At 37.7% G+C, this 57,671-nt stretch carries 44 protein-coding genes (2 of these 44 only partly in view); 16 read left to right on the forward strand and 28 right to left on the reverse strand.

Features of this window, described 5'->3' with window-relative positions:
- A protein-coding gene (locus HND50_05925) for a CoA transferase (protein NOG44749.1) crosses the window boundary here: on the forward strand, positions 1 to 728 show its 3' portion. It extends 469 nt beyond the left edge of the window; the window shows 728 of its 1,197 coding nt (coding positions 470-1,197); the start codon falls outside the window, past its left edge; it ends in the stop codon at positions 726 to 728.
- A 42-nt stretch (positions 729 to 770) separates the two neighbouring features.
- Here the strand turns inward: HND50_05925 and HND50_05930 are convergent, their stop codons facing one another.
- The 6 genes from HND50_05930 to HND50_05955 all read right to left on the reverse strand — a co-directional run bounded on the left by HND50_05930 (position 771) and on the right by HND50_05955 (position 7,479).
- The gene (locus HND50_05930) at positions 771 to 2,762 is read right to left on the reverse strand and encodes a hypothetical protein (protein ID NOG44750.1); all 1,992 of its coding nucleotides are present in this window, start codon (positions 2,760 to 2,762) and stop codon (positions 771 to 773) included.
- A gap of 82 nt (positions 2,763 to 2,844) precedes the next feature.
- A complete protein-coding gene (locus HND50_05935) occupies positions 2,845 to 3,369 on the reverse strand; it encodes an AAA family ATPase (GenBank protein ID NOG44751.1) in 525 nt (174 codons plus the stop codon).
- A complete protein-coding gene (locus HND50_05940) occupies positions 3,365 to 4,066 on the reverse strand; it encodes a DUF4412 domain-containing protein (protein NOG44752.1) in 702 nt (233 codons plus the stop codon). Before HND50_05940 ends, HND50_05935 begins: the two co-directional genes overlap by 5 nt.
- Positions 4,067 to 4,089: 23 nt before the next feature.
- Positions 4,090 to 4,752, reverse strand: a complete 663-nt coding sequence (locus HND50_05945) for a rhomboid family intramembrane serine protease (GenBank protein ID NOG44753.1) — start codon at positions 4,750 to 4,752, stop codon at positions 4,090 to 4,092.
- A 26-nt stretch (positions 4,753 to 4,778) separates the two neighbouring features.
- Positions 4,779 to 6,983, reverse strand: a complete 2,205-nt coding sequence (locus HND50_05950) for a M23 family metallopeptidase (protein NOG44754.1) — start codon at positions 6,981 to 6,983, stop codon at positions 4,779 to 4,781.
- A 139-nt stretch (positions 6,984 to 7,122) separates the two neighbouring features.
- Complete coding sequence (locus HND50_05955; protein ID NOG44755.1) at positions 7,123 to 7,479, reverse strand: response regulator; 357 nt, start codon at positions 7,477 to 7,479, stop codon at positions 7,123 to 7,125.
- 163 nt (positions 7,480 to 7,642) lie between these two features.
- On the opposite strand from HND50_05955, the gene HND50_05960 reads away from it, so the two are divergent.
- Positions 7,643 to 8,572: a P1 family peptidase gene (locus HND50_05960; protein NOG44756.1), complete on the forward strand. Its 930-nt coding sequence runs from the start codon at positions 7,643 to 7,645 to the stop codon at positions 8,570 to 8,572.
- On the opposite strand, the gene HND50_05965 is transcribed toward HND50_05960, so the two are convergent.
- The 10 genes from HND50_05965 to HND50_06010 all read right to left on the reverse strand — a co-directional run bounded on the left by HND50_05965 (position 8,567) and on the right by HND50_06010 (position 19,003).
- Positions 8,567 to 9,025, reverse strand: coding sequence for a dUTPase (locus tag HND50_05965; GenBank protein NOG44757.1), 459 nt, complete (start codon positions 9,023 to 9,025; stop codon positions 8,567 to 8,569). The genes HND50_05960 and HND50_05965 overlap by 6 nt on opposite strands.
- Positions 9,026 to 9,061: 36 nt before the next feature.
- On the reverse strand, positions 9,062 to 10,462 hold the full coding sequence (locus tag HND50_05970) for a PDZ domain-containing protein (protein ID NOG44758.1): 1,401 nt from the start codon (positions 10,460 to 10,462) through the stop codon (positions 9,062 to 9,064).
- Between the two features lie 5 nt (positions 10,463 to 10,467).
- Positions 10,468 to 11,796: a PDZ domain-containing protein gene (locus HND50_05975; GenBank protein NOG44759.1), complete on the reverse strand. Its 1,329-nt coding sequence runs from the start codon at positions 11,794 to 11,796 to the stop codon at positions 10,468 to 10,470.
- Between the two features lie 96 nt (positions 11,797 to 11,892).
- Positions 11,893 to 12,291 (reverse strand): hypothetical protein, encoded by a 399-nt coding sequence (locus tag HND50_05980; GenBank protein NOG44760.1) that lies wholly within the window; start codon positions 12,289 to 12,291, stop codon positions 11,893 to 11,895.
- A 111-nt stretch (positions 12,292 to 12,402) separates the two neighbouring features.
- Positions 12,403 to 13,440, reverse strand: a complete 1,038-nt coding sequence (locus HND50_05985; protein ID NOG44761.1) for an AI-2E family transporter — start codon at positions 13,438 to 13,440, stop codon at positions 12,403 to 12,405.
- A gap of 1 nt (position 13,441) precedes the next feature.
- Entirely contained in the window at positions 13,442 to 13,981 is a 540-nt protein-coding gene (locus HND50_05990) for a cyclic nucleotide-binding domain-containing protein (protein ID NOG44762.1), read from the reverse strand.
- 161 nt (positions 13,982 to 14,142) lie between these two features.
- Positions 14,143 to 14,880 (reverse strand): AAA family ATPase, encoded by a 738-nt coding sequence (locus HND50_05995; GenBank protein NOG44763.1) that lies wholly within the window; start codon positions 14,878 to 14,880, stop codon positions 14,143 to 14,145.
- The gene (locus HND50_06000) at positions 14,877 to 16,430 is read right to left on the reverse strand and encodes a CHAD domain-containing protein (protein NOG44764.1); all 1,554 of its coding nucleotides are present in this window, start codon (positions 16,428 to 16,430) and stop codon (positions 14,877 to 14,879) included. Before HND50_06000 ends, HND50_05995 begins: the two co-directional genes overlap by 4 nt.
- A gap of 42 nt (positions 16,431 to 16,472) precedes the next feature.
- Positions 16,473 to 18,524: a polyphosphate kinase 1 gene (ppk1, locus tag HND50_06005; protein NOG44765.1), complete on the reverse strand. Its 2,052-nt coding sequence runs from the start codon at positions 18,522 to 18,524 to the stop codon at positions 16,473 to 16,475.
- 35 nt (positions 18,525 to 18,559) lie between these two features.
- Positions 18,560 to 19,003 (reverse strand): NUDIX hydrolase, encoded by a 444-nt coding sequence (locus tag HND50_06010; protein ID NOG44766.1) that lies wholly within the window; start codon positions 19,001 to 19,003, stop codon positions 18,560 to 18,562.
- 627 nt (positions 19,004 to 19,630) lie between these two features.
- On the opposite strand from HND50_06010, the gene HND50_06015 reads away from it, so the two are divergent.
- On the forward strand, positions 19,631 to 21,826 hold the full coding sequence (locus HND50_06015) for a response regulator (protein ID NOG44767.1): 2,196 nt from the start codon (positions 19,631 to 19,633) through the stop codon (positions 21,824 to 21,826).
- A 53-nt stretch (positions 21,827 to 21,879) separates the two neighbouring features.
- On the opposite strand, the gene HND50_06020 is transcribed toward HND50_06015, so the two are convergent.
- The 6 genes from HND50_06020 to HND50_06045 all read right to left on the reverse strand — a co-directional run bounded on the left by HND50_06020 (position 21,880) and on the right by HND50_06045 (position 35,614).
- On the reverse strand, positions 21,880 to 22,668 hold the full coding sequence (locus HND50_06020; protein ID NOG44768.1) for a response regulator transcription factor: 789 nt from the start codon (positions 22,666 to 22,668) through the stop codon (positions 21,880 to 21,882).
- A gap of 24 nt (positions 22,669 to 22,692) precedes the next feature.
- Positions 22,693 to 25,881 carry a histidine kinase gene (locus HND50_06025; GenBank protein NOG44769.1) on the reverse strand — a complete coding sequence of 1,063 codons (3,189 nt, stop codon included), beginning with the start codon at positions 25,879 to 25,881 and terminating at the stop codon, positions 22,693 to 22,695.
- A 105-nt stretch (positions 25,882 to 25,986) separates the two neighbouring features.
- Entirely contained in the window at positions 25,987 to 30,027 is a 4,041-nt protein-coding gene (locus tag HND50_06030) for a T9SS type A sorting domain-containing protein (GenBank protein ID NOG44770.1), read from the reverse strand.
- A gap of 66 nt (positions 30,028 to 30,093) precedes the next feature.
- Positions 30,094 to 30,750, reverse strand: a complete 657-nt coding sequence (locus HND50_06035; GenBank protein NOG44771.1) for a DUF2380 domain-containing protein — start codon at positions 30,748 to 30,750, stop codon at positions 30,094 to 30,096.
- Between the two features lie 182 nt (positions 30,751 to 30,932).
- A complete protein-coding gene (locus tag HND50_06040) occupies positions 30,933 to 34,856 on the reverse strand; it encodes a T9SS type A sorting domain-containing protein (GenBank protein NOG44772.1) in 3,924 nt (1,307 codons plus the stop codon).
- Between the two features lie 101 nt (positions 34,857 to 34,957).
- Entirely contained in the window at positions 34,958 to 35,614 is a 657-nt protein-coding gene (locus HND50_06045; GenBank protein NOG44773.1) for a DUF2380 domain-containing protein, read from the reverse strand.
- A 268-nt stretch (positions 35,615 to 35,882) separates the two neighbouring features.
- On the opposite strand from HND50_06045, the gene HND50_06050 reads away from it, so the two are divergent.
- The 3 genes from HND50_06050 to yfcC all read left to right on the forward strand — a co-directional run bounded on the left by HND50_06050 (position 35,883) and on the right by yfcC (position 38,845).
- Complete coding sequence (locus tag HND50_06050; GenBank protein NOG44774.1) at positions 35,883 to 36,662, forward strand: PhzF family phenazine biosynthesis protein; 780 nt, start codon at positions 35,883 to 35,885, stop codon at positions 36,660 to 36,662.
- Positions 36,663 to 36,803: 141 nt separating this feature from the next.
- Positions 36,804 to 37,184 carry a hypothetical protein gene (locus HND50_06055; protein NOG44775.1) on the forward strand — a complete coding sequence of 127 codons (381 nt, stop codon included), beginning with the start codon at positions 36,804 to 36,806 and terminating at the stop codon, positions 37,182 to 37,184.
- A 218-nt stretch (positions 37,185 to 37,402) separates the two neighbouring features.
- Positions 37,403 to 38,845 carry a putative basic amino acid antiporter YfcC gene (gene yfcC, locus HND50_06060; protein ID NOG44776.1) on the forward strand — a complete coding sequence of 481 codons (1,443 nt, stop codon included), beginning with the start codon at positions 37,403 to 37,405 and terminating at the stop codon, positions 38,843 to 38,845.
- A 63-nt stretch (positions 38,846 to 38,908) separates the two neighbouring features.
- Here yfcC and HND50_06065 read toward each other — a convergent pair whose 3' ends face one another.
- Complete coding sequence (locus tag HND50_06065) at positions 38,909 to 40,102, reverse strand: T9SS type A sorting domain-containing protein (GenBank protein ID NOG44777.1); 1,194 nt, start codon at positions 40,100 to 40,102, stop codon at positions 38,909 to 38,911.
- A 131-nt stretch (positions 40,103 to 40,233) separates the two neighbouring features.
- On the opposite strand from HND50_06065, the gene HND50_06070 reads away from it, so the two are divergent.
- The 6 genes from HND50_06070 (at position 40,234) to HND50_06095 (ending at position 43,683) form a co-directional block, all read left to right on the forward strand.
- Positions 40,234 to 41,925 (forward strand): amidohydrolase, encoded by a 1,692-nt coding sequence (locus HND50_06070; GenBank protein ID NOG44778.1) that lies wholly within the window; start codon positions 40,234 to 40,236, stop codon positions 41,923 to 41,925.
- 68 nt (positions 41,926 to 41,993) lie between these two features.
- A complete protein-coding gene (locus tag HND50_06075) occupies positions 41,994 to 42,224 on the forward strand; it encodes a CopG family transcriptional regulator (protein NOG44779.1) in 231 nt (76 codons plus the stop codon).
- Complete coding sequence (locus HND50_06080) at positions 42,221 to 42,616, forward strand: type II toxin-antitoxin system VapC family toxin (GenBank protein NOG44780.1); 396 nt, start codon at positions 42,221 to 42,223, stop codon at positions 42,614 to 42,616. The genes HND50_06075 and HND50_06080 overlap by 4 nt, the downstream gene beginning before the upstream one ends.
- Before the next feature lie 170 nt (positions 42,617 to 42,786).
- Complete coding sequence (locus tag HND50_06085) at positions 42,787 to 43,263, forward strand: DUF1905 domain-containing protein (protein ID NOG44781.1); 477 nt, start codon at positions 42,787 to 42,789, stop codon at positions 43,261 to 43,263.
- Positions 43,260 to 43,415, forward strand: a complete 156-nt coding sequence (locus HND50_06090) for a hypothetical protein (protein ID NOG44782.1) — start codon at positions 43,260 to 43,262, stop codon at positions 43,413 to 43,415. Before HND50_06085 ends, HND50_06090 begins: the two co-directional genes overlap by 4 nt.
- 103 nt (positions 43,416 to 43,518) lie before the next feature.
- Positions 43,519 to 43,683, forward strand: coding sequence for a hypothetical protein (locus HND50_06095; GenBank protein ID NOG44783.1), 165 nt, complete (start codon positions 43,519 to 43,521; stop codon positions 43,681 to 43,683).
- Between the two features lie 21 nt (positions 43,684 to 43,704).
- On the opposite strand, the gene HND50_06100 is transcribed toward HND50_06095, so the two are convergent.
- From HND50_06100 to HND50_06110, 3 genes are read right to left on the reverse strand one after another with little or no spacing between them, the layout of a single operon-like run.
- Entirely contained in the window at positions 43,705 to 43,995 is a 291-nt protein-coding gene (locus HND50_06100) for a type II toxin-antitoxin system RelE/ParE family toxin (GenBank protein NOG44784.1), read from the reverse strand.
- Between the two features lie 7 nt (positions 43,996 to 44,002).
- Complete coding sequence (locus tag HND50_06105) at positions 44,003 to 44,278, reverse strand: type II toxin-antitoxin system Phd/YefM family antitoxin (GenBank protein NOG44785.1); 276 nt, start codon at positions 44,276 to 44,278, stop codon at positions 44,003 to 44,005.
- A 55-nt stretch (positions 44,279 to 44,333) separates the two neighbouring features.
- Positions 44,334 to 44,633, reverse strand: a complete 300-nt coding sequence (locus HND50_06110) for a cysteine methyltransferase (protein ID NOG44786.1) — start codon at positions 44,631 to 44,633, stop codon at positions 44,334 to 44,336.
- Between the two features lie 227 nt (positions 44,634 to 44,860).
- On the opposite strand from HND50_06110, the gene HND50_06115 reads away from it, so the two are divergent.
- Both HND50_06115 and HND50_06120 read left to right on the forward strand, forming a co-directional pair.
- Positions 44,861 to 46,519: an acyl-CoA dehydrogenase gene (locus tag HND50_06115; protein NOG44787.1), complete on the forward strand. Its 1,659-nt coding sequence runs from the start codon at positions 44,861 to 44,863 to the stop codon at positions 46,517 to 46,519.
- Positions 46,520 to 46,642: 123 nt separating this feature from the next.
- Entirely contained in the window at positions 46,643 to 55,321 is an 8,679-nt protein-coding gene (locus HND50_06120) for an SDR family NAD(P)-dependent oxidoreductase (protein ID NOG44788.1), read from the forward strand.
- A gap of 228 nt (positions 55,322 to 55,549) precedes the next feature.
- On the opposite strand, the gene HND50_06125 is transcribed toward HND50_06120, so the two are convergent.
- The gene (locus HND50_06125) at positions 55,550 to 55,999 is read right to left on the reverse strand and encodes a hypothetical protein (GenBank protein ID NOG44789.1); all 450 of its coding nucleotides are present in this window, start codon (positions 55,997 to 55,999) and stop codon (positions 55,550 to 55,552) included.
- 154 nt (positions 56,000 to 56,153) lie between these two features.
- On the opposite strand from HND50_06125, the gene HND50_06130 reads away from it, so the two are divergent.
- Together HND50_06130 and HND50_06135 are read left to right on the forward strand one after the other, a co-directional pair.
- Positions 56,154 to 56,645, forward strand: coding sequence for a GNAT family N-acetyltransferase (locus tag HND50_06130; GenBank protein ID NOG44790.1), 492 nt, complete (start codon positions 56,154 to 56,156; stop codon positions 56,643 to 56,645).
- Complete coding sequence (locus HND50_06135) at positions 56,635 to 57,396, forward strand: site-2 protease family protein (protein ID NOG44791.1); 762 nt, start codon at positions 56,635 to 56,637, stop codon at positions 57,394 to 57,396. The genes HND50_06130 and HND50_06135 overlap by 11 nt, the downstream gene beginning before the upstream one ends.
- A 31-nt stretch (positions 57,397 to 57,427) precedes the next feature.
- Here the strand turns inward: HND50_06135 and HND50_06140 are convergent, their stop codons facing one another.
- A protein-coding gene (locus HND50_06140) for a M24 family metallopeptidase (GenBank protein ID NOG44792.1) crosses the window boundary here: on the reverse strand, positions 57,428 to 57,671 show its final stretch. It continues 1,187 nt past the right edge of the window; 244 of the gene's 1,431 nt are visible here — the last part of the coding sequence; the start codon falls outside the window, past its right edge; it ends in the stop codon at positions 57,428 to 57,430.

Consider the following 57,671-nt stretch of genomic DNA (forward strand, 5'->3'; position numbering starts at 1 on the left):
GAGATGAAACTTTAAACCCATTGCGTGCCGGCTTTCCATTGTGCGATACCGTTGCCGGATTAAATGCAGCCTATGCAGTTATGGCCGCCCTATTTCATCGCGAACGAACCGGCGAAGGCCAATTAATTGATGTGGCTTTGCTGGATTCGGTTATGCCACTAATGGGTTGGGTTGCTGCCAACTGGCTAATCGGCGGGAAACCACCAACTTTGTTAGGTAATGATAATTTCACTGCAGCGCCATCGGGTACTTTTAATACTAAAGACGGCTATATCAACATTGCGGCAAATAAACAGGAACAATGGCATAGTGTCTGTGATGTACTGGAAGTTGCTGAACTTAAAACCGACCCCAGGTTTGAGGAACGCGATACCCGTAAAAAAAACCGTAAACAATTAACACCGCTTCTTGAAGTGAAATTAACACAGCAAAATACAGATCACTGGGTGGATGTGCTTAATAAAGCAGGGGTTCCATCCGGAGCAATTCTCTCCATGCAAGATGCTTTGGTCGCAGATCAGATCAAATATCGTGAAACTTTATCAACTGTTAATGATGATGATATCGGTGATTTGCAGCTTTTTAACCTGACGGCAAAATTTAGCAAAACACCCGGCAAGATTGAATCGGCACCTCCAAAACTTTCCGCGCATACAAATGAGATTTTAGCAGAGTTGGGATATTCTTCAGATGAAGTTGCCAGCTTTAAAACAGAAGGCGTAATTTAAAAAATCTGTAGAGACACGATTAATCGCGTCTCTACATTTAGTTTATTTGCTTACTGTTTTTAATGCCTTTTCTGTCGCATGTAACAGAGCATCCGGGCCAACCGGTGATCCTGTCGCCTGCTTCATCCAAAGATCAGGTGCAATGTTCCCAAGTTTGGACATCCGTTCAAACTCCTGCCCGATATTGCCTGCTTTTTCCATTTGCTCCTCAATCTGGTGTGCAATCAAATGGCCAATCGGGTAGTTTGGCAAATACAAAAAGGAGTGAATCATATGTGAATAAACGCCAAGTAAAACCACATCTTTCTGGCCAAAAACAGGCGCATAATATTTATTCCAGATATCTTTTGAGATTTGAACTGTGGCATCTTTTAGCTGGGCAGGTGTCGCATCTGGATTATCATACATCCAATGCCAAACCGCCATATCAACCAGGCCAACTCCGGCTATTTCAAATGTACCCCAGAAATCATCAAGTGTTTTTAGTGCGGCACTTTTTGCATCCGGTTTGGCCAATCCAAGCAATTCTAAATCCTTCGCCTGGAAAACGAAAGCCAATGCTTCTGTAAATGCTGTGTTTGGTACGCCTTCCAAAAGGGTATAATCAATATTATTCAATGAAAAAACCTGCTCAACATTGTGGCCCATCTCGTGAACAGCAATATTATAGCCTTTATAATCCATGCCATCTTTGCCTACACGAGTCCGCAGATGTGCATTGGAAGAGCGCATTTGAGCGCCCCAGGCATGGCCCGAGCCGCGGGCCGGATCAACATCAATCTTGCTTGCCAGATAGTTTGCCCGTTCTTCAGTAAATCCCAGGCCAACCAATTGACGAGGCATATCTTTTTTATAAGCTTGCGGATTTGGATATCTTTTTTTTGTCATTTCGTCCAGCTGCTGTGGGCTGTATTTTCCCGTTGAGCGAAAACCATTATACCAGATATCAAAAGGCTCCAACTTCCGTCCAAGGCGCTGCTCGATTAAACCAGCCACTTTTTTAACCATGTCTGATGACATCACTTGTTCGAACATTTCTTTTACACGTTGTTCAGGAATCTCGCGGCCAACATCAAAACTGCGTGCAATTAATGTAGGTGCCGTTGGTGAATAAGGATCTTCTTTTTTAGCAGCCAGAAATGAATTTAGTAAAACTTCATAACGCCGGTTTGGCTCAGGATCATTGGATATTTTTAAATCTGCCGGCACAAGCTGATCAGAGTCTTTTACGGCCGCTTTTGTAACTTCACCTGTTTGTGGATTCCAATCCACATGCGGGTTATCCACAACAACATCCGGGATTGTCTGGTTTACAATATGCTCCATCACTCTCTGGATCATTCTTTGCTGTGGCAGACCTTTCTCACCATTACTGTATTGGGCTTTTATTTCATCTCTCAAGTTCCAATGGGAAAGCAGGCGCATTCCTTCAGGAAAAAGACGATTGCCATCATTGTCCAAAAGATGATGCATCCAAATATTATAACCGGCAATATATTGGTCCGATACAGCACCTGCTTCAGAGATTGCCTGACTTATTTCTGCAGGAACCCTTTTATCAAATTGATGGGCCAATCTTGTTTCCGCCCATTGCCTCCGTGTCCAGTTTTCACCTTCACCAAGGCGTTGTTCCAAGGTGGTTAATGGAAAATTGAGCAAAGCAATAAAAGCCAGTTTGTTCTTAAAAAAATCATCTGTCATGTGCGCATATGGATTATATCCTGCAAAGATTTCATCAAAAGGCAAAATGGGCCCGATATCCAAATCAGTTTGCCAACGAACTGCAAGCGCCATTTCGTTCATGTGCCCACCAAGTTGTTCCAAAAGCCACTGATAGCGTTCAAACATGGTATCAAGCGTTTTTGTGTCGCCTGCAAAATGCCGCATTACAAATGCTTCAAATTCCGCAGCATTGCCATCTTCAGCACGCCAGAAATCTGCCACTTGTTTGAGGCCTTTTTCAATTCTCAAGGCCTGACCTTCGCCGTATTTTTCAACCAACTTTTCTTTGATTTCTGTTTTTGATTGTTTCATCCAGGATACATCTGTTTTGCTTTTTTCCATTTTTTGAAATCCCAAAAGAGGTAAAATTAAAGCTAAAATTATTATTAGTATCTTATTCATGATAATTCTCCAATCCGTCATTTGTTTGATGGTTTGATATATATTCTGTTTTTTTACCACTAAAATCATCAAAAAGCTGTTTATGAGCTTTTAAAGAAAACTCGTCCGTTCTATTGGGGTATTCTTTTACCCAATCTATCAACATTTCCAGGTTATTATTTTGCTCTTCTTGTGATTTATATTTGTGTTGCTCCCATGGGCGTTTTTTACAATTACTAATGCATGTTTCAATATCTTTATTTAAGAAAACTATTTCATTTGCATTCTTAATTACGTGTTCAAGTAAATCTGCATAACACCCTTCTATTACCCATTCCTGATTTTTCTGGACAAAAAAATTTATTTCTTCAAGACTATCTGCTAATGGTTTTCTTTGGGGCGGCTTTGCATCCAACCAAGCCAATATATCCAAGTCTAAATGAGTGATTTTAAATTCTGCAGAAAGCATATTTGCCAATGAGGATTTCCCTGAGCCGGAGTTTCCAAAAATAACAATTCTTTTAAAACTTCTGTTAATTCTCTTCCTCCATCATTTTCAAGGGATTCTCAATTTGCAGAAAATCGTCCGGTACTTTAAACAAATCTTCTTCAAGCTTTCTTTTTTCGGCCTTGATTAACTCAATGCTGGTTTTAATTTCCATTCCCATCACATCCAACTCAACTTTTGTTAAAACAGGAAATCCCGGGTAATGCATACTTTTTTCCATTGAAGAAACCAGGGCAGACATTCCCGGCATTTTTCTATACATTTTAATCATTGCTGATCTATCGATTTTTACCTCTTCACTAAGCCACATTTCCATTGAGCTTGTTTCAGTTTTAGCTGTTAACTGGTAAGCCGTTCGATTATTGATTTTTTTTATTTGATCGGTTTTATTGAAAACAATTTCCTGACTACCGGAAGCCTGCATAAGCATATTGCTTAAATTTAATATCTGGTCCATTTCCTCGAAAGACATCTCAACATATTGTTTTTCTTTTTGTAATAATGTTAAGATTTTTTTTTCATCAAATAAAAGCAGCATTGTTTGACCAGGTTGTTCAATACGCACCTTCTCTTCAGAAATCCAGGATTTTGTAATGGCGTCTAAAGGCTGCCCCATTTCCATACCGCTTGTAGTAATATTCTGCTCCAGGTAAATCACTTCCTGCGCAAATAGGAAAAATGGCAAAATTAGGATCATTAATAAACTTTTAATAATTACTCTTTTCATTCTCAATTCTACATTATTAATTTTCAATTATATTTAGGATACCATTCAAAAAGTTTAATTAAAATAAATCCGCTTAGAAAGCCGCCAATATGGGCAAACCAGGCAACACCTCCACCACCCAAAGGTTGGATAGCGCTAAAATAACCATTGTATAGTTGAAATAAAAACCACAATCCCAAAGCTATAATTGCCGGTACTTTTATCACACGAATTATTATCACTAAAAACAAAAGAATTGATACTTTGTTACGCGGGAACTTAACAAGATATGCCCCTAAGATTCCTGAGATCGCTCCGCTTGCGCCAACCATCGGAATAGTCGAATCCGGTAAAAAGAACACCTGCATCATTGCCGCACCTATTCCCACAATAAGATAAAAAACCAGATAACGAAAATGCCCGAGAATATATTCGATATTATCACCAAAAATCCAAAGATATAAAATATTACCGGCAAGGTGAAAAAATCCACCATGGACAAACATCGATGAAAAAACTGTTAAATATACAGATGGATCCTGAGCATTTAAAAGTAATGACGGAATGGTTCCAAAGGAATAGAAAAAACGTTTTAATTCTGGTAATTCTGATGGCTGTAAAACGAAAACAACAATATTTAAACCAATAAGGAAATAGTTTACAATGGGGAGATATCGTCTTGGGCTTTCGTCAGCGATTGGGATCATTTTAAAAAATTCTTTTATGTATCACATTAATTGATAGAAAAAGCTGAAACCTTCTGTGTAATATTCCCGGCCCTGTCTTTTACTTTTATGGTGACTTTGTGCTTTCCTTTTTGAGGCTCATAATGCAAACGGCCCTTAACAATATTGGTTTCAAAGTCCCATTCAGGAACAACATATTCATCATTAAAATAAATCTCGATATTTTTATCGGAGCCAATTTCTGATATTTCATCAACCGCTTTAAAAATTATCTGAGGCATCTTTTTATATGTTTTCCCCCACCGTGGTTTTTGTATTTCGATTTGCGGGGCAATTGTATCCGCAGCAATTATGTATTTTGCAAATGTTTTTATCCGGGTTGAGATATATCCTGTTTGTGGATTGTATTTTCCACCAACAAAATTTAACCCCTTTTTACCAACAGAATAAATGGAAGCCTGGCCATCAGGGAAAAAACTTGAATCACTTTTTAAACTTAGCTCTATTGTACGGTTTAATATTTGGTCGCCAATACTCATTTTATAAATGCTCCCGAAGGCTGGTAACTCAAATTGTTCAGGGTTTGCACTATCCTTATCAATTGAAAAGAAAAGTGTGTCATAAACTGTTTTAACCGTTGAAGAAAGCTTAAGCGAATCATGATAAAATGAATATTTCTGCGTCTTATTTGGTAATAATAAATGCGCGCTAATCAGTGTATCAAAATAGACTTTATTTAAATCCTGCATTGTAATTTTTATTGAATCCGATTTAAACTTTTTAGCAGGAAAAACATACTCTGAGACGTTGTCATCAATGTTCAGCCGGTTATCATTATTGGTTGAATCATGGAAAACCTTTAAAGTCAGTTTTTCTGAATCGGCAATATTATTAAAAGAAAGAAATAGCTGTTTCCCATATAACTCCACCTGAGATGTTGGCAAATTTTTGTTTTCATTATTGAGCAAGGCAATGGTTTTTGTTGTCTGTCCAAAACTATTTTCCAGTATAGTCTGAAGTAAAAAGTCTCCTTGTTCAGCCAATCTTATTTTTAATAATAACACGGTTTCCAAACTATCAATGGTTCTTTCCATTATTTCATAATAACTGATCTCCTTCAAACTATCCGCTGATTTTCCTGAGAAGAATTGTAAATTGTTAATTTTTGTTGGAATTGTCATTTTTAAATAGGCATTTTCGCTGGATAGCTGCACCCGGTTTATTTTTGCGGAATTTAGTTCTCCCGGCAAAATATTACCTTTTATAATACTTCTATTTTGAAAATAATCTTCAATACTAATTTCAAAATTCACCGTATCATCTAAAACATTGATCAGACCATTTCCCAATTTACGGTTATAGAATCCAAGATTATTAAATGAATCCAAAAACAGTTTATTAAACCTCTTTTTAGAGCGCGCTTTCTCCGGATAATAAATATCAATATCAACCATTCGTGTATTTTTAAAATTTAAGCGATCATACGCCTGTTCAAAAATGGGATTGTTTTCCTGGCTAAGCGTAGATTTATAAAAACCTAATTTGTTATAAAATCCATCTGCCTGATCAAAACCATTTATGGCAAGCCCCAAAAGGCCCTGCGCAAAAATTGGCTCTTTAATAATATAAACGCCTTCGTGGATATGTGACAGAGGAAATATTTGCGGTTTAAATGAGCCATTCACACTACTTGATTCATTTTGCGGTATTATAAGCAGCTGCTTTAGATTTGGCCGGATTTTATCTTTTACAACAGAATAAAATTGTAATGGATTTAAAGGCCTGTTTTGTTCATCGCGGATTTCAAAATGCAAATGAGGAACCCCGATACCCGTTTGCCCTGTGTAAGCAATTATCTCACCTTTTTTAACCTTCAGGTTTTTTGGCCACCATTCAATCGAATAGCTTTTTTCTGCTCTTTGTCGCTCACCAATTTTTTGCTCTAGTTCCTTCGTGAACTTTTGAAGATGAAAATATACTGCTTTGCGTCCATCTTTCAATTTTAGATACAGCGCCTTTCCTGCTCCAAAAGGCGAAATTTTTATTCGCTCGATTATTCCGTCTTCAATGGCAAAACATTTGTACCCTTCCTTATTCCAGGTTTTAATATCAATTGCTGCATGGTAATGACCCGGACGATATTCGCAAAAACTTGAAGACAGAGCACGGCTTGCATTAGTTGGCCAAAGATAGTTTTGAGCTGGTAAAAAAGTACTAAAAAAAAGCAGCGGGAGAAGTAATATTTTAAACAAAAAATTTCCTTTTAAAAATGAATAGGAAATCTATAATCGGAGGTAAACAAATTGCAAATTATTGTAAAATAAAACTTTGACTAACGAGAAGATTTCTTAGAATTGAATTTAAGGATATTATGCAGAAAGAATTAATTTATTAATGAATATATTTTTGAATTGTATCATACAGCGTACTGAAATTTAATGGTTTGGATAGAATTTTTTTTACTCCAATTTCCAAAATCTCATCGATATTGTATTGAGCTGCATAGCCGGTAATTACAATGATCGAAAAGGAAGAATTCTTTTTTAAAATTGTCTTAGAAAAATCTACACCATCCATGTTAGGCATTTTGATATCAACAATAGCTAAATCTGGTTTAAAATCATCGATAACATTTAAAGCGTCTAATCCATCCTGTGCCGTTTTTACTTTAAAATTTTTCAATGTTAAAAATTCATCCAGCATTACACGGATATCATGTTCATCATCTACAACTAATATTTTTTTCATAATCTTTTTATTCATTCGTTTCGCAATAGCATATATTCGTCTATAAGGTACTAAAAATAAGATATTTATATAACTTTGATCATAAACTCTAAATTCATTTCGTTTTATTTTATTGCGGCTTACAACCACAAAATTGTACATTCAAATTAAAACTCAGGTTATTATGCTAAAAACTTTTAAAGTTGGACATTACACAGACAGTAAAAATGGAACCGGATGCTCCGTAATTCTACCACCTGCCAAGGTTGTTTGCTCTGCATATGCAATGGGGGCCTCTCCGGGAACACGCGAATACGCATTACTACAACCAGATAAAAAGATTGAATCCATAAGTGCTCTTGTTTTAACAGGTGGAAGTGCTTTTGGATTAAATGCTGCCAGTGGTGTGGTAGAAGAACTTGAATCTCAAAACATTGGTTACCAGACAAATTTTGGCATTGTTCCCATTGTTCCGTCCGCAGTTATTTTTGATTTGAATATCGGCAATGGTGCAATTCGCCCGGGTGTCCAAGAAGGTAAATTAGCTTTAAATAATGCAAGATTTGATAATTATCAATCCGGAAATATTGGTGCCGGAACCGGTGCAACTGTAGGTAAATGGTCCGGATTAGATAATGCTATGAAAGGCGGCTTGGGAGTTGCCCAGATTGAGCACGGCACACTTAAAGCGTGCGCTGTTTTAGTTGTTAACTCCGTCGGGGATGTTATTGACAATAATGGGAGAATTCTTGCCGGTGCACAAATCAATGGAAAATTTGTTGCAGAAAATGATCATAAAAAACGCTGGGGTGAACCAGTTCTCGGGTTGGTAGAAAATACAGTTTTGTGTGCAGTTTTAACGAATGCGGTTTTATCAAAACAACAAGCAAACTATTTGGCTGGTCGTGCACATTTTGGAATTTCCCGCAGAATTATTCCCTCCCATACAAGTTATGATGGCGATGTGTCTTTTGTTTTGGCCAGCGGAGAAGTGGAGACAACAATTGATATTCTATCGGCAATAACAATTGAGGCTGTTGAGCAAGCCGTTATTAATGCCGTAAAAAATGCAGAGAGTGTTTTCGGCATTCCTTCTTATAAAACTATATCATGAATTTTTCTTAATGATGTCATCAATGCGCTTATTATCTTCAACACCATGCTCATCTACTTTATCATATTTGCTGCCATAACCTTTATCCTGGCGGATTTGGTTTAGCTGGTTTTTCTTCATATATAATTCTGTCAAGCCATCCGGATCAAGACCAACAAGCTGACATTTACTAACCCAAAAATGAAGCTCATCAATAAGCTCCATGCGGATGTTTTCCCAATCAATCTTATCTTTATCTTTCCACCATTTCCATGGCAAATCATCTTCCATTTCAATCGATTCGTGTATCTGGGCACGGTTATAATTCAGCAACCATTCAACACGACTTTTTATCGTTTCAATATCATCTTTGTTTTGATCACAGATTTCGTCATAATCCTGGTTATGACGTTCTTTTAAAATCCGCTTATTTAGTTCATGTTGCTTATCAAAGATAACCCGTAAAAGGTCCATATTGTCTCCATTTTATAGATTTTATTAATCAGAAAATCAATCAAAGTTAGTCTTGATAAACAAGAAGCGTGTTTCCGAATGGCGCTTTACAAAAAAGCTGATATAGGCTGGCTTTTCTTTCTCAAGACGACCCAGAAATGTATCCAACTGACTAATGCTTTGCAAATCCTGATCATCAACTTTTAATAAAAGATCACCAACATGCAACCCGGAAAGATCGGCCCAACCGGCACGCTCGACACGGCTTACCCAAACACCATCTGTGTCATACTCTAATTGCTTGGCCATAATAATATCTTTAGTCAGCTCTTTGGCGCTAAATCCAAGACGTTCGTTTGAAATCTCGTCGGCAAGATATTGGCTTATAGGTACTGTGGATAAGTTAATCTTTAAACTCTTAATGGATCCTTTTCGCCAAATCTTTACATTAACAGTTTCGTCATCAGATTCACGAATTAAGTTCCTCAACGTAGCAAGATCCGTGTTTTTTTCGGCCTGTAATTTAGTACCATTAAACTCAGTTAATACATCACCAATTTTAAGCCCGGCTTTCTCCGCAGGTGAACCCTCTAAAATGGTGCTTATCAAAATACCGGTTAAATCATCTTCATTGAAATAACTTGCAAGACTGCGTGTAAATGGCTGCATATTTACACCCAACCATTTCTTACGATCCGTATTTTTTTTCTTAAATTTTGGTGGATCTGCAATAAGTGCATTAAACGATTCCGGTGTTAATATTTCACCAAATCCCGCTTGCCGGGAGGAATAATTATAAGGCATTGAACTAGCTGAACTAACCTGGTAAATGATTCCAAGATTAGATCCTGTTTTATCAAAAACAAGTCCAAATTTTATACTTTGCGTACCAATATCGGTCAGCATTTTTTTAGGAGGCCCGGGTATGATGCTGTTTATTGATTTCTCAAGAACCATCAATTGGAAATTGTATTTTTCCTTCAATTGATAAACAACAAATATTTTCTGTCCGATAAAATTATCGCTTTGTGTAAAAAATTTAAGCCCATTGCTGTCTAAAGGTTTGTTTGCTTTTATAAAAGCGATGTTTTTGTCATCATCTTTGCCAACAAAAACCGCATTAACAGATTTCCCACCTGCCAGTTTTATTTTTATATCTTTTGGCGGATGTGCGGGACCATAATGTGAAGATCGTGAAAAGTCCAGCTTTGCTTTATAGATAGCCGCAGATGTCATAATCAACCCGGATGAGTCAACAATTACTCCGCTTAAGCTGCGTTTAATTTTATTTATTTGAGAGATCGATTCCGTGGAATTTATTTCCTCATAATATTCAATTGTTACCAGGTTTTTTTCGGCAATGTTTTTCACTTTTTGCCAGGCATCTTCATTTTGCGACCAGAGTGAAGTAGATAAAGAAAAAACTAATCCTAGTATTAGCGCAGATTTTCGTCCCATGTACATTATTTTTTCTCTCTTTCTATTAGTGCAAAATGGTTACTTTGACCGGTCTTTAAAAATAGTAAGTATGATTTTTCCACATCTGTTTTATACTTTTCATATTTAGTTTTAAAATCGTCAAGGTTTTCAATTTCCTCGTCATCAATTGTTAGCAAAATTTCTCCCGGATAAATATTTGCTTTTGCACCTTTACTTCCAGGTTTAGCGCCGGAAATCAGGACACCTTTATCCGATTCTAGTTGGAAATTTTTAACAATCCTGGGAGTAATTTCCTGTACAGAAATCCCCCATTCTTCACAATTAAACTCATTACCCCGGAACTTACCTTGCCGGGTACTTACAACCTCAATCCTTTTATCCTCATCTTCTCTTAATAAATCAAAAATGATAGGTGAATCCACTGGCAGATTTGAAATCAATAAACGTATTTTTGGCAATTCTTCCAAATGAACAGCAGAGACCGCATTATCATTAATTTTTGTTACAACATCACCTGCTTTTAATCCTGCATGCTCAGCTGCAGATCCTTTTTCAACACCGCCAACAAGCACGCCTTCAAGGTTAGGGTTTTTTATAAAAGCGCGATATTCTTTTATCTCCTGCCAGTCAATTCCAATTTGTGATCGTTCAACTTCTCCTTTTTCAATAATCTGATCCACCACATGTTTTACGATATTTGCCGGAATTGCAAAGCCCAGGTTTTCACCAAAAACAACCGCACGGGCATTAATCCCTATTATATCACCATCCAGATTTACCAGTGGTCCGCCACTGTTTCCTGGGTTTATGGCAGCGTCTGTCTGAATCCACAGATTAAAGGGAGAAATCATCTCTCCAACATCATTAAAATAACGATCTACTGAACTTACAACGCCCAGTGAAAGAGACCGCGCTAATCCCAAGGGGGAACCAAGGGCAATAACCATTTGTCCAACCTCAATTTCATCGCTATCGCCAAATTTTGCAAACGGTACAGATTCGATCCCGGCTTCTTCAAGATCGAGTTTTAACACCGCCAGATCTGTCCAGGGATCGAGCCCAATAACTTTGGCCTGGACTTCTTGTTTGGATGATAAAGTACATTTTACAAAATTTGCTTTTTCGGCAACATGGTTATTTGTTACAACATAACCGTCATTGCTAATTATTACCCCGCTGCCGGTCACCTGTACTTTTTGCTTTTCACCTGATGATAAAAATTCTTTTACCGGTTGGATATGGACCAAGGCCGGAAAAACCGTTCGCTTTGCATTTAGAACTTTTTGCTGGCTGTTTTGGTTGGCGATTACAGAATTAAATAAAACTAAAATCGCTAAAAAAAGCTTATACATAGATTATCTTTCTATAAATATTAAATTATGGATTTGAGGATTTGCGAACCTTATTTAGTTGTTTGTCAATTCAACAATCCATCAGTTCTTTTGTTCTTATTTTTTTGGTGATTGCATTTTGATATAGAAAAGTGTGTTCATAGCTCGAAAAAGAATGGCCAGATAGACTACAACTACACCCATTAACAGCCCCATCCGCCAGGCAAGGGAAACAACTTTATACCAATCTAAAAAAGCTACGCCAAAAACAACAAGAAACATTATGGTTAGCAAGCCGGAATGAAAGCCGGTTTTTTTCTTACTGTGCCTGTTTAATTCACGTTCTTCCTTTAAAAGATGGACTTCATAATTATAAGTAAGCAAGCTTACCAAAACTGAAAAGACAAAATAAGTAGCGTCCTGCCAATCAAAAAAGTGGAAAATAAAAAAGCTAAGTAAAAATGTTAGAACCGGGGAGTAATCCGCAGCAGACATTTTGGATTTATTATCTTGCATATATGCGTCATTCCGAACTCGTTTCGGAATCCTTATATTTTTACCAAATTAACAAGCTCAACATGACTGTTATCAGGAATACTGATTATTATTTATTAATCCTTTTACTTTTTAAATCAGGTTAAACCGTTTAATACTTTGATATATTTCTATTGATAATACTTTTAAGATTCCGGTTACAGGAATTGCAATCAGCATGCCGATTATACCAAAAAATTCCCCGCCAATTATTATGGCAAAAATTATTATCAACGGATGCAAATTAACGCTGCGTGCAAGTACAAGCGGCTGAACCAATACATTATCAATTAACTGAATTATTGCAAATGCAACAAGCACCCAGGCAATTTCCTGGCCGCTTCCATTGTTTAAAAATACTACAGAAACAGCCATAACCATCCCGGAAAGTGGGCCAACGTAAGGAATCATATTTGCCAAACCTGCAAAGATTCCAATTAATACAAAGTATTTAATACCCAAAATCCAAAGGGCAATAATTGCCAGCAACCCAATAATCAGCGAATCTAAAAACTGTCCACGCAAATATCCGCCTAGTTGTAAATCTACTTTATGCACCAGGTTCAAAAACATTTCAAAATATTTATTAGGAATAACACTGACCAGGTTTTTTTTCATTTTACGCCCGTCTTTAAGAATAAAAAAGACAGCAAATGGAATTATAATGGAAGTTGATAATACAGAAACAATATCAACAATTATTGTAAAAAACGATTGTGCCAAATTTTGTAATGAACCTTGCAGTTTTTCATACAGATTTAAATCCTGGCCGGAAAGGACTGGGATTGTTTTGTGAATTGTCTGTTCCAGTTTATTAATTAGCTCCGATGCCTGCGAACCACCAATTCCCTCTTGCAGGAAATTTAGCTCAATCAATAATGATGGAACCAGCAGGTAAAATAAAAGAGCAATAGTCAATCCTAAAGAAAAGAAAATTAGAAGTGTCGCCTGCATCCGGGACAACCCATGTGCCTCCATATAACTGGCAATTGGATCCAGAATGTAGGCAATTACCGCCGATACAACTATCAGGGCAATAATAAATTTTAATAAAACCACCAACCAAAGCGAGGCAATTATCAATGCTAAAATTGTAAGATATTTGAAAACTTTTCCAATGCTTGATTCCATACTATTTGTCCTTCAGTTCATCAAGCTTGCTTTTCATTTGGTTCATTCGGGTTTTTAACTGGCGATTTTCTATGGTACCCAACCTTAACCTTTCCGCAATCATTTGTGCCAGCCGCTGTAAAATTTTGTTTCCTGTTTTCGGGCTTGTTTCAAGCAAGTTAAACAGATCCGGCTGGAAAAATCCTAATAATTTTGTTGGTTCCGTTGCGCTTGCCGAAGCCGTGCGTTGCCCTTCAAGAATTAAAGCCATTTCACCAAAAAAGTCTCCTGTGGAAAGTAATACCAAAAGTTTATTTTCTTTTCCAAGCGTAATATTTACTTTCCCGGATTCAATAATATACATCCCAACGCCTGGTTCGTATTCTTTAAAAATTACTTCATCTGCCTTGTATGTGCGCCTGTGCAGGATTCGTTCTATAGCTTTTAATTCTTTGTAGCTCAAATCCTGAAAAATTGGTAAACGTTTTAAAACAGAAAAAATGTTTTCTTCCTGAACTTTATTTCTTTTAAAAATATTTGACCATACCGGATCTTCAGTCATTTATTATCCTTTAATATTTTTATTAAGCATGAAATGGAATATAAAATGATTTGTGTTTTATTTGCAAAACAATGATCAGTAAATAATCTATCGGAATTAATAGCTAAAAAATGTAGAATAATGATGTGAAAAGTGAGAGCTAATTGTTTGTAACAATCTTTCTATAATTTCTTAATTTCTTCCCAAAGACTTTTAAAAGCCTGTGCCGCTGCCGAACCCGGATTAAATTCATTCACCGGCGCCCGCTCAACTCCCATTCGTTCCACAATGCTGGAATATGGAATAGTTGTTTTGAGAAAACGTTTTTTCTCTTTTGGTAAATTTACAATCATTTCCTGATGTAGTTTTTTACGTTTTTCTACCATTGAAAAAAACGGATATACATTGGATTTTTTCAGTTTCATCTCTCTAAAAAAATCCAGCAGCTTTTCATAAGTTAAATGCGACAGGGTTGTTGGTATAAGTGGTGTTAAAATTGAATCCGCAGCATGAAAAACATTTTCGGAAACCAATGTTATATTTGGCGGACAATCCATGATGATATAATCATATTCTTTTTTTAGTGGTGATAAAACCGTTTTCAACTGTTTTTGCGGCTTCTTTAAATCATCCAAAATTAAATCCAGATTGCGGTACGTCATATCTGCCGGCAGTAAATCCAGATTTTCAAAATCTGTTGCCCGAATGTTTTTATCTATTTTTTTTCCTCCGCGGATTAACGTATCGGAGCCATGCTTTTTGGCTGGTTTTATGCGAAAGTAATATCCTGCAGAAGCCTGTGGATCAATATCCACCAAGAGAGTTTGTTTGCCTGATTGTGCTGCATGATAGGCAATATTTACCGAAGCTGCTGTTTTTCCAACTCCGCCTTTCATGCTATAAAGGGCAATTATTTTCATTTAGACTTCTCCATCTGGGTAGTAAAATTAATCCGCCTTTTATTTGCAAACATTTCTTTAAATAATTGCTGATTTTCCGGTGAACTGAACTTTTTAAACAGACTATAAAACTCATCACGAAGCCTTTGTTTTTTGAAATTTAAAACAGCTATCAAACCTGAAATATCCTGTATCAAGATTGTATTGTTTTTCTTTCTTGCAGCCATAAGAAATTGCTCCAGAGAATCAATCTGTACTGAAAGGTCGTTAAAATCCCCTAAATTATCCTGAAGCTTTTTAAGTTGTTTTATAGCCAGTCCAATTTTTTCCGCTGGATATAAAGAACTAAAAAACTCCAGTAAATAACGCAATTTTTTACAGGTTATCCTTAATTCATGAAAACCATCATCCGGGCTTTGCTTTGTTAAAAGTGAACCATCATTTAAAACCCGTTTGTAACGCTTCATAATTAAAGCTGATGCAGAGTTAAAAAGAGGCCTGTCTTTTTTTACATGTTTATTATAATCCTCAAAAAAAGCATCCCAACGGGACATTGTTTTTTTATATTCTTCTGATTTTAGCAGAGTAACCATATTTTTAAGGGCTCTGCGTCTGCGGTTTTTTAGAGTCACAAAAATTGTATGAATCTCTCTTGATGACCAACTCTCAGGGACAAGTTCTTTATATTCTGTTTCACGTAAGAGATAAACATCCAAATCGCGCAAGGGTCCGCTTACAGTTCCTATTTGCCGCAAATCATTTATTAATGTCGCGCTCATCTCCGGCTTAATCACATTTTTTATTAAACCCAATGCAGAGCGTATACGGCGGGCAGAAACCCTGTAATCATGTAAAAATTCAATATCGGTGTCATCGATTATCCCATTCTCATTTTTGCGCATTATTTCAAAACTTACTTTTAGAATGGAAAAAAATGCCTCAGAAAGAGACATATCTTTATTAAATGAAAAAACCGGTTTTGCATAACTTTCAAAATTAATATCATAGATTTTTAAAATCGCCCTGTCAAAATTGCTAACTCTGGATGATGCGGGCCAGTTTTTAATCGCCGCCACCAGCTCTGTGTTATAGCCGCGCAAAGGGTTAATAAAACAAAAAACTTTTTCCGGGCCTTTTTCCGGTTCGCTGGGTTTACAGGTAACCAACCTGCCACGGGCAATTATTTTGTTATCAGAATTTACAATATTAAAAAATTTTGTTTTAAGACTTAGAGTTAGCCTGGTGATTAATGCCCTTACATCCAAAATTTGATGGAGAAGTATTTTCGTATTTTCATCTTTAATATCTTTTGAAAATAGTGGCGGTTTTTTGTGCGTTAATGGGACAGAAAAATCTTTTTGTGGATTTTTTTTATTTCTAAAAATCAAAGTTTCATTAGCATATTTTAAAGAATACCCTGCATTAAACAATCGGCCATCAAATGAATCCAGCATAGAAACATTTTCAGTTTCTGTAGTTGTCCATTTTAAGTTGTGTGTGTTTTTAAGGAGTTTTGTTAACTGGTTTTCTGAAATGTTTTCTTTAAAACTAATAAGTTTCCCGTTTACCACTTTTTCCATTCCTGATTTAACAATTATTTCTGGCTGCGTTATTTAGTTCAATTCATTTTTTAAAAAATCATATTGGGCTATTTGTGCGCGTTCGCCCAATTTTTCCCGATCTTTACGATAATTATTTTCCAGCGCTTTGTCTATAACTCTGGCCTTTTGCCCATCATTAAACTGAATATTTAAAAAGTTTTTTAGCTCTTTTTGAATTTCAGAATCATACACCGGTGTTGCAACCTCAATTCTGTTATCCAGGTTGCGGATCATCCAGTCTGCAGAAGAGAGAAAATATTTTTCATCTCCGTCATTTCCAAAAACAATAATGCGTGAATGTTCCAAATATTTATCGAGGATACTATACACCTCAATATTTTCACTAATGCCCGGCAAACCCGGAATAAGAGAGCAGATTCCCCGGATTAACATTTTAATCTTAACCCCGGCCGATGAAGCCTGGTACAACAAACCGATCATCTCCTTATCGACCAAGTTATTCAACTTAATGTAGATGTAAGCATCTTTTCCCTGGTTAGCAATTTTGATTTCATTTTTTATAAGACGCGCAAGCTTTTTACGCATAAAAAACGGAGAGACCAATAGATGTTTGTAGGCAAAGGTTTTATAATTATTTTCTAAAAAGTCGAAAACCCTTTTTACTTCTTTGGAAACAGCTACATGTGATGTAAACAAACCATGATCACTATAAAGCTTTGCTGTTGACTCATTAAAATTACCGGTGCTGATATATGTATATAAAACATCTTTGCCAGATTCTTTGCGTGAGATTTGCAATAATTTGGCATGTACTTTTAAACCCGGTACACCGTCCAAAATCCGGGCACCTTCTTCTGTTAAACGGTTTGCCCAGTGAATATTGGCTTCTTCATCAAAACGGGCCTGCAACTCAATAACTACTGTTACAGATTTCCCATTGCGCATTGCATTGATGAGTGCGTTTATTACATTGGAGTTTCTGGCAAGCCGGTACAGTGTAATTTTTATTGATTTTACCTTTGGATCAATCGCTGCTTCGCGCAAGAATTCGATAACATAATGATAAGAATGATACGGATAGTGTAATAGAATATCTTTTGTTTTAAGACTTTCAAAAATACTTTTATTTATAGTAAAACCCGGATGTGTTAATTGTGGAATCTTTTTGAAAGTAAGCTGTTTATCACCAAGTGTCGGAAATCCCATAAAATCTCGGGCGTTATGATAACGACCACCGGAAATTAAATTTTCATCGTCTTTCATTTTTGTTTTCGTAAGCAGAAAATCACGCATATCGTCTGGCATTTCACGGTCATAAACAAATCTTACAACCTGGCCTTTTTGACGCTCTTTTATACTCTTGGCAATCTTTTCATAAAAACTTTTGGTGATATCATCGCTGATATCAAATTCTGCATCACGGGTAAGTTTAACTGTATATGCTCTAAATGTGTCATAATCCAAAATTGCAAAAATATCTGCCAACGCAAACCGGATAATATCATCGAGCATTATAATATAATTTTTTTCATCCAGTTTTGGGAGCTCAATAAACCGTGGGATTGTTTTGGTCGGTAACTCGATTAGAGCATAATGGACTTTATCTGGCTTATTAGAATTGGAAAGGTGAATTGCCAGGTAAATAATTTGGTTTTGCATATAAGGAAATTTTCGTTTTTCCTCAAGCATAATAGGTACAAGTTGTGGACGGACTTCCTGTTCAAAATATTTTTGTACAAACGCCTGTTGTTCTGTATTCAGTTGAACTTCGTTTATCATAAAAATATTTTCTTTTTCCAGTTTTCCTAAAACGTCATTAAAAATCTCATCAAACTGGTCCCTTAACTTTAAAACCACTTTCTGAATTTGGTTAAGCACTTTTTTGGGGGAATCTCCCATGGCTTTTTTTATACCGGCATTCATCATTCGTGTATGAGTTGCAACCCGCACCCTGTAAAATTCATCTAAATTTGAAGAAAATATACCAAGAAATTTTAAGCGTTCCAGCAATGGTACAGTCTCATCTGCGGCTTCCTGCAATACGCGTTGGTTAAAAGAAAGCCAGCTTATCTCGCGGTTAATATATTCTTTTTTTGAAGGTATCATTTAAAAACCATGGTTTGTGGTATTGTGGTAGATTAATTTCCTAAAACTAATTCCTGATTCTTTTTAAGATTATTTTTATTAAATGATTTTGAAAATAGTTTTAATATTTTTCTTAGTTGTTTTGGTTTAACCATTTTTATTGCTTTTTTGGCCTTAACCCAGTTTCTGTCCCTAAAATCCATTTCATCCCACTCTTCAAGGACTTCCGTAACCCTCATTGAGAAAACCTGAACCCGGCATAAACCACCCCATTTATCATATTCATATTTCCCGACAGGCTCTTTATGCACCGCTCCAGTTACGCCGGCTTCTTCCTCAGTCTCTTTTTCAGCCGTGTAAGTTGCCGTATCACCATCCTCAATAATTCCTTTTGGAATAATCCATTTTTTACCGCTTCTAGATCTAATCAGAAGAATATAAAGATTACCTTTATCTGTTTTATAGGGAATTGCTGCTGCCTGTTGAAAAACTGTCATAGCATGGGGGTTCGAGTTATGATTTTTAAAGTAAAATAAATATAACAAATCATTGATAATCAAATCTACCCAAATTATTTAAACCCAATTCTTGAAATGAAAAAGGCAGAACAATATTAAAAATTGGTTTTAGCGGATAAAAATCAGAAAGGCTAAAATGGTTAAATTTAGAAAACCATTCTTATATTTATGACATCATTTGGTATAAATTCAAATGTCATGAAAAGACAATAAATTTCAATCTTAAGCAGGACATATTCGATTGATCTGCGTTAGATTTTCATCCCCCATGCAGCAATCGAATAAAACAGGTTTTATTTAATGATGGCTAACAGCCAAAAGCCTGTAAAAAAAGTCCTGCTAAGATTGAAGATACTCACGTGAGAAATTTTTTTTTAAATATATACAAAGTTTGATTGCTTGTGTTTAAGCTAAAGTGATTGAACTGTACTATTTGATTAGTAAACGGCAAATGAATAAAATGGATAACTTACTTGGGCATATTAGAAAGCGATTTTTGAAGAAAACAGGATAAGTACTTATTTAAATTGCATTTATTAATCCTCAAGAGTTTATAAGTTATACCGAAATTTATTAAATAATTCACTAAAAAGTGCCCGCCCATATATGGAAACTACAAAACTAAAAAACTATCTCATTAGCCGTTATATAATTCTATCACTCGTTACTGCAACACTCATTTCATTAATCTTCTTAGCGTTTTTTTATTTAAGCGATTCACTTCAGGATAAAAAAGAAAAAATAAACCTTTTGACAGAATATGAAGAATCAATATTCAATATAGAAAGAAATCTTGAATCCTTAGTTTCTGAAAATAACCTGCCGGATAAAAATACTGCCAGAGAAAATATATTACTTGAGATAAAAAAAATTAATTTCGACATAATCTATGGCCTACAAGTTCAATATGTTGAAACCGGGCTTGTCAACCTAATTCCTGAAAAAAATGAAATTAAACGTATGCTAATCGATATAGAAAAAGTTCTTTTAGCAGAGACTGAATTATCACAGAAAAAAGTATTGGTACGATCAATAAAACAATCAACTCAGGAAATCACACATGCTGTAACAAGTCTTATTTCCAAAATCATTTCAAATCAGCAGGAAACAATTGTAAAATACAAAAACCAAAACACTATAATCTGGATTGGTTCACTTATATTTTTACACCTTTTAATAATTTTTCTTTACCGGCCAATGACCCGAAAAATAATTAGCAAGACAAGTTTATTGCAAAAAGAGAAAGAGGAAGCCATAGCAACAACCAGGGCAAAATCAGAATTCTTAGCCACAATGAGCCATGAGATCCGCACACCTTTAAACGGTGTTTTGGGTTTAACCGGTTTATTACTGGAAACAAGGCTATCACAGGAACAAAAAGATTATCTGGAATTGGTGCATGATAGTGGGGAAAACCTTTTACAGGTAATAAATGATATTTTTGATTTTTCAAAAATTGAGTCCGGCAATCTGCAACTTGAGCAAATGTATTTTTCAATAACTAAAAGCATTAATGAGGTTGTAGAAAACTTTTTACCCAAAGCAATAGAAAAAAATATTCAGCTTCTGTATTTAATTGAATCTGATGTCCCGGAATATATTCTTGGTGATTATAAACGTACCGTTCAATGTATTTCTAATTTTACCAGTAATGCCATAAAGTTTACCCGTAAGGGTGAAGTCCTGATCCGGGTTAATGTTGTTAATTCTGTTGATAATAAATATGAACTTCAATTTTCAATTAGTGATACAGGTATCGGGATTCCGGAATCAAAACTTCAAAATCTGTTTAGTCCTTTCAGAAAAGAAAAAGCCCCTGCTGCAAAACGTTTTGAAGGAACAGGATTGGGATTAGCAATTTGTTCGAAAATTGTAGAGTTAATGAATGGGCGCATTTGGGTTGAAAGTGAAATTAATAAAGGCAGTACATTTTATTTTGCGGCAAGTTTTCTGGCTGATAATATGGAAAGCCATATTCATGCAAAAAAAGACATTAAGTTACTTTCTGAGAAACACATTTTAATTCTCGATGGCAATGAAACAACCCGGAAAATTTTGAGTGTCCAGTGCCATAACTGGGGTATGAATCCAAAAGCAAGCGGGTCTTTGGATGAGGCCGTTAAAATCCTTGAAAATGATAAAAATCTAAGTTTTGCTTTATTAGACCTTGATCTGATTGAAAGGGAAAATGAAAGTATCGTTGAGCAGATTGGATCACTTTCTAAAAAAAATATTCATTTTTTAATGATGCGTTCAATCATAAAAAGAAAACACAATTCGCCAGAATATGAAAAATTTGTCTTTCTAAATAAACAAGTAAAACAAGCCCAATTGTACGAATCTTTAATAGAGTTTGTAACGAAGGAAAAACCAAAAACAGAAAGCCGCCTTTCAGATAGAATCATTAATTCTTCAGTTCCATTTAGGCTTCTTTTGGCTGAAGATAATATAATTAACCAAAAGCTGATAGAGCGTTTTATTTCACGGATTGGATATTCAATTGACGTTGCACAAAACGGAGTACAAGCAGTTCAAATGGCATCGGAAACGAATTATAATATAATCTTTATGGATCTTCAAATGCCTGAAATGGATGGGATTGAGGCAACCCGAAAAATTCTTTCTTTTCAAAATAACCAGCCAAAGCCTAAGATTATTGCTATGACTGCAAATGTGCAAATAGAAGACAAAGAACTTTGTTTTGAGGTTGGAATGGTGGATTATATTTCCAAACCGGTCAGCTTTGATAAGGTAAAATATTTAATTGAGTATTGGGGCACTTTGTCCCTGGAAGAAAGCTAAACACGTCAAACAAGTAAATTCATTTTTAACTCATTTTTCAAAAATCCCCACGCCTAAAATGGTTTAGAAAAGCGTTCTAATAAATGTTTCCGGCGATCCCTCGAAACAGGCACGTGTGTATTATTGTTCATAATTACACTTCCACCATCACCATCATAATCAGATGATTGGTTTGTTCTGCTATATTCTTTGATATGATCCAAATTAATAAGATATGTACGATGCACACGGAAAAAATTAAATTCGGTTAACATATCCTCAAATTCTTTTAAAGTGCGAGATACAATTTCCTGTTTCTGTTTACCGGCCAAATATATAACACTGTAATTTCCCTCGGCCTTGCACATAATTATATCTTTTATAAGCACAAAACTAATTCCGTTTTGAGTAGAAAGACCAATCTTTTTATTTTTTGCCAATGCATTACTGTTTTCGAGCAAGACCTTCAGGCTTTGGTTTACTGTCTGTTTTTCATTTTGCTCAGTAAATTTTGTATTTACCTTTTCAACCGCTGTTTTAAGGTCATCCACATTTATTGGTTTTAGCAAATAATCCAGCACACTTAAATGAATAGCCTGTATGGCATATTGATCGAATGCGGTAGTAAAAATTATTTCGGGTTGCATATTTCCTATTTTTTCCAAAAGATCGAAACCCGTTCCATCCGGCATTTGGATATCCAGAAAAACTAAATCCGGTTTTGTCTTTTTTATGGCACTAACACCTGACTCAACAGAATCTGCCATTTCTACGATTTCAATTTCAGGACAATAATTGTTTACCATATTTCGTAATAGTTTGCGGCTTTTAACTTCATCATCTATAATTACAGCTCTAATCATAATCCAATCCTGTTAATTGTTAAATTAGTTTTGCATCTCCATCGGAATATTTATAGTAACTCGGGTGCCCGAACAATCTGGTTCTTGCTCCGAGCGGTCCACAACGGAAATAAATGAATCGTTGTTTTTCCCTGTATTAATTATTGTTAAACGTTCTCTTGTCAGCCTCATCCCCGAAGATGTATGACCTTGTTTTTTACCTTTCTTTTGCTCTTTCGATTTGTTTATGCCAACGCCGTCATCTTCAACAACACAACGAAGGCTGCTATTCAACTTTTCCAAAACAACTTTAATATGCCCTTTGGACTTTTTCTTACTTATTCCATGGTTAATGGCGTTTTCTATATAAGGCTGAATCAACATTGTGGGTATTTCACTATAATGAATATCTATATTCGGATCAACATCAATTGTGTAATCAAACCTTTTCTCAAAGCGAAGCATCTGTAAATCCATGTAAAGCTGCAAAGCTTCCAGCTCGCGGGATATTGAAATGCGTGATTTTGCAGAATTATCCAAAGTTTGCCGCATAAGCTTGGAAAACTTTGATAAGTAAGTAAAAGCTGATTCTTGATCATTGCAGGAGATAAAATACTGAATCGAATTTATTGTGTTAAAAATAAAGTGTGGATTCATTTGCGATCTTAGAGCCTGCAGCTTCAATTCTGAAAGTTTTTTATTGAAGGAGGTTTTGCGTTTTTCACTTCTATGGATCATATATATAACAAACAACAATGCTATCATAACAATGATCGAAGCCATCAATTTAAACCACCATGTTTGCCAAAGAGGAGGGGTTATTGTTATACGAATTGATCGTCCTTCCTCATTCCAGACACCATTGCTATTTGAGCCACGTACTTTAAAAACATATTCACCAGGATCTAGATTTGTATAGCTGGCATAATTTTTAGTCTCGTTGTAAACCCAATCACGATCAAAGCCCTCAAGAAAATAGTAGTATTGATTTCTTTCCGGAAGCCTGTAATCCAAAGCTGCAAATTTTATTGTAAAGAAATTTTCTTCATAATTTAATTCTATTTCTTCCAGATCATTAATGCGTTTGTCGTATTTTTTTTCTTTATCAAAAATCTTTATAGATGTTATTACAACCGGCGGGATTTGTGCAGCACGGGTAATGTTTTCCGGAAAAAATGAGTTAAAACCGTTTATTCCGCCAAACATCATTTTACCCTGTTCATTTTTAAAATAAGAACCAGGATTAAAGATATTACTTTGCAAACCATGCAGTGTGTAGTAATTGTTAAAACTTTTTTCTTGTGGGTTGTATTTAAAAATCCCTCTATGTGTACTCATCCACAAATTTGCATCTTTATCCTCGAGAATACCGCAAATCACATCGTTTGGCAGTCCATCGCTTTCACTGTATGTCGTTAATTTTTTTGTGATTTTATCATAACTTATCAAACCACCGTTTGTCCCAATCCAGCAGTTATTTTCCAAATCTTCATAAACCGTAAAAACCTTGTCGGTAATTTCTAAAGTGCCTTCTGTAGTGATAAACTTTCTTTGAAATGATACCTGTGGCTGACCGGAACTGGGCGATAAAAGGACAAGCTTATTTAACCCACGATAAGTCCCAACCCAAATATTTCCTTCGCGATCCTCATTAATTGAGACAACATAATTACTGCTTATTGATGATGAATCGTTAGCATCAAATTTAAATGAATTATACACCTTGGAGTTTAAATCGAAGAGGTTTAAACCATGCGTTATTGTTCCCACCCAGAGCCAACCCCGATTGTCAATTAATAATGATGTCACAATATTTCCCTGTTCACTTTCAAATCTTAATAAAGGAAGATTGTAACGCTCAATATGTCCATTTCTATAAATGCAGTTCAAACCATCGTAAGTTCCAACCCAGATATTGCCGATAAAATCTTCTGCGAAAGAAGTTATCTCGTTTGCTTTAGTTTTTTCCGGCTTTGTCTCAAACCTGATATTTTTATAATGTAATTTATCATCTGTTTTTTCAATTTTAGTAATTCCGTTCCTGGTTCCCACCCAAACATTACTATCCCGGTCTTCCAGAAGACTGTTTACTTCTTTATCAATAAGGCTTCTCGGGTCAAAAGGGTTGTGCAAAAATGTTTCAAATTGAGCGAGGCCTGGTACGATCCGGTCAATCCCTCCATAAAATGTACCAATCCAAAGTACACCTGAATGATCTAAGGTTATAGCCGAAACTTTGTTGCTGCTCAAAGTGTTTGTATTTTTTTCATCGTGATAATAACGATCAAAAGTTTTTTCATCCGGATTAAACTTATTCAGGCCGTCATATGTACCAATCCACAAATTGCCAGAGTTATCTTGCTCTAAAGACCAAATGTTATTATTACTTATCGAATAAGGATCATCCGGATCATTTTTAAAAATGTTCATACGCAATCCAATAACCCTGCCATCATCTGATTCTATTGGTTGAGCTTTTTTTAACCCGCCACCCCAGGTTGCCAACCAGAGATTCTTATTATCATCCTCAAAAATATCAATCAGGCTTGTGCTGCCATCGCGTGTAACTTCCTCAAGACGAATAAAGTAATCATTCTCCAAATCATAATAATGAAGACCACCCTCGTTTACACCAACCCACAATCGTCCCTTGGAATCTTTTGAAAGAACGCGAACATGATTGTTATTTATGGAATGCTTATTAGCCGGATCATGCAGATAGCGTATAAAATAATCTCTTTTTTCATTATTGGCCGGATCAGATGCCGGTACTAAACGATTCAATCCATTATTGGTGGCAATCCATAAGCGGCCTAACCTATCTTCACTAATGTCATAAACAAGGTTATCACTTATACTCAATGTGTCACTGATTGTATATTTGTATTGGGTAAACTTTTCCTGATTTGGATCAAACCGGTTCAATCCACCGGACCAGGTTCCAACCCAGATGAAGCCGTTTTTATCTTCATATAAAGAAATTATATCATCAGAAGAAACAGAATTACTGTCGTAAGGTGTGTGTTTATAGTGGGTGTAATCGCGGCCATCGAAACGAACTAATCCATAAAAAGTGCCAAACCACATAAAACCTTTGCTATCCTGCAAGACGGAATAGGTCAGGTTATAAGAAATACCCTCTTCAAGCGAAAGATGTTCAAAACTATATTGTTGCGCATTGCTGATGTTAATCATCAATATACAAACAATAATTAAGTTTTTTATACTAACCATATGAGCTCAACCGTTAAAAGGAACACAAAGATAATAAATATTTGTTCGTTCAGGAAATCCGATTACCCGGTTAGCATTAAATATTAAATGAACGGTAGATTACTTTTATTTAATTAAAACCCCCCGCTTAGTTTCACTGTATGTGCCTGCGGTTAGTTTAAAGAAATAAATCCCCGAGCTAAAACGGGTTGCATCCCAAACAGAGCTGTATGTCCCTTTTTGCAAAAAGCCATCAACAAGTGTTTCAGAATGTTGGCCCAATAGGCTGAAAACTTCCAGCTTAACAGGTGAAGCTTTGCTTAATGTGAATGTAATTTGCGTTACCGGATTGAATGGGTTTGGGAAATTTTGGTTTAAAGAAAACTTCTCCGGGTATAGCAAATCAGCAAACTGGAGACTTTCCAAATATTCCTGCGATCCGAAATAAACTTCAAAATCTTTTTGTGAAATGTTTTTAACTGCAAATTGAAGTTCGTTACTGTTTCTTAAATTGTAAGGTGTTTTTGTCTTTTTATCGAGAAGAAAAATATCAAATTTTTCAGGGATGTCTTCGATTCCTTCAAAAATGAGATCAATCTTTTCATGCCCTGCAGTTTCAACCAACAGTGGCCAACTATGTCCCCGATCTGATGGTTTCCTTATATCTGCAACCTGCATTTTTTCAGGATTTTTATTTTGTGGAAAATGAACTGCAAGTTGCCCTTTAAGAACCGGAGGTGCGCTTAAATCAAATTCATCAAATCCATCTAAAGCATTCTCATCCTGGCCAAAAAAATTAAAGGTCGAGATATTTTTAGTAGAAACTGCTTTTACTTTTACCAACCAGTTTTCTGCATCATTTAGTTTTGTGTCATAATAGGCAACAGACTTGCTCAAACCGGATTTACCCGGACTTATATAAAAATTTGTCGCTTGTGCCACCCATAATGCATAACCTTTCCAAGGAACCAATCCACTTTCATTTAATTGCCATGCACCTTCAAAGCTCCACAATTTAAAATCCACATCCGAATCAGTAAAAAGTGAATCATAAGGAATCTCAAAACTAAACGGGTTACCAATCAGGCTCCATCCCTGTGGAACTGCTATCATGTATGGCTCAGAAATATCATTTGTTGCGCCCAACCCGGAATTCATCACTTTGTCATCAGTCGTAATTAAAAAATATCCCTGATCCGGTGTAATACTCCCAATATCAGGATACTCTCTTATTTCCTGCGAAGCACGGTCATATCCAAACATGCGGTAATTCTCAGTATCATACTCCCCAAAATCGGTGTTAATAGTTAAAAAATTTGCCGGTGATTTATTTTCAAGATTAACAGGAACGGAAAAAAGCCTGTAGTCAGAGATATCATTTCCTGCTAATGTTGATGATGGGTTGCTTAATCCATTTTCAAGGGTAACTTCAATGTTTGATGTATCACTTACTGTTTCGTTGTTAAACTCATCTGTTGCCAAAATGTAAAATAACACGCCTCGCTCTGTTACAGCAAAAGAAGGAATATTGGCAGAATAAGTCGATCCGCCCGTGTTTGTCATACTCACATTCTCAAAAAAATCATCCCCGCCCTTTTGGTATAATAAAATCACATTGCCAATTTCACTTGCATCAGTTACATCAACAGTTACCGGGCTTTGAGTATTTAATAGCTCATCTTCAGAATAATCAAAATTGCTTAAAACCGGTCCGCTTGTATCTGCTAAAACCTTGTTAATGGTAAACGATCCATCGCTAACATCATTTAAAACAGAGTTAGCAACATCGCTAATCCGGACTAGACAAGTTGTTGATTGCACATTTGGGATTGTCCAGTTAAAAGAACCTGTAGAAGCCGAAACAGCGTCACTGATTAGTATCCATGAACTCCCGCTATTTAAGCTGTACTCAAGTTTTACAGATATAATAGAAGTACTGGACCAGGTAATAGAATGAGAACTTTGAGCAAGCCACATTTCTCCGCCATTGGGCGATGTAAGATTTATTTGAGCAGAAGGACTTATTACAAAAAAAGCATCGCTCACATCCTGAACTAAAGAATGATTTAAATCTGTAACGCGAACCAAGCATTGCAGTGATGTAATATTTGGTACTTTCCATTCAATACTTTGGTCTCCAAAACCATCATTTACAACACCAATTTGTGTCCATGCCAGACCCGCGTTCGAGCTAAACTCAACCCGAAAATTGGAAGTATAAGGAGCAAACCAATCAATAAAATATGTAGAATCTACAAGAAATAATTCACCGCCATTTGGATGATATACTTCAATATAGCGTGGTAGTATTTTAAAAAGTCCATCACTTACTGCAACAATTGAGCTATCCTGAGAATCAACTATTCGCAGTTGTGCAGTGTTACTTTGAACCTCAGGAACACTCCATAAAAATTCTCCGGCTGCCGCATCAGCATTTGATACAACTTGAATCCAGGCAGCACTGGCATTTAACCTGTAATCGATTTTCACAGTGGCAACATTATTGGAATTCCATTGAATAACAAAAGGCTCCCCACCGATCAAAGTATCACCGGCAGTTGGTGAAATTACATCTATTGAAGCAGCAAAAGTATTGAAAGCTATTTCTGGACTAAATTCAGAACCACTATAACCAGCGTCCACAGCCTGAACACTCCAAAAAAAATTTTGGTCATTTTGCAAATTTATAAGCTTATAAAAACTATTGCTTTCAGCATTTCCTTTTACCGGGATTTTTAATTTTCCGGTAGCCAAATCAGCATGCGAGGCAACAATGTCTTCTTTGCCTGCAGCAGAACCTACCCGAACATTGTACGTTAATCCCTGGGAAGGTGTTCTGTCATCAACGGGTGCATCCCATATCAAAAAAACAGAATCTGCAACTACCTGAGTGCGTAAGTTTTGCGGTACACCCGGCGCCTGGTTGGCGTACACAGAGTTGACACTGTTTTTATATAAACGTGTTGAATATCCAAGGCCTCCATTTGTACCGGAATATCCAAACTGCACTATATCCAAATCGCCATCTCCGTCATAATCGCCAACTGCAGAAGCTGCCCTGCCCATTCCACGAATTGTATTGCTAACCCCCACATCCAATTGAAATGTATCTGTTCCCACATTTGCATAAACAAAGGCTGCATAATCTGAGGCGTTAGTTGTGGATCCCTGAGACCCGTTTACAAAAAAATCCCGGTTGCCGTCATTGTTAAAATCTCCCCAGGCAATCGAACCATAATGAGTTCCCTCATACATGCGGGAGTTTGTGTTTCGCTCATCCTCTGTTTGTTCGAAAAGCCATTTACCGGCATTATTCAAATCCGGCCCAATATTTTTATACATAACTGTTATTTTGGCATCAGTTCCTGCATCATCATCACGCCCTTCGCCGTTCATCAACAAGTCCGGGTCACCATCATTATCATAATCTGCCCACTTAATATCAGCTAGTGTAAATCCATTTGTAAAAAACGATTGCCCATCTGCCGTGGCATCAAAATCATATTCTAAATCAACAAATACGCCATTATCGTTTCGAAATAAATAAGAATCAAAATTCCCTCCGGCAATTACAAGATCTTTATCGCCATCGCCATCATAATCTGCCCATGCAGCATCAGCACCACCACTGATTGATTTTATTCCTTCCGAAGCAGTTACATCCAATGTGAAAATTTCTGAATTATTTTGATGTAATTCCCCGCGTGACGCAAGGTGAACATCCAAATCACCATCATTATCATAATCCACCCAAAGCGCGTCACCAAAATCCACAGGAAGATGGACTGCATCTATAATTGAACCATTTGACGTATCAATTTTAAAAATATGAGTGGCAGCCGCATCGCCGGAGAGTAACAGCTCCAAGTTTCCGTCACCATTCATATCACCCCATTCAATTGACCCATTTGATGCATTTGCCAAAATTGAACTTGGAGTAAATATTGGGCCGCCTTCATTTACATAAATATAGCTAACCTTATTTCCACTTGTGTTATCAAAACCTGTTGCAGCCAAATCCAAATCACCATCATTATCAAAATCACCCCAGGCCAATGCACCATCCTGAAAATTGGGCAAGCCAATATCAAGCTCTTCAAAAGTTTGGGCATTTGTTTGGATTGATATGATCAAAAAAATTAAAATTATTTTAATAAAAACGTTCATGCTATTCCTTGTCATCTGATGACTTTTTTCAATACAAATGTTTGAACAGTTGCTAGTTGGAAAATTTTAATTTGATGGCGGAGGCCAAATTCCACCTACATCCGGCAGCTCGTTTGAACCGGAACCACCATCATCACCACCCATAAGAAGTACGGCTGCAGCCGCAGCGACCAAAACCCCGCCGCCAACCCAATAGTACCAAGTGCTGCCTTCTTCGTTGCTTTTTGGTTGTACCTGTTTACCGGCAATTTTAATTGATGCTGTTTCAAGAACTCCAAGCAAACCATCCGCATCACCACGGTAATCCTCACTAACTGTTTTTAAAATTCGTCCGGTTTGCACATCAATAATTCGCAGATCGAGAGTGTAAGTCTGCCCTATTTTACCAATACTTCCGCCAACCATTTGTTCAACGCCAACTAAACGCCCAATCTCCACCAGGCATTCATCGGATACGCAACCGCTTTGCTGAAAACCTTGTTCACCAAGAATTTCGTCCATTTGTTCGCGTTCCAGCACGTGGAAGGCTCCTGTATTTACAAGCTTTGATCGTAAACGGTCCGTTAAAGTTTTTGCCGCAGACTTGGACACACCTTCACCTTGAAGATCCAACACAGCAATGCGTTTTGCCTTTTGCTGGGCTTTAAGTTCTGTGCTTAAGGGAGAAAGAAAAAGAAAAAACGTGAAACTGAAAATTGTGACCCAGGAGACAGTTTTTACCATACAAACCTCAATATAAAATTATTTTCCCATTAAACGGTAAACGCAAGAAATCGGAAAAAAAATGATAATACTTTTTTAGATTTTTTATTGAAATGGTTGTCAGGGAAAAAATATTCCTGCATTATAAACAAAGAATAAATGAGATACAAAAAAGGCTGCCCAAACGAGCAGCCAGTAAAATTTTATTTGATAAGCAAACCACGCTGAATTGCTGTTTTATTTCCTGTACTTAACTTAAAAATATAAATACCGGAACTAACATTTTGCGCCTGCCAAACCGCATTATAACTACCGGCTGCTAATTCTGCATCCACCAGTTTTGCAATATGCTGACCAAGCACATTATAAACATCCAAAGTAACATGGCCTTCATCCATAATGCTGTAGTTAAGCTGTGTTACCGGATTAAACGGATTTGGGAAAACAGGTTTTAGAGCAAATGCTGTTGGGTAAAGCTGGCTTTCCAGGTTTAAAGAATTAATATAAGATTCCGTACCAACTGCTAAAGTAAATTCTCTTTTTTGTGATCCTTTTGCGGCGAATTTAATATCATTTTGATTTTTTAAGTTAAATGATAAAGCCGTTTTATGATCGAAAAGAAAAATATCTTTATCAGCAAGATTAGTTAATCCTGAAAATTCAAGAGTCAAAACTTCTTCAGCAGGATTGGTATAACAGGTGAATTGCCAGGTATGGCCTTCCTGATTGATTTCCCTGATATCTGTTACTTTATGTTCTTCTCTTTCATTTTTAAAAGAGATATACACTTGTTTTTGTAATCGTGGCGGTGCTGACAAATCAAATGAATCCAACTCATCCGATGCATTTTTTAGCTGTCCTGCAAAATTAAAAGCGCTACTACTTTTTCCATTAGTGGCCTTTATCCGGATTAGCCAATTATCATCAGAATTATTTTTAGTAGAATAAACTGTGGCTGGTTTACCAAGCTTGTCCGCTCCGGGCGCAATATAAAAATTTGTCCCGTCGGCAACCCAAAGCGCATAACCGCGCCATGGTTCCAATCCACTCTCATTTAGTTCCCAATCACCCGTAAAAGTCCAAAGCTTGTAATCTACCTGGGGCCATGTATACAAGCTGTCAAAGGGAACCCGGAAATTGAATGGATTACCAATCAGGCTCCATCCTTTTGGAACGCTAATTTCATAATCTTCACTTGCATCTATGGTTGAACCTGTCCCGGAATTTACAGCATAATCATCCGCCATAATTATAAAATAACCCTGATCAGGTGTAATATTGCCAACATCCGGATATTCCCTGATTTCCTGTGAAGTACGGTCATAACCAAACCAGCGAAAACGTTCGGTATCATAACTTCCCAAATCCGGATTGTTTGTTATAAACTTGGTTGGCGATTTATCATCTAAATCCAGCGGGATTGAAAAAAGGCGGTAATCAAAAACATCACTACCGGCGGGCGGAGTAACAGGATTTTCCAGACCTTGTGGCAGGGCAACAGTAATTCCTACAGTCTCACTGATCCTGTAATTATCATGATTATCACCAGACTCAACATACATCTCTACGCCTCTTTCGCTAACAGCAAACGATGGCACAGCACCCTGGTAAACATTCCCAGAAAATAAAGACATATCAACCTCAGTGAAATTTGTTTCACCACCCTGTTTATAGAACAGAGAAACATAATCCACACCAGTATTATCTATCACTTCAATAGTAACAGGACTCTCGCTGCCTTTCTGCTCATCTTCGGAATAATCAAAATTCGTAAACGCGGGCGCAGTTGTATCAATAATTGCAAAGGTTGATGTACTTACATCATTGATATCAGCATTTGCTACAGCAGATAAGCGAATTAAACATTGATTAGATACAAGAGCCGGTAAAGTCCATTCATAAAAAGCAGGAGTTGCCGGAACCGAAGCCTCTACAACATTGAATCCATTTCCATTATTAAAACTGAATTCAATTTTAATATTTGCAACATCTGTGCTTGACCAGTTTATCCGTTTTACACGGCCTGCTTCCCATTGCTCCCCACCATTAGGAACACTTAGCGTAATAGTTGCTGAGCCAGCGGCAACAATTGAAAATACACTATTGCTAACATCTGTTATAGCCCCGTCATTTTTATCGGTAACTCTAACAAGACATTGGTTCGATGGCACATTTGGAATAGTCCAGGGAGTGCTTGAATTCCCCGAGGTGGCATCAACATCAGAGATAAATGACCAGGATGAGCCATTATTTGTGCTATATTCTACCCGAAAATCAGATTCGTGTGTTGAGGTCCAATCTACATTATATTCAACTCCAACCGTTAAACTTTCCCCGCCATTTGGGTGGGAAACTGTAATTGATGGGACGCCATTAATTGTAAAAAAATTATTGCTGACATCTGTCAAACCGCCATCGTTTACACTTGTAATTTTTACTTTATAATCAGCTCCAGCTGCAATAGCACCAGGAATGCTCCACTGAAACTCGCCATCACTTTCTGTTGATCCAACTATTTCAGAATCAAATGCTGCACCCTTAAACAAATCTATTTTTACATTTTCAGCAATGTTGTCATTCCAGCGGATATTAAATGAACCTGCAGCATTCCACTCTTCTCCACCATTAGGTTGTGTTACTTCAATAAAGGGTGATCCTTCGATGACAAAAGATAATTCTGATCCTCCAACAGAAGATGAAAAGCTGTTGTCAACTGCCTGTACTTCCCAGAAATATGTTCCTGGTCCCAACACAGTAGCCCAGGCCAGGTTTTGGCCAACATTGCCACTTTTAGACAATTTGTATTTTTTTGTGATCGGTATTGTATGCGACGATTTTATATCCCCTAAACCAGCAGCAGTTCCGATTCGCAGATTGTACGTTAATCCCATGGAATCTGTTTTAGTATCTCGACCACGGTTCCAAAATAGAGTAACCTCATTTCCATTTAGTGTATGATCGACAAATGTTGGGGCAAATGGTCGGCCATTGGAAATTGAAGTATTGCTTGAATATAAAAATGTTCTCCGTGTTCCATCCGATTCCCAACCGGCAATGGCAAAATCCAAATCACCATCATTATCATAATCACCAACAGCTAAGGCGCAATTGGCAAGATTTGGTCCCTCAAAACCGCTGTCGTCAAATCCCGTTCCATTATTCACATAAATCTTAGTTACATAACCTGCTGATGCTGAACCGGCAATAATAATATCCAGAGCACCATCGTTGTTAAAGTCCGCCCATTTTACATCACTTTTTTCCATTGGTTCTAAAATACCGGAAAACTCAGTAAAAGCGCTTAAATCATTTCTAAAAATCTTTGTTTCGGAACCGGGTAAATTTCCACTGATTAGTAAATCCAAATCACCATCCTGGTCAAAATCTCCCCAATCGGATGAGCTGTTTAAATACCCCGGAAAAGAAAATCCTGTATCACTAAATAGATTTTGATCCTGCTTGTATAAAACCGATGCGCGGCCATTATCACTTAAACCGGTAACAAACAAATCCAGATCACCATCGTTATCGAAATCGACCCATTCAAGATCACCACTTTCACTTCCATCAAGCTCAATTCCCGAATCAACAAAACCAATGCCCGAATTATTATAAATTTTTACCGGGCGGTCAATTGCACTATTTCTACCGGTATACGCTATATCAAGATCACCATCATTATCATAATCACCCCAATCAACAGCACAGTCTTCCATTGCTTCAAAACCATCATCTATTTCTGTAAACGAACCACCATCGTTTTTAAAGATGCGAGACTTTCGGACAATGCTTTTGCCGGCCATAAAAATGTCAAGATCACCATCGTTATCATAATCGCCCCATTTGGCATCAACAATTCGTGCAGCCAAAGGAAGTGTGATTAAAGAGTCTTTATGAAATGATGTTCCTGTATTAATGTAAACCACACCTATATTATTACTGTTTTCTTCACCCATTAAAAGCAAATCAAGGTCACCGTCTCCATCAAAATCACCAAATTCAATGGCTCCATGAGATCCTCCAAAAAAATCAATTGCTTGCGCAGTAAATGAGATCTGAAAAGCTTGTGAAAAACTGCAAAGAGTCAGAGAAGTTAGAACCAAGATTAAAATTGTTTTTGTTTTCACTTTTAGAAATCCTTTTAATAATTCAGATTCTGATTAAATATTTTTTTATATAAAGCTAAACCGTCATCCTGAACTTGGTTCAGGATCTATTAAATTTTGAACTAATTCGATGGCGGTGGCCAGATACCACCTACATCAGGAAGCTCATCTGAACCGGATCCACCTTTATCGCCACCCAACAATAAAACAGCCGCGGCACCTGCAACTAAAACACCTCCGCCAACCCAATAATACCAGGAGCTACCCCCTTCATCATCGGATGATTCCTTGACTTGTTTTCCGGCAATTTTTTTAGACGCAACTTCCAAAACATTCAAAAGACCGTCAGCATCACCTCTGTAATCTTCGCTAACAGTTTTCATGATCCTTCCGGTTTGGACATCGATTATGCGCAAATCGAGCGTGTAAGTCTGGCCAATTTTACCAATACTTCCGCCTACCATTTGCTCCACTCCAACCAAACGTCCAATTTCAACAAGGCATTCGTCAGATACACAACCACTTTGTTGGAATCCTTGTTCGCCTAATATTTCATCCATTTGATCTCGCTCTAGGACGTGAAAAGCGCCAGTGTTTACTAATTTTGATCTTAGTCTGTCTGTTAATGTTTTAGCTGCAGATTTGGATACACCCTCACCTTGCAGATCGAGCACAGCGATTCGTTTAATTTTTTGCTGTGCTAAAAGATTTGTTGGGAGAGATCCCAAAAGAATATAAAAGGTAAAGAGAAACAACATCCCTTTGCTGACAGTTTTCAAAATTTGCCTCCTGCTGTTTTTGATAAGAGAGTTTGACAGATGTTTTATTGAAATTTATAAATATATCTGCCGAATAGTTTTAGTAAAGCTTTGGATTAAAATTCGAGAATCGAGATTAAAGAACTATATCATCCTAAAGGCTTATTTAGCTAAATATTGATGTACTTTTTATTAATTTGACATCAAATATTATGTAGCGTTAATTATTCTCGATAGTAAATTAAATTTATAAAATATTTTCTGTCTAAATATTTGAAAGGTATTCATCATGAAAATCCCTATTTATCAGATCGATGCGTTTACTGACAAAATGTTTCAAGGCAATCCGGCTGCTGTTTGTCCCCTTGAAAAATGGCTGGATAAGAGCGTTATGCAGAATATCGCTGCTGAAAACAATCTTTCTGAGACCGCATTTTTTGTAAAAGAAGATGAAGGATACCGTTTGCGTTGGTTTACACCGACAATAGAAGTTGAATTATGCGGACACGCAACATTAGCAAGTGCACACGTTTTATTCAACTTTTTTAATTATAAAGATGAATATATACGGTTTTTTACCAGGAGTGGTCGCATTTCTGTTAAGCAGGATAAAGATATGTTTGTTATGAACTTCCCTGCCCGGTTTCCGGAAGAAGTCCCAACTCCGGATGACCTTGTTCAAGGATTGGGGGCAACGCCGGTAAAAGTTATGAAGGATATGAATTATCTGGCCGTTTTTGAAACCCCCGAGGAAGTGCGTGACCTGAAACCCAAATTTAGAGTCCTTTCAAGAATTAATTATGCCGGTGTTATTTGTACCGCCCCAGGTAAAAAATATGATTTTGTTTCCCGGTATTTTGCTCCTTATGCCGGGATTAATGAAGATCCTGTTACAGGCTCTACGCATACAACACTTGCGCATTATTGGGCAAAACGATTAGGCAAATCAGAGCTAGTAGCCCGACAAATTTCCAAACGAGGCGGCACACTTTATTGCAAGGATTTAGCCGACCGAACAGAAGTTGGTGGGCATACTGTTCTTTACATGAAGGGTGAGATTGAAGTTTAATACAGTTTTATCTGTCATTCTGAGAGGAGCATAGCGTAGTGAAGAATCTAATTGTTTGCTAAGTTTCACTCAGAATGATATACTCCTTTGAAATGAGCCTTTGCCTTATTAAATTTACTTTCGCTAAATAAAAAACTCCAAATGAAATTCTCAAAATTAATTCTTGCTTATGCCATCCTGCTTATAATTGATGGACTTCTTTTTCAATTTATTGCCGGTGTAAAAGATATCTCTTTGCTGACACCTATAATTTTTGGCGGGTTTATTTTAATTATGGGTTTGATGTCGCTAAAAAAAGACCTAAGCCTTTTTGCCCGTCACGGGGCAACTGCAGTTAGTCTGATTGCTTTTATCATTTCTGTTGGAAGTATTTTGGATATTATCACTCCTGAATCGGGCTCTGTTCAATTTGTTGATATTTCAAAAACGGCAATGGCCTGCCTATCTCTCATTTTTATAATTTTTGCTGTTAGGCAATTTGCTGAGGACCGTGGGAAGGAAACAGATAATGATGCTCAATAAGTTTTGGATTACTGTTGTCGTTATCGTTGTAATTGGCCATTTTATCTGGTTTGTTTTATACGCAATAAAAACTTTGAAAGACAGTGATCCAAACGACGAAGCAAATCCATAGTTTATATTAATCCAATTTTACATTGGTTCTCCCTATTTTAATATTCCCATAAATCCTTATATTAGCCTCATTACCAATCCCACATATATCACTCCGGAGGAAAGCCGTGCTTGAAAAACTAAAGAAAATGGAGATGCCACATGTTTTTACCTTATTAACCATTGTCGTCTTTTTATGCAGTGCACTCACTTACATTATTCCATCCGGAAAATACGAAAGAGAATCAAAAACAGTTGGCAGTATGACGCGCACAGTTATTGTTCCGGGTAGTTATAAAACCCAAGAAAAGCAATATAGTGTTAAAGGTACAATTCTAGGAGAATCTGTTGAAGGCAAAGCCTCGCCTGTAAGCATAGTAAATTTTCTGAGTGCAATCCCCCGTGGAATGGCAGAAGCTGCAGAAATTATCTTTTTCATTTTTATTATTGGCGGTGTTTTGGGGATTCTTCAGGAAACAGGAATGATAATCGCCATCCTCCAAAAACTAATGGACATTTTCAAACATTATAATGCCGCATTGACAATTATTATCATGTCTGCAATTGCTGTTGGAGGCTCAACACTTGGAATGGGTGAAGAGTTTATACCACTTGTGCCAATTTTTTTAATTATCTCCAAAGAAATGGGATTCGACAGAATTTATGGACTTGCCATTGTACTGGTTGCTGCTGATGTTGGATTTGCTGCTGCGACAACAAATCCTTTTACTGTAAACATTGCCCAGGGCATTGCAGAGTTACCACTAAATAGTGAACTCACTTTTAGGTCTGTATTTTTGGTAACGATTCTTATAACGTCAATAATTTATATTTTACAATACGGAAAAAAGATCAAAAAAAATCCGGCTTCTTCAATAATGGCAGGAGACAATTTTGATGTTTCAGACCACCATCTTGAAAAAGTTGAACTTTCCCGCAAGCATATTTACATCCTGATAAGTAGCGTTCTGATTTTCATTTTTATACTATATTCCGTCCAGGCATTTGGCTGGTATTTAAACGAAATGGCTGGTGGGTTTATTTTAATGGGGATGGCTGCTATTATCATCAGTCGCATTAAACTATCAAAAGCTGTGCCTGCTTTTGTAAAAGGAATGGAAGAAATGGTTGTAGCAGCTTTAGTTGTTGGGTTTGCTAAAGGTATAAAGGTTGTTTTAGAAGATGGCCAGATACTTGATACTTTGATTTATTTAGCCGCAAATCTGCTTCAGGGTTTACCGAAAGTAATCGCCGCACAGGGAATGCTCATATTCCAATCAACTCTAAATTTCTTCATCCCATCAGGTTCAGGACAAGCTGCAGTAACAATGCCACTTATGGCACCATTATCCGATATTTTAGGGCTTTCGAGGCAAACAGCTGTGTTTGCTTTTACATGTGGCGATGGTTTCTCAAATACTCTTGTGCCAACCGGTGGTGTATTGATGGCCATGCTTAGCTTGGCAAAAATCCCTTATCAAAAATGGCTTAAATTTATGTTTCCGCTTTTTATTATGTTAATGGTTGTATCAGCAATTTTTCTTGCAATCTCTGTATACATCCATCAATAAAAATAGAGAAATATTAAAATAAAAAAAACTTCCGGGTTAAAAGCCTGGAAGGATATTATAAATCTACTTCATCAATATCATTTTTTGGACTGATTCAAAAAAACCACCGGTTTTGTATGAAACTTGTAAGCTATAAAAATATATACCTGAGGAAAATCTGTTTCCTTCAAAATTTGTTTTATACAAGCCGGGTGATAACTGCTTAGAAACAAGTGTCTTGACCTCACGCCCGATCATATCAAAAACCCGTAAGCTAACAAAACCTGGCTGGGAAATATTAAACTCAATAGTTGTTTGCGGATTAAACGGGTTTGGGTAATTCTGAAAAAGTTGGAATTTATCAGGTTTTTTTGATTGCATCTCCTCTAATCCAACGGCTGTCCCCTGAGGTACAATTTCCTCAACAATATTTACAGATTTATCGGTTGAGTCAATTCCACCTAGAACATAAAGCCCGCCTTCGTATTCTGCAGTAGCCATCCAGTGTCTTTTTGAACTTATTTCAAGACTATCTAAAGCCCATTCATCATTTGTTACACTATAAACAAGGATACTTTTATATGTGGCATAACGTGATCCATCCGGATTACCACCAACACAATAAATCTGGTCATTAATTATGCCCATTGCCGAAGCGCCAACCTGGTATAAGGATTTTGACAAAATTAATCTACCGTCACTGGAAGGATCATATCTGAAAAAAGTCGAATCATTGTAACCAATCACATAAATTTTTTCCTGATATATTATTGAACTTAAATTTAAAGGACCATTTACATCTGCCTTGGTTTTAGTCGTCCATTCATTATTTTGAATTGAATATTCATGAATGTCACCATTTGGCAGAAATAAAAAGATATACCCATTCCAATGCTCTGCCGTAACACCCCATGTTGTTGTGTTTGGACTGTTTGCCAAATATGTCCAGTTTTTTGTATCAAGATTATACTTTCTTAAAAAATGGGGTCCTGAAGGCCAACCGCTTATTAAATAAACTTCATTTCCAACACGAACTGTCTCAACATCCCAAAGGTTCTTATCAGGAATTATATCATCAAGCTCCCAACTTACACCATCGTAAACAAAAACGCTGTCATAAAGAATGGATCCCGACCAATTATTTGAGCCGCCAAAATAATAAATCTTCCCATTGTAAACTTCTGCAGAACCGGCGCCAATTGGGATTGGTAAATTTGGGATCTGTTGTGAAAAAAGAGGAAGGACTATTAAAAACAAATATGTAATAATTATTTTCATGGCAACCTCCAGATTTTGTAACAATGATTTTTATTTTATACTGAGATTTGAAAAGAATTTCACAAACAAAAAAGGGTTGCGCTGTGATGATACACATAATTATGTTTATCTTTCACAATTAAAGGAACAAAATGAAAAAAATTCTATTTTCAATTCTGATATTTTTAACAGGCTGTTATCAGCAAACTGAAATTAATTTAATTTTAACAAATGCAAATGTTATTACCTTAAATCGTAAGAACCCGCAAGCACAAATAGTGGTTATTAAAAACGATAAAATTCATCATGTCGGAAGCATGGCAGATCTTGATAATTATATTGAACCATCAACGAAGATTATTGACCTGCAAGGGAAAACAGTTATTCCTGGATTTATTGATGCACACGCCCATTTTATGAGTTTGGGCAATTCTTTGATAAACATTGATTTAAACCAGATTACTAACTGGGATGAAGCTGTAAAAAAGGTTGAAAGTTCTTTGAAAGACAGCCAAATGGGAGATTGGATTACCGGACGAGGCTGGCATCAGGAAAAATGGGAAAAATCGCCGAAACAGAATGTTGATGGTTATCCGGTTCATAACTCAATTAGTTCATTCTCACCAGATAATCCTGTTCTACTAAAACATGCCAGCGGTCACGCCATTTTTGTAAATGCCAAAGCAATGGAAATTGCCGGAATCGATTCCAAAACAAAGGACCCTGATGGTGGAGAAATAATTAGGGATGCAGATGGAAACCCGACTGGCGTTTTGTTGGAAACTGCAATGGATCTGGTTTATGATCGATACAAAGAATACCAGGAATCATTAAGTCTTGAAGAGCAAAATCGTATAAACCTTGAATATATAAAAGCAGCTACAGAGCATTGCCTGGAAAATGGTGTCACTACATTTCATGATGCCGGCGTTTGGTTTAAAGAGATTGATTTGTTCAAGAAATTGGCAAAAAAGGATGCTTTAGATATTCGATTATGGGTTATGATTTCATCAGAAGAATCCCTTTCTCATAAGCTGCTTAAAAAATATAAAATGATTGGTTTTGGAAACGATCACTTAACAGTTCGGGCTATAAAGCAATATGCTGATGGTGCTTTAGGTTCCCGAGGCGCATGGATGCTGGAACCGTACACTGACATGCCTTCAACAAGCGGGCTGAATGTTACACCACTGGATTCCATAAAAAGAACAGCGCAGCTTGCATTTAAAAATGGTTACCAATTATGTACACATGCTATTGGAGACCGTGGTAATCGTGAAATGCTGGATATCTATCAAAACACATTAAACGGGGATTTATTTCGTCGTTGGCGCATTGAGCATGCACAGCACCTTTCTTTGGACGATATAACCCGTTTTGATTCCATGGGAATTATAGCTTCGATGCAAACAGTTCATTGTACATCGGATGGCCCATGGGTGCCTGTGCGCATAGGCGACAAACGATCTGAACAAGGGGCTTACGTTTGGCAAAAGATACTTCAAAGCGGGGCATACATTGCCAATGGAACTGACAGCCCGGTGGAACGTCTTTCCCCAATTGCAAATTATTATGCGGCCGTTACAAGGCGTTTAAATGATGGAAGCCAGTTTTATCCTAAACAGGTTTTGAGCCGGAAAGATGCTTTAAAATCTTTGACCATCTGGAATGCTTTTGCAGGATTTGAAGAGAATATAAAAGGTTCGATTGAAGTTGGTAAACTTGCAGATTTGGTTGTTTTGTCCCAGAATATTTTGACTGTCCCAAAGGATGAGATTCTAAATACAAAAGTGCTCTACACCATTGTTGGCGGGAATGTGAAGTATGAAACAAAGGACAAATAATTTAATAAAATTTGGCTTTTATTAAACATCCACTTATATTGACACATATAATTATAAGGATCAAATATATGGGCCAGATAACAATTTATATTGAACCAGGTGTTGAAAAAAAAACACGCCAAATGGCAAAAAAGGAAAATGTATCTCTTAGCAAGTGGATTACCAAAGTTATAAGTGAAAAAATTTCTAACGAATGGCCGCCTGATGTGGTAAAACTTGCTGGGGCATGGAAGGATTTTCCCTCGATAGGAGAAATCAGAAATTCAGATTTAGTTGATTCTAAGCGTGAAAACTTATGACTTTTACCCTTGATACAAACACACTCATTTACTTTTTCAAGGGCCTGGGAAATATAGCTGACAATCTTTTATCAAAATCTCCCTCAGAAATTTTAATCCCTTCGATTGTTTTGTTCGAGTTGGAGTTTGGGATAGTCAAATCCTCAAAACCTGAAAAACGAAGAAAGCAATTAAACCAACTATTATCCTCACTAAAAACACTACCTTTTTCCCAAAAAGAAGCAAAACAGGCAGCCATCATTAAAGCAGAGTTAGAATCAAAGGGAACTCCAATTGGACCTATGGATACTCTAATTGCCGCGACTGCAATGGCCAGTAATTCTACTCTTGTTACACATAATACTAAAGAGTTTAGTAGAATAGAAAATCTAAAAATTGAAGATTGGTTTTAATTTATTTTTAGTACAAATAACTGACTTGAAGAGAATATAAAAGACTCGATTGAAGTTGGTAAACTTGCAGATTTGGTTGTTTTGTCCCAGAATATTTTGACAGTCCCAAAGGATGAGATTTTAAATACAAAAGACGCTGATTTATAATCTTTTAAATTTTTCCATTCTTTATGAAAAATAGAACTATAACATTTACTGCAAATATTGAACAGGCCAGTCCAAAAATGGATGCAGCTTATATTAGAATCCCATTTGATGTGAAAGCAGAGTTTGGAAAGCTGTGTGTAAAAGTGAAAGCAACTTTTGACGGAATTGAATATCGTGGCAGCATTGCTACCATGGATAAAAAAATCGGCCCAATTTTTGGATTGAGAAAAGATATCCGTAATCAAATTAATAAAACATTTGGTGATGAAATACTTGTGACAATTGAAGAAGATAAAGAACCACGCGTTGTTATCGTGCCGCAAGAATTACAAATCACCCTCGAAAACAATCCTGAAGTAAAAACACTTTTCGAAAAGCTGGCTTACACCCACCGCAAAGAATATGTAAACTGGATTAATGAAGCCAAAAAAGCTGAAACCCGCGAAAGGCGTATTAAGAAGACCATCGAAATGATTGCCGAAGGGAAAAAATATTCATGAAAACCTATACTAAGATTATCCTCATTTTGGCTGTTACGGCCCTGTTTGATGCGATTATTCCAATTCCTTTTGCTGTTCTGTTTATGTTATACATCACTCTCGAAAAACCAATATGGTTTAAAGAGATCATTGATGAGCTATATTCCACTTAATGACATCCACTAAAAACCTTGCTAACTCAATCCTGCTAAGTACCGTTTATGCATTGCCTGTTTTTTTATCCACTTTATTTTACAACATTGTAAACGTAATCGGTTGGGATGGAAAAGTGAAGAAGCAGAATTAATTGCCAACACAACAGGTTGTGCCAATTGTCTGGAAAGCGTTAAGCTGGCAGTAACAAAATCGCGTTGGCAACCTGTAAAATTACAGGGCGAAAAGATAGAATATTGGATTAGGAAGGCTTACATTTTTGACTAAGGTTTAAAAAGAATCTTAAAGCTATAAATTTTCTCTTCTAAACAATTTATGACCCTCAAATATTGTTAGAATTTCAACTTGATTTTCTGAGACTCTATAAACGATCCTGTATGCCTTTTCAAAAATTTCTCGGATTTCTTTAACTGAAAACTCTGGAACTATTCTTCCTTTTAAAGGAAAGTCTTTTATATCATCACCAAAGGAAATCAATCTATTAATAAATTTCTTCGCTCTTTCAGGATTATCTCTTGCTATAAATTCCTCGATGTCCATCAAGTTTTGAAGGGCTGTCCGTGACCAGATAACTCTCATTGTTATCTCATCTCACTCTGTTTATTACTTCATTTTTAAGTTGGTCGGTTGTAAAAACATCCCCAGATTCTATGTCAGCCAACCCTTGGTTTACAGACTCTATAAATTGCTTTGTATATTTTAGTTTATCAAACTCTTCCGGCGATAGAACAACAGCAGCCGGCTTTCCATTTTGTGTTACTATTATTGGATGCCCACTATCTTTCGCGTTGAGTATCCATTTTGTCATTTTTGATTTAAATTCACCTATTGGAACTATATCTTTTGAAACATCTAACTTCATTTTTCCTCCAAACGATACTGAATTATGTCAGAATATAATATCAAATTATGGTTTCTCAAAATTCGTGTCTAAAATCTTTTCCGATTTTTCCATACTTATCAAACACAACGCCCTCTTCCATTAACAATTGGCGTTGTAAAATATGATGCGCTCCTGCCGTTCGTAAGCTTATTTTTAATTGTGAATTAACTACCCGCCACCATGGAGCTTCCCTCTCCTCAGGCATGGCCGACATGGCATAACCAACCATACGCGCCGTACATTTTGGCAGCATCACGGCAATCTGTCCATAGGACATAACTTTCCCTTCCGGAATTGCCTCAACTATCTTATAAATTTGATCATAAACAGACATGACTGAAAATACATTAACTTACATTTTTTTCAAACAAGGATATTTTAACATATTAAGACTAAAAAAGCTTAAATTTTCTGAATAGCCCTTTTATTGGGTAAAATAATTGCTTAACTTAGCATTTCAAATCCCTACCCCGCATTGATTTAAATATTTTTTTTCCTTCCGCCTGGAATGCGGGCAATTTAACTACGTCCTATTATAATATATTAACAAAGGAGTTTACTATGGGCGCTGGCCTTGATAAAGAAACACTAAATATGATTCTGGATTCGATTAAAGAATTTTCAGCGGCAGAATTAACAGATAATAAGCTTATAGAAATTGATGAAAAAGATGAATTTCCAATTGACATAATTAATCAGATGTGTGGCGAGGGCCTTGGCTTACATTTGTTGTTTATCCCGGAAGAATACGGCGGCCTTGGTGGCGGTGCTTTTGATGATTACCGCGTCTGTGAGCAATTGGCGCGTGTAGACCTTGGAATTTCAACAGGTGTGTTTGCTACATTTTTAGGCAGTGACCCAATCGTGTTTGGCGGAACAGATGACCAGAAGAAAAAATGGCTCTCGAAAATAGCTGAAGACGGATTGTTAATGGCGTATGGTGCAACTGAACCCGCTGCTGGCAGTGATCTTGGTGCTTTAAAAACCATCGCTACTCCTGTTGAGAAAAAAGGGAAAGTTGTTGGCTACAAAATTAACGGAACTAAGCAGTGGATCAGCAATGGCGGTTATGCCGATCTGTATACTATTTTGGCCAAAACGCCCGGTGGCCCAAGCTGGTTTGTTGTTGAAAAAGAGGCCGAAGGATTTGAAAAAGGTAAACCGGAAGACAAACACGGTATCCGGGCCAGTAATACAGCAGCCCTTTCATTAGATGATGTTTATGTAGATGCCGACCGTTTGCTTGGCGATGTTGAAGGCCAGGGTCTTTTCCAGGCGCAGCTTGTTTTTGGCTACACACGCTTAATGGTTGCAGCTTTTGGTCTGGGTGCCGGATGGGCTGCTATTGATCGTGCCATTCCTTACTCCGTTGACCGCATCCAGGGTGGAACACCACTTTCTGAAAAACAAGGTTATACCCACAAATTAATTATCCCGCATATTGTAAAGCTTGAAGCATCGCGTGCATATATTGAAGAAACAGCTGAGCGGATTGATGATGGCGGTGGCAATTTGAATACAGAAGGTGCGATCGCAAAATATATGGCAACCGTTGCAGGTAACGAAGCTGCCGAAGCAAGCATCCAGGCACTCGGTGGATACGGCTATACTAAAGAGTATATGGTTGAAAAATACAAGCGCGATGTCCGGATTACCACAATCTACGAAGGCACTTCAGAAATAATGGAAATGACCATTTGCCGCGACCGTTGGCAATTACATTTAAAAACACGCGGCCAGCACTACCATGATGAAGCTGCTAAAATGGAGCAACTGCACAACACTAATAATAATGTTGGCGCCGCAACTGCTGCATTGGCCCTGCATGCCCTGGCTGTAGTAATGGAACGCGCAAGAGAAAAAAGACTGACCCGCAACCAGCACATTTTATTTAGGCTAGGCGAATTGACTGCCTTCGCCGAAACGGCCGCGAGTTTTGCCAGACGCGCAGACAACCTGGCTTCCGGTAAAATAATTGATAAAGCCGATGCCCGTTTCAAAGCAGATATGCTTTCTGCAATGAGCCGTATATTTGCCCGTGAAGCTGCCTTAAAAGTTTCTGAAGAAGGTTTACGATGGATTGCCGGTGTTGGTGAAATCAGCGATGCAGATATATCCGGATTTGAGAGCGCATTAAATTTATCAGCCATTCATAAGGCACAATCCGGAATGATAACCGATATGGATTATGTTGCTGATGTAATTTATGAAAGAGTCTAACTCATAATCATAATCTTGATCATTCTCATGCTCGCATTTGTTTTTTAATCAGAATATTTTGAGTATGAGAAAGAGTATGATCACGATTAAGAATCAAAAATTAAAAGTTCAGTGGAGATTTAAATGAAAAAGAGTAATCACAAAGCAATCGCTATTGTCGGCTTGGGTGCAATTATGCCGGATGCCGGCGATGCAAAAACCTTTTGGCAAAATATCAAACAAAGCAAATACAGCATTTCCGAGGTTCGTCCGGATCGTTGGGATATAAAAAAATATTTTGACCCCGATCCCAAAGCACCGGACAGAAGCTACACCAAAATTGGTGGCTGGGTTCATGATTTTGACTGGCAGCCTTTGAAATGGAAAATGCCGATTCCGCCAAAAGTTGGCGATCAAATGGATTACACACAAAAATGGGCCATTATGGGCGCACGCGAAGCCTTAATGGATTTTGGTTTTCCGGAGCGAAAACTGAACCATGAGCGCACGGCTGTCATTTTTGGAAATGCCATGAGTGGTGATTTACATCTTTATTCTGCTGCGCGGATTTTATTCCCTGAGATTGAGGAGCAATTGGTAAATGCAAAAACTTTTACCGGGCTTTCTGCTGAACAAAGAAAAAATATTCTCGAAGAACTTCGAACTAACGTGGGCAACCGCTATGCGCCCATAACCGAAGATACAATGCCAGGTGAACTTAGTAATATTGTGGCCGGAAGAATCGCTGCCCTGTATGATTTTAAAGGGCCAAATTACATAGCCGATGCAGCTTGTGCCTCCGCAATGGCTGCTATGAGTGCCGCTATTGAAGGCCTTGAACAAGGTGATTATGACACTGTTTTGACAGGGGGAATTGACGCCAATATGAGTGCCTCTTCCTATATAAAATTTTGTAAGATTGGTGCTCTTTCTGCCACTGGTACACGGCCTTATGATCAGGGTGCCGATGGATTTGTAATGGGTGAAGGTGCGGCTGTTTTCTTATTAAAACGTCTTGCAGATGCAGAGAAGGATGGCGATAAGATTTATGCCGTAATCCGTGGTATTGGAGGCTCCAGCGATGGAAAAGGAAAAGGAATAACAGCACCAAACCCGGCAGGACAAAAATTTGCCATCGAGCGTGGCTGGGAAAATGCAGGTGTTTCTCCATCTACAGCAGGAATGATTGAAGGCCACGGTACATCTACACGTGTTGGCGATGCAGGAGAATTGACTGCACTTAACATGGTTTTTGATCCACTAAACCTTAAACCCGGATCGATCGCCCTCGGTTCTGTAAAGTCAAATATCGGGCATTTAAAGGCAGCAGCCGGATCCGCCGGAGTTTTTAAAATGGCTATGGCGTTGCATGATAAAGTTTTGCCACCAAGCCTGAATTTTCAAAAACCAAATCTGACAATCGATTTTAATAAAACGCCTTTTGCTGTAAACACTCAACTGCGGGATTGGGATTTAAACGGGCATGAGGTTCGACGTGGCGGTGTCTCGGCTTTTGGATTTGGCGGTACGAATTTCCACACAGTTTTGGAGGAATATATTCCAGGAAAAATCACATCCGAAATTGAACGGGAAGAGAAAACAACTGTTGCCGTCGGAAACATTCCATCACAAAAAACAGAAGCCAGAAATCCAATCCAGGGCGCAATGGTAATTGGCGGAGCGACAGATGCTGAAGTTACCAACCGACTTAAATCTGTTCTGATAGATGCTGAAAACGGAAAAACCCCAAAAATATCGGCACCACAACAATCCGATCTTGATGCAGATGTTCGTCTTGCCATCGATTATAAAGACGCGGCAGAGCTGGCAGATAAATCAGCACGTGCATTAAAGGCTTTTGAATCAGGACAGGAGAGGCGTTGGAAAGCACTGCAAGGTAAAGGGATTTTCCTGGGTAAGGGTCCAAAACCAAAGGTTGCTTTTATTTATCCGGGACAAGGTTCTCAGTATGTAAATATGCTTAAATCTTTAAACGATACGGAAAAAATTGTTGCCAATACTTTTCGCGAGTCGGATGCAACGATGACCCCGCTTTTAGGCAAACCGTTAACAGATTATATTTTTGTAAATGACAATGATGAAGCGATAAAAAAAGCAGAAGAAGACCTTAAACAAACGGAGATTACCCAACCCGCCGTATTAACATCAGATATTGCCCTTACCAGAATGCTGGACTCTTTTGGGATGAAACCGGATATGGTTATGGGGCACAGCCTTGGCGAATATGGTGCATTGGTAGCCTCCGGTATTCTTGATTTTGGTCATGCGCTAAAAGCTGTAAGTGCACGTGGTACTGAAATGTCAAAAATATCAGTTGATGATAACGGACTTATGGCGGCGATTCTTGGCCCATTGGATGAAATTAGAAATGTTGTAGAAAAAATTGATGGCTACGTGGTCATCGCCAATATCAACAGCAATAAACAGGCTGTTATCGGTGGTGAAACCAAAGCGGTTAATGCTGCTGTAAAAGCTTTTCAGGAAAAAGGGATTAATGCACAACTTATTCCGGTAAGCCATGCTTTCCATACAAAAATTATTGCATCTGCCAGCGGGCCATTGGGCCGTGTACTTGCAGGTATGGATATGCAGCCACCAAAAGTTCCGATTATTTCTAATGTAACCGGTGAGTTTTATCCACAAGGTGGCAAGGAAATTGTCCCCGATATTATTGATCTTTTGTCAAGACAAGTCGCCTCTCCGGTTCAATTTGTAAAGGGGTTAAAAACATTACATAACGATGGTGCCCGTGTTTTCGTTGAAGTCGGCCCCAAGCGCGCACTTACCGGATTTGCAGAAGATGTTCTGGGCGGTAAAGATGGCGATATACTTTCGCTTTCAACAAACCATCCAAAAAATGGAGATATTGTAAGCCTTAACCGCGCACTTTGCGGATTGTATTCTTGCGGGCATGGCGTTGGATTGCCAGAAGAAAAACAAGATGTGCAACCAATCCAAAACCAGCATACAATTTCTCAACCGGCACAACCCGTTGCTGCTTTTCAACAACCAGCGGCGCAAGCCAAACCAAACCCGGCACAAACCCCTCCCGAGAAGGGAAATAATTTAAATAATCCAGGAATAAATGTTCCTTTAAGTGGCGATCGTTATCAACAATTAGGACACCTTTTTGCAGAGTTTATGGAAAAAGGTATGTCCATTTATGGTGGCGAACAACCTGCTGCTACAGTAGAAAACGTTTGTATTACCGGAGCCGCGCTCGGTTTACCTGGTACTGAACGGGTTTTTGATGATTCCAATATTGAACGCCTTTTAAACGGCGAACAATTTATAAAACCAATCTCAAATAAATTGCGACAAGAAATTGCAGATAAAAATATTACACGCCTCGTAAAAACCGGCGGCGGTGGTCCACGTTTCGAAACCATTGATGATCCGGCCGATGTGATTAAGCTTGCCGCAAAACCAAATATTATTGATTTGGTGGATGATTTTGGGTTTCCTGAAGAGCGGATGCAGGCTTTAGATGAAGTAACCGTTTTGGCAATCGGGGCTGGACTTGATGCAATGAGGGACGCGGGAATTCCGCTAAAAATGAAATACAAAAATACAACCACAGGAACAAAACTCCCGGACAGATGGCTTTTACCGGAACACATGCGTGATGAAACAGGTGTGATTTTCGCTTCTGCGTTTCCGGGATACGATTCATTTGCCGATGAGATGAAACGTTTTTATAAATACCGCCAACGCACAAAAATGATTGCGGAACTAAAAAGTTTGCGTGATAAACTGGCCGGTACCAATGGAAATGGAACAATAGAAGAAATTGATTTACGTATCCAGGAATTTGAAGACAAGGTTCATAATGAGCCTTATAATTTTGATCGCCGTTTCTTATTTAAAGTTTTATCAATGGGTCATTCACAGTTTGCAGAATATATCGGAGCCCGCGGACCAAATACACAAGTTAACTCAGCATGTGCAAGTACAACCTTGGCCATCACAACTGCCACAGATTGGATCCAGGCAGGACGTTGTAAAAGGGTTATTGTAATTTCTGCCGATGATATCACGACAGATTCATTATTGGGCTGGTTTGGAGCCGGATTTTTGGCAACAGGTGCTGCAGCAACAGATGCTGTCGTTGAAAACGCTGCAATCCCATTTGACCGTCGTCGTCATGGCATGATAATCGGGATGGGTGGTGCTGCTCTTGTTCTTGAAGCACAATCTGCCGTTAACCAGCGAGGAATGCAGCCGATAGCTGACGTTCTGTCCACTACAATTGCGAACAGTGCTTTCCATGGTACGCGCCTGGATGTTGACCATATTAAAGGAATAATGGAAGGTTTGATAAATCAGGCTGAAAAAAAATGGGGTGTCGACCGCTTTCAGATTGCACCTCAAACTGTTTTTGTTTCCCACGAAACTTATACGCCGGCCCGTGGTGGAAGTGCAGCCGCTGAAGTTAATGCCCTGCGCCATGTTTTTGGACCAACAGCAGACCAGATTGTAATTGCAAACACAAAAGGTTTAACCGGCCATGCTATGGGTACCGGCATTGAAGATGTTTTAGCCATAAAAGCAATTGAAACAGGTATTGTACCTCCAATTGCCAATTTCAAAGAAGTAGATCCCGAGCTTGGCCAACTTAATCTATCCAAAGGCGGAAAATATCCTGTGCATTATGCGCTTAGACTTGCGGCAGGATTTGGTTCACAAATAAGCATGAGCCTTACTCGATGGAGACCGACTCCTGATGGACAACAAAGACCGCCACATGAGTTGGGTTACACGTATCGAATTACTGACCATAATATTTGGAATAACTGGATGGCCCAAATAAGTGAAAGTGCTCATCCTGAATTGGAAGTTGTAAAACGGACTTTGCGTGTAAAAGACAATGGCGCAGGGGCAATGCCGATACCTGAAGCAGCAGTTGCTACACCGCTGCCAAAAGTAGAACCCGCACCATTACAGGTTCCTGATGTGCAGCCTGTGAGTCCTCAAAAAGATGAGCCACAACAAGAAGATGCTGTCCAAAAGAAAGTCCTGCAACTGATAGCTGAGAAAACAGGTTATCCACCGGATATGCTTGATCCCGATTTAGACCTTGAAGCTGATCTTGGGATTGATACAGTCAAGCAAGCCGAGATGTTTGCTTCCGTGCGTGAAGAATACAACATTGAGCGTGATGATTCTGTCCAGCTGCGTGATTATAGTACACTGGCCTCGGTGATTCAATTTGTATATGATAAACGTCCGGAATTAAAACAAGAAACTGTTATTTCGGGTGTACCTGCCGTGGAACAAGAGCAAACAACTGCAACTCAGCAGCCTACAGACCAATCCGGAAATGCCGTTCAGGAAAAAGTTTTGCAATTGATTGCTGAGAAAACCGGTTATCCACCGGACATGCTTGATCTTGATCTTGATTTGGAAGCCGATTTAGGAATTGATACAGTAAAGCAGGCAGAGATGTTTGCCTCCGTGCGTGAAGAATATAATATTGAACGTGATGATTCCGTTCAATTGCGCGATTACAGCACCCTGGCCTCGGTGATTCAATTTGTTTTTGATAAGCGGCCTGAATTAAAACAATCGGAAGCAGCGATTTCAGCTCCCTCACCTGTAGCTGCACCTGTTACGGCACCAGTAACACAAGCCGTGTCTTCGGGAACAAACGCGGTCCAGGAACGTGTTCTGGATTTAATTTCCGAGAAAACAGGCTATCCAAAAGATATGCTCGATCTTGACCTTGACCTTGAAGCCGATCTGGGAATTGATACAGTAAAGCAGGCCGAAATGTTTGCATCTGTTCGTGAAGAATACAGCATCGAACGTCAGGAAGATATGCAGTTGAGAGAGTACAATACTCTCAATGCGGTTATCCAGTTTGTTTATGATTTTAGACCTGATTTAAAACAAGAAACTTCGGCTCCCGCCCCGGTTGAAACTCCTGTGCAAGCAGAACCTGTACCTGAAACCCAATCTGCAAATGGCGATGCCGTTCAGGAAAAAGTACTCGATCTGATTTCTGAGAAAACAGGTTATCCCAAAGATATGCTTGATTTGGATTTGGACCTTGAAGCCGATCTGGGAATTGATACAGTAAAGCAGGCCGAAATGTTTGCATCTGTTCGTGAAGAATACAGCATCGAACGTCAGGAAGATATGCAGTTGAGAGAGTACAATACTCTCAATGCAGTTATTCAATTTGTTTACGATTTCCGGCCAGATTTGAAAAGTGGTGGAGCAGCTATACAAAAAACAGAAAATGTTGAGACAAAAGAAGAAAAAACAACAGCTTCTACAGCTCCCGCAATAGCCGGCAGCTTAGACGCAGCCAACCAGATTCCACGCCGTATGCCGGTTCCTGTTTTGCGTCCGGCAATCGAGCTCTGCAAAGAATCTGCTATAAAACTGAATAAAGGCAGCCGTGTTATTGTTATGCCTGATAATGGTGGTGTTGCAAAATCACTTCTGTCAAAACTTAAAAAACTTGGTGTAGAATCTTTATTAATTGAAGGCACACCGACAGCAGACGAGCTGATCAACCAGATTGAGAAATGGCAAAAAGAAGGCGATATTAAAGGTGTTTATTGGCTTTCTGCTTTGGACCATGCCGGTGAAATTAAAGACATGGATATCGAGGCCTGGCACCGGGCAATTAATATCCGCGTAAAACTTCTTTACACCACAATGCGCACCCTGTTCGATCAAATCGCTGGCAAAGAAACATTCCTGGTATCTGCAACACGTCTTGGCGGCCAGCATGGTTATGATGATGCCGGTGCATATGCCCCGCTTGGTGGTGCTGTTAGTGGATTTACAAAATCTTTTAAACGTGAAAAGCCTGATGCACATGTAAAAGTGGTTGATTTTGAAAAAGGCCGTAAAACAAGCATTTATGCAGATCAGATTATCGCAGAGACATTATTCGATCCAGGTGCAGTTGAAATTGGTTATAAGAACAATCAGCGTTGGACAGTTGGTTTACAGGAAAAAATTGTTGAAGATCCGAATGGAGGAATGGAGCTAAATAAAAAATCCGTTTTTGTGGTTACAGGAGCTGCCGGAAGCATTACATCAGCGATTACTGCTGATCTTGCTCAAGCATCGGGCGGGATTTTTTATCTGCTAGACCTTGCACCAAAACCTGATCCAACAAACCCTGATATCATCAAGTTTAACAACGACAAAGAAGGATTAAAACGGGATATTTTCCAACGCTTAAAAGAGAGTGGTCAACGTGCTACTCCTGCTATGGTTGATAAAGAATTAGCAGGGCTGGAAAGAAGCAACTCTGCCCTTTCTGCAATACAGGCTGTTGAAAATGCCGGCGGAAAAGCATTTTATTATAGCCTCAACCTGATGGATAATGAAGCTGTTGCAAAAGTGATTCAGGAAGTGGAGAAAACGTATGGCAGGATTGATGTGCTTCTCCATGCAGGTGGGCTGGAAATAAGCCGCTCATTAGCCGATAAAGAAGCAAAAGAGTATGACTTGGTTTTTGATGTAAAAAGTGATGGCTGGTTTAATTTACTATCTGCAATTGGTGAGATGCCTCTTTCTGCTGCAATAGTTTTCAGCTCCATTGCCGGACGTTTTGGAAATGCCGGGCAAACCGACTACAGTGCAGCCAACGATCTGCTTTGTAAAAGTATATCCAGTTTCCGCAGTACAAAACCGGAAACACGCGGAATTGCATTTGACTGGACAGCCTGGGGTGGAATTGGCATGGCCGTTCGCGGATCTATTCCCACAATAATGAAAGCGGCCGGAATTGATATGCTGCCTCCGGAAGCCGGCATCCCAATGATTCGTAGGGAGCTTACATCCGGTAACAATCGCGGTGAGTTTTTAGTTGCCCAAAGCCTCGGGATAATGATGCAGGAATTTGACGAAAGCGGTGGACTTGATCTTGCTAAAGCACAAAAACCTGCATTAAATGGAATCATGACCGGCAAGGTGAGCGGACTAGGGCTTTATTCCGGGCTGGAAATTGAGACATCATTTAATCCCAAAGAACAGCCATTCCTTTTTGATCACCAGATAAACGGTACGCCTGTTCTGCCTGGTGTAATGGGTATTGAGGCTATGACGGAAGCAGCAAAATATCTCTTTCCGGACTGGCATGTTACATCGGTTGAGAATGTTAGTTTTATGTCTCCATTTAAGTTCTATAAAAACGAAGAGCGAACCGTAAAAGTGAACGCTCAGTTAACGATGCAAGGAAATAAAATCATTGCCGATTGCAGCTTATCGGGTTCACGAAAGTTACATGGTCAGGATGCTGAACAAATTACAAAACATTTTTCAGCCAGAATTATTTTGGACAAAACAGCAAACAAATCACAAAAAATAAAAGCTCCTGCAAAAGCTGGCAAAAAGAAGGTAATTGCAGAAGATATTTATAAGCTTTATTTTCACGGTCCGGCTTACCAGGTTATTGAGCAAAGTTGGTTAACCAAAGATAATATAGTAGGGTCATTTAAATCCATGCTACCTGCAAACCATTCTCCTAAGCAAAAAGTTTCTATAGCCATGCCAAGGCTTATTGAACTTTGTTTCCAGACAGCAGGAATTTTTGAAATGGGTAAACAGGAGCGAATGGGGCTTCCTTACCAAATAAAACAGCTTAACTTTTATGCGCCTATCGGGGAGAATAAAAAGAAATTAAATGCGGTTATAAATGAAGGAGAAAATGGAAATTTTGATGCAAAAGTAGTTGACTCTTCCGGAACTGTTTATCTTTCATTGGAAGGTTACAGGACAATGCAAATGCCGGATGCAATAGATGCGGATTTGTTGAAACCACTAAAAGAAATAATGTAAAGATTGTACTATAATTGTTAAAAAATTGTCATCCACCGACTGGTCAGTATTTATAACCTGTATGTTTTAAAAGGGAATCCAAAACACAAATAAGTTTCCTATATAAGCACGCAGGTTGAGATGTCGGCTTGCCCCTGAGTTACAAAAAGTAGTAGGATTTTAAATAAAAAAAGCCCGCACATGCCGGGAAGAATTGTGCAGGCTTGGGGTCTTTCGAGGTTTTTTATCTTAGAATGCTAAGCTTAAATATGCATCATCTACAATCTTTGTAACTTTCTCTTTGTCATCATTGTCGTATGCAAAAACGATTGATTCAATTGTGGATTTAATTATCTCATTTTTTTCAAATTTGTAAATCCTTTTAAGAAAATCAATGGCCCAATCATTTTTCATTTTGTATAAAGTTATTAAGGAAAGCCTGCGGATATTTAGATTATTATTATTTCTAAACTCACGCATAACATCATAAACAGCATTTCGGTTATCAATGCTCAAGTTTTCACTATGTTTGATAATTAGTTGCATTGCGGATAACTTTACACCCATATTTTCGGATTTTAACGAAGATTTAAGATTATCGCTGAACAGGTCCCAATCTACTTGGTCATTATTTGGTACCGCAAAAGCAAATGATGAAAGCAAACTTACTATTAAAAAGGTAACTAAAAATTTTCTCATAACAACTCCTTGTTTTAAGGCTTGTTTAAATTTGTTTTGAGGTTCTTTACGCGAGTTGTTATTCTAATGTTACATTTTATTTTAAAAAAAATTTGCTTTTTATGATTTTATCATTTTTGATTGTAAACATTACAATGCAAAGAGGTCTGGTTTAATGAAGTTAGAAATTCGTACTGCAATAAAAGAGGATTGTCCTTTAGTATTAGATTTTATAAGGGATTTAGCAAAATATGAAAATCTTGAACATGAAGTAATTGCCGATGTTACAAAACTGGAGAGAACTCTTTTTTCAAAAAATGCATTTGCTGAAGTTTTTTTGGGATATGAAAATGATAAACCTGTTTGTTTTGCCCTGATTTTTAAAAACTATTCAACTTTTTTAGCAAAACCCGGAATCTATTTAGAAGATTTATTTGTAAAAGAAGAATCTCGAGGAAAAGGTTATGGCAAACAAATGCTAGCATTTTTAGCCAAACTCGCTGTTGAAAGAGATTGTGGAAGACTGGAATGGTCGGTACTCGACTGGAACAAACCAGCTATTAATTTTTATGAAAGCCTGGGAGCAATTGCTATGAAAGAGTGGTTTGGTTTTCGGATGACAGAGACTGCATTAAATAAACTGGCAGATAGTATCGATGAGAAATAATTTTCAATTTCAACTTAGCCCAATATTCTTAATACTTGTTGGAACCTGCCTTTTTTCAGCAACTCAGCTATCAGATAATTCAGAAAATATTGGTATCTGGACTTTTATTTTTGTAATCAGTGGCTGGATAATTTCTTTGAGCCTGCATGAATTTGGCCACGCCTATACAGCATTTCGTTTTGGAGATAAAAGTGTTGAAGAAAAAGGCTACCTTACTTTAAATCCGCTAAAATACACAAACCTGTTAATGAGCATAATCATGCCTGTGGTATTTTTAATGATGGGTGGAATTGGTTTTCCCGGTGGTGCAGTTTATATAAATATGGCAGCAATAAAAACAAACAAAGAAAAAAGCTTAGTATCGGCAGCAGGCCCGATTGCAACTTTACTTTTTGCAATAATTTTAATATTTCCATTCTTCTTTGGCATGGCCGATGCGAGTTATAACCGACCATTTTGGGCTGCCCTTTCACTTTTGGCCCTTTTGCAAATCAGTGCCCTGTTTTTAAACTTACTTCCCATACCGGGCTTGGATGGATTTGGTATTTTTGAACATTTTCTAAATAAAAATTTGAGATTAAAACTGCACAAGCTTTCAGGATTATTTTTCCTGGCAATATTTTTCCTTCTCTTCAATGATACTCCGGTAAGTGAAATCTTTTGGGTATCAATTGCTCAAACAGCAAAATTTTTAGGGATTGATTTTTCCCTGGTTCGCGAAGGGTACCAAATATTTACATTTTGGAATTGAGTAAGGCCTTCGAGCTAAAATCTATATATTTTTAATTCTTCACAAAACTACTTTTCTTTGCCATTAATTTTTCAATGGCATCAATTTCCCGGGGAGCTTCTTTAGACAAATTTCGGTAACCATCTTTTGTTACAAGAATATCATCTTCAATTCTGACACCAATATTTTTGTATTTTTCAAAAGCTGGTTTAACAGATTCAATAAAAGCATCAATTTCTTCTGCAGAAACTCTTCCGCGAAACATGGTCTTAATATTTTCCAATGCTTTTGGTGCA

The sequence above is a fragment of the Calditrichota bacterium genome (assembly GCA_013112635.1).
Classification (GTDB): Bacteria; Calditrichota; Calditrichia; order Calditrichales; family J004; genus JABFGF01.

Coding starts and splice junctions, on each gene's coding strand:
- HND50_05930 (NOG44750.1), bottom strand. CDS start 2,762: ATGAAACAATCAAAAACAGAAATCAAAGAAAAGTTGGTTGAAAAATAC.
- HND50_05940 (NOG44752.1), bottom strand. CDS start 4,066: ATGAAAAGAGTAATTATTAAAAGTTTATTAATGATCCTAATTTTGCCA.
- HND50_05945 (NOG44753.1), bottom strand. CDS start 4,752: ATGATCCCAATCGCTGACGAAAGCCCAAGACGATATCTCCCCATTGTA.
- HND50_05955 (NOG44755.1), bottom strand. CDS start 7,479: ATGAAAAAAATATTAGTTGTAGATGATGAACATGATATCCGTGTAATG.
- HND50_05960 (NOG44756.1), top strand. CDS start 7,643: ATGCTAAAAACTTTTAAAGTTGGACATTACACAGACAGTAAAAATGGA.
- HND50_05965 (NOG44757.1), bottom strand. CDS start 9,025: ATGGACCTTTTACGGGTTATCTTTGATAAGCAACATGAACTAAATAAG.
- HND50_05970 (NOG44758.1), bottom strand. CDS start 10,462: ATGGGACGAAAATCTGCGCTAATACTAGGATTAGTTTTTTCTTTATCT.
- HND50_05975 (NOG44759.1), bottom strand. CDS start 11,796: ATGTATAAGCTTTTTTTAGCGATTTTAGTTTTATTTAATTCTGTAATC.
- HND50_05980 (NOG44760.1), bottom strand. CDS start 12,291: ATGCAAGATAATAAATCCAAAATGTCTGCTGCGGATTACTCCCCGGTT.
- HND50_05985 (NOG44761.1), bottom strand. CDS start 13,440: ATGGAATCAAGCATTGGAAAAGTTTTCAAATATCTTACAATTTTAGCA.
- HND50_05990 (NOG44762.1), bottom strand. CDS start 13,981: ATGACTGAAGATCCGGTATGGTCAAATATTTTTAAAAGAAATAAAGTT.
- HND50_05995 (NOG44763.1), bottom strand. CDS start 14,880: ATGAAAATAATTGCCCTTTATAGCATGAAAGGCGGAGTTGGAAAAACA.
- HND50_06010 (NOG44766.1), bottom strand. CDS start 19,003: ATGACAGTTTTTCAACAGGCAGCAGCAATTCCCTATAAAACAGATAAA.
- HND50_06015 (NOG44767.1), top strand. CDS start 19,631: ATGGAAACTACAAAACTAAAAAACTATCTCATTAGCCGTTATATAATT.
- HND50_06020 (NOG44768.1), bottom strand. CDS start 22,668: ATGATTAGAGCTGTAATTATAGATGATGAAGTTAAAAGCCGCAAACTA.
- HND50_06025 (NOG44769.1), bottom strand. CDS start 25,881: ATGGTTAGTATAAAAAACTTAATTATTGTTTGTATATTGATGATTAAC.
- HND50_06030 (NOG44770.1), bottom strand. CDS start 30,027: ATGAACGTTTTTATTAAAATAATTTTAATTTTTTTGATCATATCAATC.
- HND50_06035 (NOG44771.1), bottom strand. CDS start 30,750: ATGGTAAAAACTGTCTCCTGGGTCACAATTTTCAGTTTCACGTTTTTT.
- HND50_06050 (NOG44774.1), top strand. CDS start 35,883: ATGAAAATCCCTATTTATCAGATCGATGCGTTTACTGACAAAATGTTT.
- HND50_06055 (NOG44775.1), top strand. CDS start 36,804: ATGAAATTCTCAAAATTAATTCTTGCTTATGCCATCCTGCTTATAATT.
- HND50_06065 (NOG44777.1), bottom strand. CDS start 40,102: ATGAAAATAATTATTACATATTTGTTTTTAATAGTCCTTCCTCTTTTT.
- HND50_06070 (NOG44778.1), top strand. CDS start 40,234: ATGAAAAAAATTCTATTTTCAATTCTGATATTTTTAACAGGCTGTTAT.
- HND50_06075 (NOG44779.1), top strand. CDS start 41,994: ATGGGCCAGATAACAATTTATATTGAACCAGGTGTTGAAAAAAAAACA.
- HND50_06080 (NOG44780.1), top strand. CDS start 42,221: ATGACTTTTACCCTTGATACAAACACACTCATTTACTTTTTCAAGGGC.
- HND50_06085 (NOG44781.1), top strand. CDS start 42,787: ATGAAAAATAGAACTATAACATTTACTGCAAATATTGAACAGGCCAGT.
- HND50_06090 (NOG44782.1), top strand. CDS start 43,260: ATGAAAACCTATACTAAGATTATCCTCATTTTGGCTGTTACGGCCCTG.
- HND50_06100 (NOG44784.1), bottom strand. CDS start 43,995: ATGAGAGTTATCTGGTCACGGACAGCCCTTCAAAACTTGATGGACATC.
- HND50_06105 (NOG44785.1), bottom strand. CDS start 44,278: ATGAAGTTAGATGTTTCAAAAGATATAGTTCCAATAGGTGAATTTAAA.
- HND50_06110 (NOG44786.1), bottom strand. CDS start 44,633: ATGTCTGTTTATGATCAAATTTATAAGATAGTTGAGGCAATTCCGGAA.
- HND50_06115 (NOG44787.1), top strand. CDS start 44,861: ATGGGCGCTGGCCTTGATAAAGAAACACTAAATATGATTCTGGATTCG.
- HND50_06120 (NOG44788.1), top strand. CDS start 46,643: ATGAAAAAGAGTAATCACAAAGCAATCGCTATTGTCGGCTTGGGTGCA.
- HND50_06125 (NOG44789.1), bottom strand. CDS start 55,999: ATGAGAAAATTTTTAGTTACCTTTTTAATAGTAAGTTTGCTTTCATCA.
- HND50_06130 (NOG44790.1), top strand. CDS start 56,154: ATGAAGTTAGAAATTCGTACTGCAATAAAAGAGGATTGTCCTTTAGTA.
- HND50_06135 (NOG44791.1), top strand. CDS start 56,635: ATGAGAAATAATTTTCAATTTCAACTTAGCCCAATATTCTTAATACTT.